This window comes from Paraburkholderia sp. RL18-101-BIB-B (assembly GCF_046026985.1).
Lineage (GTDB): Bacteria > Pseudomonadota > Gammaproteobacteria > Burkholderiales > Burkholderiaceae > Paraburkholderia.
In genome coordinates, this window is sequence record NZ_JARESV010000061.1 from 1 (window position 1) to 47,257 (window position 47,257).

Consider the following 47,257-nt stretch of genomic DNA (forward strand, 5'->3'; position numbering starts at 1 on the left):
GTCTTGTAGGCGGTCAGTTCGGCCTGGGTCGGCAGCTTTTCGTGCACGAGCAGGTACGCGATCTCTTCGAATTCGCAGGCGCTGGCGATATCGAGAATGTCGTAGCCGCGGTAGTGCAGGTCGTTGCCGGTCTTGCCGACCGTGCAGAGCGCCGTGTTGCCCGCCGTCACGCCGGACAGGGCGACGGACTTCTTCGGTTTGAATGCGCCTGCGTTCGGCGTGCTGTTGTCTGCTTCGCTCATGAGTTCGTCTCCTGATGCATGGGGGGATGCTTTGACCGCAGCCTTAAGAGCAAAGAATGGGCCAGCCGCTCCGACGCACGCTAAGTGCCTGATTTCACAAAAGACGGACGTCCACGATGGTTTGCATTTCGTTTCATAACTGAAATGCGAGTTTCAAATTGGAAATGGATGCGCGCATAATAGGCGGACGTTCTCCCCCCGCCGCGAGCCGCCCAGCCTTGAGCACACCTCTTTTCGAACCGGCCCAGCGCCCCCGCATCTGGGCCGTCAGCATCAGCCGCCTGCGCGATCTGTTTTTCGACATCGCCGGCGAATATGTCGAACGCGCGGACCTGCGTATCGTCGCGCACGGCTTCGAAGACGCCGTGCGCGAAGTCGACGCCGCAGGCGCGGGCCGTCCGGATGTGGTGATTGCCGGCGGCTCGAACGGCGCGTATCTGAAGACGCGCGTATCGGTGCCGGTCGTGCTGATCGGCCCGACCGGCTTCGACGTGATGCATGCGCTCGCGCGAGCGCGCCGCGACGGCGCGAAGGTCGCGCTCGTCACACACGGCAATACGCCTGACGAAGTGCGGCGTTTCGCGACCTCCTACGCACTCGACGTCACGTTCGCTTCCTATCAATCGGCGCAGGACGCGGAGAGCGTCGTGCTCGATCTGCGCGATCGCGGCATCGACGTGGTGGTCGGCCCAGGACTCGTCACCGATCTCGCCGCGAATGCCGGCATGGGGGCGGTATTTTTGTATTCGCGCGCGTCGGTGCGCGCGGCCTTCGACACCGCGCTCGAAGTCGCGCAGGCCACGCGCCGCGAAACGATCCGGCGTCAACGGCTCGACAATCTGCTGCAGCATCTGCGCGACGGCGTCGTCGCGCTCGACGCGCAAGGCCGCGTCGAAGCGATGAACCAGCGCCTCGCCGGCGTGCTCGGCCTCGACGCGGCGAATGCCGTGGGCCGCGTGCTGCTCGAACTCGCGCCCGATCTCGCCGGCAGCCTGCCGGACGCGGACGGCGACACGTTATGCACGGTACGTGGCGTGAGCTATGTCGTGCATCGCGGGCCGCTTGCCAGCAGCAGCGCGGCGGCGGGCACCGTGCTGACGTTTCAGGAATCGCGGGCGGTCGAACGGCTCGACCGGACGCTGCGTTCACGCCAGCGCGTGCAGCAGTTCAGCGCGCGTTACCGGCTCGACGATATCGTCGGCGCGTCCGAATCGATCGAACGGGTGCGCGCGCTCGTGCGGCGTTATGCCCGATCGGACGCCACCGTGCTGATTCTCGGCGAAAGCGGCACGGGTAAAGAGATGGTCGCGCAGAGCATGCATCAGTTGAGCGCGCGGCGCGACTTCGCGTTCGTCGCGATCAATTGCGGCGCGTTTCCCGAGGCGCTGCTGGAGAGCGAACTGTTCGGCTACGAGGAAGGCGCGTTCACCGGCGCGCGCAAGGGCGGCAAGGCGGGGCTGATCGAAGTGGCGCACCGCGGCACATTGTTTCTCGATGAAATCGGCGAGATGCCGTTGTCGTTGCAAAGCCGGCTCCTGCGCGTGTTGCAAGAGCGCGAAGTCGTGCGGCTCGGTTCGACGGAGCCGACGCGGGTCGATATCCGCGTGGTCGCGGCGACGCATCGCGCGTTGACCGAGGGCATCGAAGCGGGCAGCTTTCGCGCCGACCTCTACTACCGGCTCAACATTCTGAGCATCGCGCTGCCGCCGCTGCGCGAGCGGCCGACCGACCTGCTGCCGCTCGCCGTCGAACTGCTATTGCAAGCCGCGGCGCGCGAACCGAGGCTCGCGGCGCGCCTGCCGGACGCGGCCGCCGCCGAACGCCTGCTCGCCGCGCTCGACGAGCCATTCAAGCGTTACGCGTGGCCTGGCAACGTGCGCGAATTGCAGAACGTGATCGAACGGATCGCGGTCGAACTCGCCGACGTGGACGTAGACGCACTGCCCGAAGACGCCACCGAACCCGTTCTCACACGCGACATGTTGCGCACGGTCGCGCCTGAAATCGTCGAGCCGCACGCGCGTGCGAAGAAGTCAGCCTTAACCCTGCGCGAACGCAGCCGTCACGTGGAAGTCGACGAAATTCGCACCGCGCTTGCCGCGCACGACGGCGATCGCGACGCGGTCTGCGAGGCGCTCGGCATCAGCAAGACGACGTTATGGCGGAAGCTGAACGCGACGCCGTAGACGCGCCACTCAAGCCGATCGAACCACTCGCGCCGCCATGCCGCGCCGCATTGGCTGCGGCGCGCGCGATGAACATGCTGGGCGTCATGCCGCAGCATCGCTTGAAATGGCGGCCGAAATGGCTCTGGTCGAAGAAGCCCACCTCCGTCGCGACGACCGATCCCGGCACGCCTTCGAGCAACAGCGTCTGCGCGCGCTGAATCCGCAGGCCGCACAGATAGCGATACGGCGACGATCCGTATTGCTGCCGGAACACCGTGGCGAAGCGCGACACGCTGAGCGCGGACAGCGCGGCGAGTTGGGCGAGCGTCACCGGTTCGTCGAAATGGGCTTCGATGAAGGCGCGGGCGGCATTGAGGCTGATGGACTGTTTCATGACGTCACGATGCTCGAGCGGGCCGCCGGTTGTGTCGTGAAACGCCGGATGGAAAACGCGTCGAGAGGAATCGCCGTGCTGCCCGTATCGACGAGCTCCGCCAGCGTCTCGCCGACGCCCGGCCCGATCTGAAAACCCGACCCGCTGAAGCCGAACGCGTAGAACAAACCGTCGACCTGGCCGCTCGGACCGATCACCGGCTCGCTGTCGGGCAAATAGCTTTCCACGCCGCTCCACACGCGAATCACATGCAGCGGCGCCAACGCGGGCACGAGCCGACGCATCTGCGCCATTTGCCGCACGGTGTTGACCGGCAGCACCGAGGCGCGGCTCGTCACGGCGTCGGCGGGACCGGCCGGACCGCCGCCGACGATGATGTTGCCGCGCGGAATCTGGCGAAAGTAAATGCTCTCTTCCTTGATCGACGTGAACACGCCCATCGACGACTTGAACACGTAGGGCACCGGTTCGGTCACGCACATTTGCGGCCCGCGCGCGGTCAGCGGCACGTGTTCGCCGAACTGTTCGGTCAGCCGGCTCGCCCACGCGCCCGCGCAGATCACGAGTTGCGCCGCCCAGTACACGTCGCCGCGCGCGCTTTCCACGCGAAACCGGCTGCCGTCTTTTTCGACGCGCACGATCTCCGCGTCTTCGATCACCTGCGCGCCGAGCCGCGCCGCCGCGCGGCCGAACGCGGGCGCGGCGAGGCGCGGATTGGCGTGGCCGTCGAGCGGCGAGATCGAAGCCGCCAGCACCTCGCGGCCGAGAAACGGAAAACGCCTGAACATGGCTTCGCCATGCAGCACTTCGAGTTCGAGACCGTAGGCGCGCGCGTCGATGGCGTATTGATCGAAATTCTCGACGTCCTTCTGGTGGTAGCACACGCGCGTGTGGCCCGACGGCAGAAACTCGATGTCCTCGCCGAGCAGTTCCGCCGAGCGTTGCCACGTGCGCAGCGCGCGGTTGGCCATCGCCAGTTGCGGCAGCGCGCGGCCTTGACGGCGAATGCCGCCGAAGTTCACGCCGCTCGCCTGCTGTCCGGTGAGTCCGCGTTCGAGCAGAATCACCGAGCGGTTGCGCTGGCGCAGGAAGAACGCCGTCGTCGTTCCCATGATGCCGCCGCCGATCACGATCACATCGGCTTCGTTGCGGGTCGTCGCGCTCATTTGCTGACCTCGTCGCTCACCTCTTCGGTCAGCGCCACGGGCAGCGGTTTGACCGGCGCCTGGCCGCGCAGCCGTCCCACTGAAGACAGCGGCACACATGCGGCCGCCGCGATGATCTCCGCGCCCGCGTGGCCGCAATAGCGTCCCTGGCAACGGCCCATGCCGACGCGCGAAAACGCCTTCGCGCGATTGGCCTCTTTAGCGCCGGTCGCCTGCACCACGCGGCGCAATTCGCCGGCCGTGATCGCTTCACATCGGCAAACTATCGTTTCGTCCGGCAGCGACGCGGCGAATTTCGCCGGCCACGGGAAGGCTTCACGCAAGCCCGCGGCAAATCGTGAGAAACGCGCGAGTTCGGCGCGCAAGCGCTCCACGCCATTGACCGGTAGGCCGTGATCCTGCAAGGCGGCCAGCGCCGCGAGCCGGCCGGAGCATTCCGCCGCGTCGGCGCCGCGCACGCGTGCGCCGTCGCCCGCCAGATAGACGCCTTTGATGCTGCTGCGGCCGTCGGCGTCGATTTGCGGCAGCCACTGCCGAGCGTTTTCGTCGAACAGGAAGCGGCAACCGGCGAGATCGGCGAGTTGCGTCTCGGGCCGCAAGTGATAACCGAGCGCGACGGCATCGCACTTGAGTTCGAGGCGCTGGCCGCCGGGTAGCGCGACTTCAACCGCGTTCACGCCGTCTTGCGGCGAGCCTTTAATTTCGAGCGGCTCTACGCCGTGATGAACCGGCACACGCGCGTCGGACAGCACACGCGTCAACACAATGCCTTTTCTGAGCGCGGCGGGAATCGCCAGCAGGCGCGGCAGCGCGGCCACGCGCTGCATGAACGTCGAGGTGTCGAGCACCGCGGCAACCTGCGCGCCCGCCTTCACGTACTGCGCGGCCACGAGATACAGCAGCGGACCGCTGCCCATCATGACAATGCGGGAACCGATCGCGCAGCCTTGCGATTTCAACGCGACCTGCGCGCCGCCGAGGCTATAAGTGCCCGCGTGGTGCCAGCCCTTGACCGGCATCAGCCGGTCCGTCGCGCCGCTGCAGACGATCAGCGCGTCAAACACGAGCGTGTGATAGCGCGTGCCGCTCACCAGATGTACGGTATTCGGCGAGATGTTCCAGACCAGCGTCTCCGGCAGATAGTCGATGCGGCTCTTCAACGCATCGAAGCTCTGATGCAGCGACGCGGCACGCTCGGCCTCGGTGCCATAAAGCGTCTCGTAGCTGCGCGAAAACCCTTCCGGCTGACGTCGATAAATCTGCCCGCCGTCACGCCGCCCTTCGTCGACCACGACAGGCCGCAGCCCCGCTTCGACCAGCGCCTGCGCCGCGCGCACGCCCGCCGGCCCGGCCCCGATGATGACTACGCGCGGGGCCATACGCCCTCCCCGGCTTCCGCCAGCTTCGTAACGATCGACATGCCCGGCACGGCCGGCGTGCTGCACGCACGCACGCGCTCGCCTTGCGCGGTCCACACCCAGCAGTCCTGGCAGGCGCCCATCAGACAGAAACCGGCGCGCCGGCCGTCGCCGAATTCGGAATCGCGCAAGGTGGCCGTGCCGGTGAGCAACGCGACCATCAGCGTGTCGCCTTCGGCGGCCTCGCGCACGACGCCGTCCACGGTAATCGGAAAGGTCTTGCGGCCCGTTTCCGCAAGGCGCACGAATCGTCCGCTCATGCCGGGGTCACCTCCACCGTCTGCAAACGGTTCAGTTCGGCGACCGGATGGTGGCACAGAATCTCCGCGCCGGAAGGCAGCTTCTTCAACGAGGGCGGCGTCATGTTGCACTTGCCGTCGATACGCACCGGACAACGCGCGCGGAACGAGCACAACTCGGCAACGTCGGCACTCTCGCCCATCGCCGGCAAGGCAGTGGCGACGATGTCACGGCGCGCGTCGAGCCAGCCGGGTTTCAATGCCGGCACCGAATCCACCAGCAAGCCCGTGTACGGGTGATACGGCGGCGCCGCGAGCACCTCGCGCTGGCCCGCTTCCACACGATGCCCCGCATACAGCACGATCACTTCGTCGCAGATCGCGCGCACCGTCGAAATATCGTGGCTGATGAACATGTACGACACGCCGAGTTCGCGCCGCAATTCGGCGAGCAGATCGAGGATCGCCGCACCGACCACCGTGTCGAGCGCGGAGGTCACTTCGTCGCACAGAATCAAGGCGGGATCGGCGGCGAGCGCACGCGCCAGATTCACGCGCTGCTTCTGGCCGCCGGACAGTCCGGCCGGCGTGCGTGTGGCGATGCCGGCCGGCAGCTTCACCAGATCGAGCAGTTCCAGCATGCGCTTCTTCGCTGCCGAGCCGCGCAGATGGTGATAGAACGCGAGCGGCCGGCCGAGAATATCGGCGATCGAATGGCTCGGGTTGAGCGCCGTGTCGGCGTTCTGAAACACGATCTGAATCTGCCGATACTGCTCCGGCGTGCGGCGCGAGATTTGCGCCGGCAGCGGTTCGCCGTTGAACAGCACCTCGCCGCGCGCCCGGTCGACGAGACCCGCCACCACGCGCGCGAGCGTCGTCTTGCCGGAGCCGGATTCGCCGATCACGCCGAGCGTGCTGCCGCGCGGAATCGACAGACTGACGTCGTCCAGCACTCGCACGGCGGGCGCGCCGTGGCGGTCGATGCGGCCATAGCCCGCGGACAGTCCGCGAATCTCCAGCAGCGGCGGCACATGTTTGCCCAGGTTCGGCGGCAACGTCAGCACGGCTTCAGGACGACGCGTGGCCGCCAGCAACTGACGCGTGTACGCATCCACCGGCGCGTCGAGCACTTGCGCGACCGCGCCGTTCTCCTTCACCGCGCCGCCGTTCAACACGACGATGCGGTCCGCCATTTGCGCAACCACCGCCAGATCGTGCGACACGTACACGGCTGTAGTGCCGAGTTCGCGAATCACCTTCTTGAAGGCCGCGAGCACTTCGATCTGCGTGGTGACGTCGAGCGCGGTGGTCGGCTCGTCGAACACGACGACGGCCGGATCGGTGATCAAGGCCATCGCCGCCATCAAACGCTGCAACTGGCCGCCGGACACCTGATGCGGATAGCGCTCGCCGATCGTTTCCGGCGCGGGCAGCGCGAGCGAGCGGAACAGCCCGATCGCCTTGGCGCGCGCCGCTTCTTTCGTCATGAGGTGATGCAGCAGCGCCGGTTCGGTGACCTGATCCATGATCGTACGCGCCGGATTGAAGCCGGCCGACGCGCTCTGCGCGACATACGCCACGGTGCGCGCGCGCAACGCGCGGCGGCCCTTCGCGTCGAGCGACAACACCTCGAGCTCGCCGATGCGCACCGATCCGCCGCTGATCGCGCAGCCCGCACGCGCATAGCCGAGCAGCGACAGCGCGATGGTGGTCTTGCCCGAACCGGACTCGCCGATCAGTGCGAGCACTTCGCCCTTTTTCACCGAAAAATCGACACCCTTGACGATCTCCGTCACCGGCCCCGGCGCGGCCCCCGCGACGACTCTCAAGCCCTTCACTTCGATCATGTCGCGATCAGCCATCACGCACCTCCGTGGCTACGGCTGCGACGCCGCAGGTTGTCGATCAGCAGATTCATGCCGATGGTCAGCGTCGCGATCGCGACGGCCGGCATCAGCACGGCGGGCGCGCCTTCCGACAGGCCGCCGATGTTCTCGCGCACGAGCGAACCCCAATCGGCGTTCGGCGGCTGCACGCCGAGACCGAGGAAGCTCAGCCCGCTCAGCAGCAGCACGATGAACACGAAGCGCAGACCGAAATCGGCGAGCATCGGATGAATCATGTTGGGCAGCACCTCGACCCGCGCAATATAGAAAATGCCTTCGCCGCGCGCTCTCGCCACCTGCACGTATTCGAGGCCCATCACGTTCACCGCGAGCGAGCGCGAAATGCGGAACGCGCCGGGAATGTAGGCCACCGCGGCCACCGTCATCAGCATCGGGATCGACGAACCGAACGCGGCGATCACGACGAGCGCGAACACCTTGCTCGGAATCGAAATGAGCGCGTCGAACAGACGGCTCAGGATTTCATCGACCCAGCGGCCCGACACCGCCGCGAGCAGCCCGAAGAACGTGCCGATCACGCTGGCGAGCACCGCCGCGGCAAGCGCGAGGCCGACCGTGTAGCGCGCGCCGTAGAGAATCCGGCTGAGCATGTCGCGGCCCAGATAGTCGGTGCCGAGCGGATAGGCCGCGCTGTAGCGGCCGAAAATTTCCGTCGAGGTCAGCGCGCCGCCTTTGTATGGCGCGACCAGCGGTCCGATGAACGCGACCAGCAGCCAGAACGCCACCATCAGCAGACCGATCAGGCCGAGTATGGAGAAGCGGTGCACGAGGCGTTTGAGCACGCCGTGTTTCAGCGCCTGCGCTTCAACAGGAGCCGGTTCGACGACCACTTCGTCACGGCGCACGTCGTACAGCTCCGTGCCGGCGTGAGGCACGTGGTGGGGATTGGTAGGTTGGCTCATCATCGACGCAGCCTCGGGTTGGATATGATTTGACACAGGTCGGCGATCAGCACGAGCGCGAGATACGCCGCGCAGAACACCATCACGCAGCCCTGCACGAGCGGCATGTCACGGTTGGTCACCGCGTCCACCATCAGGCTCGCGAGACCGGGATAGTTGAAGATCGACTCGACGATCACTACGCCGCCGAACAGATACGACAGGCTCAGCGCCACGGCGTTGGCAATCGGGCCGATGGTGTTCGGCAACACATGCCGCCACACCACGCGCACCGGCGAGGCGCCCTTGAGCAAGGCCATTTCCACATACGACGAATTCAGCTGATCGAGCACAGCGGCGCGCGTCATGCGCGCCATCTGCGCGACCAGCACGCAGCACAGCGTCATCACCGGCATCGCGTAGATGCGCAGCAGCGCGCCGAACGAATGCACCTCCGACAGATACGACAGCGCCGGCAGCCAGCGCAGCTTGACGGCAAAGATCAGCACGGCGATCGTCGCGATCAGGAATTCCGGCACGGCCACCGTGGAGAGGGTCAGCACGTTGAGCGTGCGATCGAGCAGCGAGCCGCGGAACATCGCCGACGAAATGCCGATCAACAGCGCCACCGGCACCGAGACCAGCGCCGTCAGACCGGCCAGCACCAGCGAATTCGGCAGGCGCGTCGCGATCAGTTGACTGACGGGGAGATTGTTCGATAGTGACGTGCCGAAGTTGCCGCTCACCACGTGAAGAAGCCACACGAAGTAGCGTTGCAGCGCGGGCTGGTCGAGGCCGAACTGATGCCGCAAGGCGGCCACGGCTTCGGGGGTCGCCGCCTGGCCGAGCGCCTGCTGGGCCGCGTCGCCGGGAAGCAGCCCGGTGATGGCGAACACGACCGCCGACACCAGCAGCAGCGTGAGCAGCGCGAGGCCGAGGCGTGCGGCGATGAGACGTTGCGCATGTGCTTTCATCGTGAGTCTCCTCTGTCGACCAGAGTTAGCGGTTTAGCGCTTACTCTGGTCCCATGCAACGGAGTTGCAGTTAAAGCCGCGCGCCGCTCGATCCGCGGCGCGCGTGTTGCAGGGTGTGACCTGGGTCCGGCTCAGGTTTCGAGCCAGACGTTTTCCGCGAACATGAAGCCCATCAGCCCGGCAAGCGGAATCGAGCCGAGGCCCTTCAGCTTGTTCGTATACGCGTCGAGCGAACTCTGGAACAGAGGAATGCCGATACCGCCCGTTTCATGCACCAGCACCTGCATGTCGCCGTAGATCTTCTTGCGCTTGGCGTCGTCCGGTTCGCCGCGCGCGGCCACCAGCATCTGGTCGAACTTCGGGCTTTTCCAGTTCGCTTCGTTCCACGGTGCGTCCGACTTGAAGAACTGCGTGAAGATCACGTCGGCGCTCGGCCGCGCGTTGATGTTGCCGAAACCCAGCGGATGCTTCATCCAGTGGTTCGACCAGTAGCCGTCGGCCGGCACGCGCGAGACCTGCAGATTCAAGCCGGCTTGCGGCGCGACCTGCTGAAGGAACATCGCCATTTCAACCGAGCCTTCCGCAGCCGGCGACGCGAAGATCTGGATCGGCGCGCTGCCGACCTTGGCCTTCTGGAAATGGAACTTCGCCTTGTCCGGATCGAAGGCGCGCTGCGGCAAGCCGGCGAGGTAGTACTTGTTGGTCGGATCGATCGGCTGGTCGTTGCCGATCGTGCCGTAACCCTGGAAGATCGCGCGGCGCATCTGCTCGCGGTCCTGCAGGTACATCATGCCGCGCCGGAAATCGTCGTTGCCGGTCAGGCCGCCTTCGTCGCGCACGATCAGATCGGTGTACAAGCCGGTCTTCGTCTCCAGCACGGAGAAGCCGCCGGCGCCTTTGATCTGCGCGGTCGAACGCGGGCTCACCGCGTTGATCAGTTGCACGTCGCCGGAGAGCAGCGCGTTCACGCGCGCCGATTCGTCGCCGATGCCGATCAGTTCGACCTCGTCGAGATGCGGCATGCCCGGCTTCCAGTACTTCTCGTTTTTCACACCGACGGTGCGCACGCCCGGCGAGAATTCCTTGAGCTTGAACGGGCCCGTGCCGACCGCCGTTTTGAAATCCTTGGTGCCGTCCTTGATGATCTGGAAATGCGAGGTGGCGAGAATCACCGGCAGATCGGCGTTCGGGCCGTCCAGCGTGATGGTCACTTCGTTCGGGCCGGTCGCCTTCACTTCCTTGATCTGGTCGGCCAGTGTCTTCGCTTTCGAAGCGGTCGCCGGATCCTTGTGGCGCATGATCGAGTACACCACGTCGGCCGGGGCGAGCGCTTTGCCGTCGTGGAACTGCACGCCGTTGCGCAGCTTGACGACCCACACGGTCGCGTCTTTCGTATCGAGCGAGGTCGCCAGCGACATCTTCGCGCCGAGATGCGGGTCGAGCTCGGTCAGGCAGTTGTAGAACATGAAGCCACGAACGTAGTCGGTGCCGAGCGCGCCCTTCGCGGGATCGAGCGTATCGGCCGCGGAGGCGGACTGCGTCGCCACGCGGATCTTGCCGCCCTGCTTCGGCTTGGCTTGCGCCAGGGCCTCACCGCTAGCGGTCAGAAGACCGGCGCCTGTCACTGACATCATCCCGGCTGCGGCCATCGCGCGCAGCACACCGCGCCGCGACGCACCTTTGGCGGTCAACCGCTCCAACTCGCTGCCGAGATGAAGAGCGCCATGTTGCGAGTTTTCCTTATTCATCGAACTTCTCCGCGAGGGTGAGCAATGGGGTTGAGCAGACTTGGCTGCGTGGTTTTAATTGCCAATCGAACAACGAACGATCAATAAAAAATGTCCTTGATGCGGTAGTACGTGCCCACGAGCGGCAGGAACCAGGGTTTGCCGGTATGGCCGGGAATCGCGGGCCACTCCGACTCGCGCCACGGATTCTGGTCTTCATGGCCGTCCATCACGTCGGCCATCACCTGGCCCATGTGCGTCGACATTTGCGTGCCGTGACCGCTGTAGCCCATAGAAAAATAGATGCCGTCGTGCTGGCCGGCGTGCGGCAAACGATCGGCGCTCATATCCACCAGACCGCCCCAGCAATAGTCGATGCGCGCGCTAGCGAGCATCGGGAACATCGCGGCGAGGCCTTCCTGCAGGATGCGTCCGCTCTTCGCATCGGACGGCCGCTCGGACGCCGTGAAGCGCGCGCGGCCGCCGAACAGCAAACGCGAATCGGGCGTCACGCGGAAGTAGTTGTGCATCAGACGTGTAGTGGTATACGCGCGCCGGTTCGGAAACACTTGCGCCAGCAACTCCGGCGACACGGGCTCCGTCACGACGATGAACGAACCGACCGGCGCGAGACGCCGCCGATACCAACCAAACGGCCCATGCCGCGACGGGCCGGTCGCGATCAGCACCTGCTTCGCGCGCACTTCGCCGCGCGCCGTGGTGATGCGAAAGCCGCCGCCGTCTTTCACGATAGCGGTGACCGCCGCGTTCTCATACAACTTGGCGCCGCGGCGCACCGCGGCCTCGGCGAGACCGACGGTGAACTTGCCCATATGCATCTGGCCGCCGTGCCGTTGCAGCAATCCGCCGTAAAAACTGTCGGATTGAATTTCGCTGCGGATACGGCTGCGGTCGATCAGTTCGATATCCGTATCGACTTCACGGCGGATTGCCTCCGCCGTCTTCTCCAGATGCGCAAAGTGATGCGGCTTGGAGGCCAGCTTCAGCTTGCCGGTCGCAATGTAATTGCAGTCGATGTTTTCCTCGCGGATCAACCGCTCGACCGTGTCGACCGCATCCGAAAACGCGCGGTAGCAGGCGCTCGCGCGCTCCACACCGAGTTGCGCGACCAGCGCGACGAAGTCCTGCGCGACCCCGGTATTGACCTGTCCGCCGTTGCGCCCGGACGCGCCGCCGCCGATGCGGCCCGCGTCGAGCACGGTCACCGCGGCGCCGCGCTTACCCAACGCTTGCGCCGCCGACAGTCCGGTGAAGCCGCCGCCGATCACCACCACATCGGTCTGGCCGTCGACCGGACCCTCGCACGCCGACAGCAGTGGCGGCGCGGTGTCGAGCCAGTAGGAATCGAGCTTCATCCGGTCTGTCCTTGAGATGGGCAATGAGCGAGGCGGCAGGCAGTCTTTAGGGCGTGAAAAAACGGCGCTTACAGGCCGAGTTCCGAAGCCAGATGCGGAATGTCGTTGACCTCGTAGTACTGGTAGTACGGCGTCGACGGTTCGTGGCCGCGCTTGACGAACACCTTGTGCTTGATGCCCAGGTCGTGCGCGGTCATCAGGTCATAGCGCAGGCTCGACGACACGTGCAGCACGTCTTCCGGATTGCAGTTGAGCTGATCGAACATGTATTCGAAGCCTTGCATGCGCGGCTTGTACGACTGCGCCTGCTCCGCCGTGAAGACCTTATGGAACGGCGCGCCGAGCTTGTCGACATTGCTCTGGATCTGGTTGTTCGAAGCGTTCGAGAGAATCACCAGCTTGTACTTCTTCGCCAGACGAGCGACGCCTTCCGGCACGTCCGGATGCGGACCCCACGTCGGCACTGCTTCATAGATGCTCTGGGCGCCCGCTTCGTTGAATTCGACGTTCATGCGCTTGCAGGCACGGCGTAGCGCATTGACCACCACCTCGCGGTACGGCTTCCACGCACCGAGCACTTCATCGCGACGATAGCCCGAGTAAAACGCGATGAGCTTTTCCAGGTCTTCGCCGTTCAGCAAGTGGCCGTACTGTTCGCGCGTCATGTCGGCCATGTGGAATTTCGTCAGCGTGCCGTAGCAGTCGAAGGTGATGTATTTCGGTTCGAATTCGATCATGGTGCAGTCCTATCGTGATGGTGAACTCGCTGTCGGAGCTCATTGGCGAAAACAGGCAAAAGCTCATTCCTGTTAAAGATTTAATCAGCGCAAAAACATAGATGTTCCTGATTAGGGCATGGCTGGTGACACAAACCAGGCGTTTTGAGGCCGCGGACAGCACAGAATGCGGCGATCGGCCTGAAAGCCTTGCCCATGATGGGTTTGCGGCCGGCATGCCAGGCGGATGACACGCGATCAGGCGCGCAGGTCGATCAAGACGCTCTTGAAACGCAGGTTGGCCTCGTAGGCCTGGCGGCCCAGGTCCTTGCCGATGCCGGAACGCTTGAAGCCGCCCGTGGGAATCATGAAGTCCGAGGTGCGGCCATAACGGTTGACCCACACCGTGCCCGCTTCGAGTCCGCGCACGAAACGCAGCGCCCGGCCGAGGTCGGCGGTATGCACACCAGCCGCGAGGCCGTACTCGGGATGCTGCGCGAGCGCGAGCGCTTCTTCTTCGGTATCGAAGGTTTGCAGCGTCAGCACCGGCCCGAAGACTTCTTCGCGTACCGCTTCGGAGTGCGCCGTGACGTCCGTCAGCAAGGTCGGGCTGTAGAACGCGCCGTCCGCGCCGCCGTCGGCACGGACGCCGCCGTAGCGCAGCGTCGCGCCGGCTTCCAGCGTGCGTCCCACGATGCCTTCGATGCGCGCCGCCTGCGGCGCCGAGATGATCGGCGAAAGCGTGGTGCCGGCGGCCCATGTCGCGCCGGGCTTCAGCTCGGCGAAGATCTTGCCGATGCGCTCGGCAAGCGGCTCGGCGAGACTTCGCTCAACGAGCAGACGCGAGCCCGCCACGCACACTTGCCCCGCGTTGCCCGTGATCGCGCCGGCGATGCGGCGCGCCACGTCGTCCAGACGCGGCGCGTCGGCGAAAACGATTTGCGGGCTCTTGCCGCCCAGTTCGAGCGTGACCGGCTTGGTGCCGCTGTTCGCACACGCGGCCATGATCGACGCGCCGGTGCGCGTGGAACCCGTGAAAGTGACCTTGCTGATCTTCGGATGACGCACCAGTTCGTCGCCGGTCACGCGCCCATCGCCCTGAATCACGTTGAAGATGCCCGCGGGCACGCCCGCCCGCACCGCCAGTTCGGCGAGCCGCAGGACCGAGAACGGCGTCATCTCCGAAGGCTTCAGCACCACCGCATTGCCCGCCGCAAGCGCGGGCGCGATCTTCCACGAGGCCATGACCAGCGGGAAATTCCACGGTGCGATCGCGCCGATCACGCCGTACGGCTCGGCGATCGTCATGCCGAGATGATCGTGATCCGTGGCCGCGACGTCGCCGCCCAGCTTGTCGGCGAACTCGGCGTAAAAGCGAATGCCCTCGGCGGTGAACGGCACGTCCCAACCGATTGCCTGCGCAATCGGGCGCGTCGAGCCGAGCGCTTCGAGTCTGCCGAGCGTCGGCGCATCGGCTTCGACCAGCTCGGCGAAGCGGCGCAGGATCTTCGCGCGCTCACGCGGCGCCATGCGCGCCCAGCCACAGTGCTTGAAAGCCTGCCACGCGTTCTCGACCGCGCGGTCCACCATGCCGGCATCGGCGAGCGGCACCGACGCGTACACCACGCCGTCCGACGGCCGCGCCACTTCGATGCGGCGCTCGCCCGCCTCTACATCTACATATTCACCGCCGATGTAATGGCCGCTGCGAATCGCGACGTCGTCCGGATTGAAGCTGTCCATGAGCAAGGTTTCCTGTGTGACTGGATGGTGGTCCGTGCGGTGCGTTTCGTGAACGCCGCCGCCATGACAAAATCGTAGAGCCGCGGGCCTGGCATATGTCGCCGACAAAAATCGCCACGCAGCAGAACTCACCTGTAATGCGCGCCCAGACCTGGCGTTTTGCATCGAATTTGAACGGGGCTCTTTCCGGGGCCCGCGATAAAAAGATCGTCCTAGTCACACCGCGCACCGGATGACACAGTGACGGCGTAAGCCTTCAGTCAATCAGGGAGTACGGCGTGTCCGATTCGATTACCTATAGACGCTTCACCCTCGACGACATCGCCGCCGCACACGCGTTGACGGTCGAACTCAAATGGCCGCATCGCGCGGACGACTGGAGATTCGTCGCGCAGCTGGGCGTGGGTTTCGTCGCGGAAGACGCGAGCGGCGTGATCGGCACCGCCCTGTGCTGGAAATACGGCGCCGAGTGCGCCTCGCTCGGCATGGTGATCGTGTCGCCGGCAAGCCAGGGGCGCGGTATCGGCAGAAAGTTGATGGACCTGGTGCTGGACGAACTGGGCGGCCGCGTCACGTTCCTGCACGCCACCACCGCCGGCCAGCCGCTCTATGAAAAGCTCGGCTTTCGCGCGGCCGGCACACTCGACCAGCATCAGGGCGCGGCGTTCCAGCCACCGCTCGTGTCGCTGCCGCCGGGCGAGCGTTTGCGCCCGCTCGGTTCGAGCGACACCGCGCGGCTGGTCGAACTGGCGTCGCGGGCCAGCGGTCTGGATCGCGGCGAAGTCCTGCCCGCGCTGCTCGGCACCGCCGACGGCATTGCGCTCGATCGCGACGGCGAACTGATCGGCTTCGCACTGTTTCGCCGCTTCGGACGCGGCTTTGCGATCGGTCCAGTGGTCGCGCCCGCCTCCGAGGATTCGAGCCGCGCCAAGGCGCTCATCAGTCACTGGCTGGCGCTGAATGAAGGCGTGTTCGTGCGTATCGATACCCCCGGCGATAGCGGTCTGACGGAGTGGCTGGAACAGTTGGGCTTGCCGCGCGTGGACACGGTCGTCAAAATGGTCCGCCCCGCCACGCCGGGCGAGCCCGCGAGCGGCGCACAGGACGCGCATTACCTGCAATACGGCATCATCAACCAGGCAATCTGCTGACCATCATGGCCTTCCTCTATAAAGCCGACCCGGCGCGCGGCGCCCAGTGGGCAAAACTCTTCGCGCAGAAGGCGCCGGAGTTGCCGTTTCATATCTGGCCCGATCTTGGCGACCCGGCCGCGATCCGTTATCTCGCCGCCTGGCAGCCACCGGAAGATCCGACGCGCACCTTCCCTAATCTGGAAGTCGTGTTCTCGGTCGGTGCGGGCATCGACCAGTTCGATCTTTCGGGCGTGCCGGAGCATGTGCCGGTCGTTCGCATGATCGAGCCGGGGATCGTCGAAGGCATGGTCGAGTACGTCACGCAAGCCGTGCTGACGATTCATCGCGATCTGTTCGACTACGGGCTTCAGCAACAGCAGCAGGTCTGGCGCGAGCTGCCGCTCAAGCCGGCCAGTCAACGCCGCGTCGGCGTGCTCGGGCTTGGCGTGTTGGGCACGGCCGTGCTGGAAAGGTTGCGCCTGTTCGGCTTCGACTGCGCGGGATGGAGCCGTTCGGGTCGCGAGATCGAAGGCGTGGCGTGTTATGCGGGCGAAGACGCACTGGATGCGTTTCTCGCGCGCACCGATATTCTGATCTGCTTGTTGCCGCTCACGCCTGCCACGCGCGGGCTGCTCGACGCGGAGTTGTTCGCGAAGCTGCCGCGCGGCGCGTCGCTGATTCAAACGGGCCGCGGTCCGCATCTGAATCAGCAGGACTTGCTGACGGCGCTCGAGAGCGGCCAGTTGCAGAACGCCATTCTCGACGTCACCGATCCCGAGCCATTGCCCGCTGGTCATGCGCTGTGGACGCATCCACGCGTGCGCGTCACGCCGCATATCGCCAGCGCGACGCGGCCCGAAACCGCCGTCGAGGTGGTGCTGGAGAATCTGCGCCGCCATCGCGAAGGCTTGCCGATGGTCGGCCAGATCGACCGCGCGCAAGGCTATTGAGGGCAGCACCGCATGAAACGCCCGCGCGGCGCCGCTTTTCAGCGTCCGCAGCAGAAAATGCCAAGACCGCGCATCAAAACGCGTCGTGCGCGCTTTTCAGGCAATTGTTTAGGTGAGCAGGCGATCGTCGCTGATCAGTAGTATGGAACGGTCAACAGCCCCTTCCCGCGACGAGAAACCATCATGCCGATTCAATCGCTCATTGAAGCCGACCGCAAGCATCTGATTCACCCGGTCATCAACTACCGCGTGCACGAAGCACGCGGCGTCACCGTCCTCGAATCCGCCAGCGGCGCATTTCTGCGCGACGCGGCCGGCAACGAACTGCTCGACGCGTTTTCCGGACTCTGGTGCGTGAACGTCGGCTACGGCCAGCAGAGCATCGTCGATGCCGCCACCGCGCAGATGCAGAAGCTGCCCTACGCGACCGGCTACTTCCATTTCGGCTCGGAGCCCGCCATCGAACTCGCGCAAAAGCTGGTCGAGGTGTCGCCCGCTTCGCTGCAACACGTGTACTTCACGCTCGGCGGTTCGGACGCGGTGGACTCGGCACTGCGTTTCATCACGCATTACTTCAACGCCACAGGGCGTCCGTCGAAGAAGCACATCATTGCGCTGCAACGCGGCTACCACGGCTCGTCGACGACCGGCGCCGGCCTTACCGCCCTGCCCGCGTTCCACCGCAACTTCGATCTGCCGCTGCCGAACCAGCATCATCTGCCGTCGCCGTACGCGTACCGCGGCGATTTCGCCGACGACGCCGCGCTGATCGCCGCCTCGGTGGCCGCGCTCGAAGCGAAGGTGGCCGAACTCGGCGCTGACAACGTCGCCGCGTTCTTCTGCGAACCGATTCAGGGCTCGGGCGGTGTGATCGTGCCGCCGGTCGGCTGGCTCAAGGCGATGCGTGAAAGTTGCCGTAAGCTGGGCATCCTCTTCGTCGCCGATGAAGTCATCACCGGATTCGGCCGCACGGGTCCGTTGTTTGCGTGCCAAGGGGAAAACGTCGAGCCGGATCTGATGACGGTGGCCAAAGGCCTGACCTCGGGCTACGCGCCGATGGGCGCCGTGCTGATGTCGGACGAAATCTATCAGGGCATTGCGAACGGCGACGCTGAAGCGGTGGTCGGTCATGGCCATACGTATTCGGCGCATCCGGTGAGCGCGGCCATTGGTCTCGAAGTGCTGCGCCTGTATCACGAAGGCGGGCTGCTCGCGAACGGCGTGGCGCGCGCGCCGCGTTTCGCGCAAGGCCTCGACGCGCTGCTCGCGCATCCGCTGGTGGGCGACTCGCGCCACCGTGGCCTGCTCGGCGCGCTCGAACTCGTCGCCGACAAGGACAGCAAGGCGGGCTTCGACCCGGCGTTGAAACTATCCGAACGGATCGCCGCCGCCGCGTATGAAAACCGCCTGATTTTCCGCGCCTTCGGCGACAACATTCTCGGCTTCGCACCGGCGCTCTCGTACACCGAGGCCGAGTTCGATCTGATGTTCGAACGGCTTGAAAAGACCCTCGACGACGTTCTCGCACAAGCCGACGTGCGCGCCGCGTTGAAGGTCAAAACTCATGCCACCGCATGCTAGAGTAGAGGGCCATCCCAGCCCCACACACCGATCGCCGGAGCGACAACGTTACGATGAGCAGCGACTGCAAGCTAGACCGGATTGACCTGCGCATACTTTCCCAATTGCAGAAGAAAGGCCGCATAACCAACGTCGAGCTTGCCGACGCGGTCGGCCTGTCGCCCAGTCCTTGCCTGATCCGGGTCAAGCGTCTGGAGAAAGCCGGCTACATCATCGGCTACGGTGCGCAGATCCAGCTCGAAAAGCTCGGCGACGTGCAGATCGTGTTCACCGAAGTCACGCTCGCCGATCATCGGCGGGAAGACTTCATCAAGTTCGTGAATGCGATTCGCGACGTCGACGAGATTGTCGAGTGCCATCTGGCAAGCGGCGGTTACGACTACCTGCTGAAGTTCGTCACGCGCAGCGTGAGCCATTACCAGAGCATCGTGGAAGGTTTGCTGGAACGCGATATCGGCATCGAGAAGTACTTCAGCTACGTGATCATCAAGTCGCCGTTCGTGAAGAGCCATTACCCGCTCGAAACGCTGTTCTCGCAGAATCATCACTAGGCATTGCTTTGTCCTTGATCCGCCGAACCTTGCCGCTCAGGGTTCGGCGTTCAACGTTCCGCCATGTCTGCGCCTGCTGCACCGTCGGCCGGCGGACTCGATTGCGCGAATTCCTCGCTGAGAAAGTCCACGCAGACCCGCACCTTCGCCGATTGCGCGAGCCGCGCCGGATACACCGCCCACAGATTCGCCGGTTGCGTGACCTCGGGCAGCACCTGCTGCAACTGGCCGCTTTCGAGCAGCGGCCGCACGTCCCACATGGAACGCAGCACGATGCCGCGTCCGGCCAGCGCCCACTCCACCGCCACTTCGCCGTGATTGGTCGACAACGGTCCCGTGACCTTGATCGAGACCGCCTCGCCGCGCACCGTCAATCGCCACAGACCGAACGGATGGTCGCGCTCCTTGATGGCGAGACACGCATGCGAGGACAGCTCGGCGAGCTGGCGCGGCGCGCCATGCCGCGCGAGGTAGCCGGGCGACGCGCACAGCACGCGATAGTTCGACGCGAGCCGCCGCGCGATCAGATGCGGCGCGATCTCGTCGCCAATGCGCACATCCAGATCGAAGCCTTCGCCGCCCACATCGACGAGACGGTCGAACAGATCGAGCCGCACGCTCAATTGCGGATAGCGCTCGGAAAAGCGCGCGAGCGCGGGTGCCACGAAGCGCCGGCCAAAGCCGAAGCTGCTGGAAATGCGCAGCTTGCCGCCGGGAATGCGGCGCGTGGTGGAGACGTCTTCCACGAGTTGATCGACATCGTCGAGAATCTTTTCGGCCCACGTGTAGACGCGCTCGCCCGCTTCCGTGATCGCGACCCGGCGCGTGGAACGGTGCAATAAACGCGTACCGAGCGTAGTCTCGAGCACGTTGATGCGTTTGCTGACGTACGCCGCGGACACCGACAAGGCCTCCGCCGCCGCGCTGAAACTGGATTTGCGCGCGACTTCGCAAAACACGCGCAAATCGCCGAGATCGGGTGATGGGACGGCGCTCATAGGTTGATGGATGGCAGCGGCGTTTGTACACGAATCGTGCACAGTGGCTTAACTAAAGCGACCATTTTAGTCTCAAACAGCAGGAATAAAATAGCCCTTATCGAATCATCCAGAAGCCCAACGGAGGAGCACAACATGTCGAAGAAATATCGGATCGCAGTCATTCCCGGCGACGGCATCGGCGTCGAAGTCATGCCCGAAGCCATTCGCGTGCTGGAAGCGGTGAAAACGCGCTTCGGCATCGAGCTGGAGTATCAGCACATTGAATGGGCGAGCTGCGAGTACTACGCGAAGCACGGCAAGATGATGCCGGACGACTGGAAAGCGCAACTGCAATCGGCCGACGCGATCCTGTTCGGCGCGGTGGGCTGGCCCGACACGGTGCCCGACCATATTTCGCTGTGGGGATCGCTGCTGAAGTTCCGCCGCGAATTCGACCAGTACATCAACCTGCGCCCGGCCCGCCTCTTTGCCGGCGTGCCTTCGCCGCTCGCGGGCCGCAAGGCGGGCGACATCGACTTCTGGATCGTGCGTGAAAACACCGAGGGCGAATATTCGTCGGTGGGCGGCGTGATGTTCGAAGGCACGGAGCGCGAATTCGTGCTGCAGGAATCCGTCTTCACGCGGCACGGCAGCGAACGCGTGCTGAAGTTCGCATTCGATCTCGCGCAACGGCGCGAGCGCAAGAAGATCACAGTGGCCACCAAGAGCAACGGCATCGCGATCAGCATGCCGTGGTGGGACAAATGCGCGGCCGGCGTCGCCGCGCAGTATCCGGACGTGACGTGGGACAAGCAGCACATCGACATTCTCTGTGCGCGCTTCGTGCTGAATCCGGATCGCTTCGACGTGGTGGTGGCCACCAATCTGTTCGGCGATATCCTGTCCGATCTCGGCCCTGCCTGCACGGGCACGATCGGTCTCGCGCCGTCGGGCAACCTGAACCCGGACCGCAAGTTTCCCTCGCTGTTCGAGCCGGTGCACGGCTCGGCGCCGGACATCGCCGGCAAGAACATCGCCAATCCGATCGCGATGATCTGGTCGGCCGCGATGATGCTCGACTTCCTCGGCAATCACGCCGGCAAGGAGCGCGAGGCGCACGACGCGATTCTGGCCGCGATCGAAGCGACGCTGGTGGAAGGCCCGCATACCGGCGACCTCGGCGGCAAAGCAAACACCACCGAAGTCGGCCAGGCGATCGCGGCAAAGCTCGCCTGAGTCTTTCGCTCACTCTCTGCCAGGACAACTCGCATGAGCATGGAAGCCTACCCCATCGAAGTCGAATTCCCCGATATTTCGCGCCACGAACAATCGGCGTCCGGCATCGCCTACGTCCATACGTTCGACTCGGGCGCGCCGGGTCCGCACGTGATGATCAATGCGCTCACGCACGGCAACGAGGTGTGCGGCGCGATCGTCGTCGACGAATTGCTGCGGCGCGGGTTGCGGCCGCGGCGCGGGCGCCTCACGTTGGCGTTCGCGAACGTCGCTGCGTATCAGCGCTTCGATCCCGCCGAGCCCGATGCGGCCCGCTTCGTCAATCAGGATTTCAATCGCGTGTGGACCGCCGCGGTGCTCGACGACGCGTCGCGCACGTCCAGTGAATTGACGCGTGCGCGCGCAATGCGGCCGGTGATCGACACGGTCGACGCCCTGCTCGATCTGCATTCCATGCACGAGAAGAGCAAACCGTTGATCGTCGCGGGACCGCTGCCAAAAGGCATCGACCTCGCCGTGCGGCTCGGCACGCCCGCCACCGTGATCTGCGACGAAGGCCATCCGGAAGGCCGCCGCATGCGCGACTACGAAGGCTTCGGCGACCCCGCCAGCGCGAAGAACGCACTGCTGATCGAATGCGGACAGCATTGGGAACAAAGCGCCGTTGCGGTCGCGCGCGACACCACCGCGCGCTTCCTGTTGCTGGCCGGCGTGGTCGACGAAGCGGATCTGCCGGCGGGCTGGCTCGCGCCGTTGCCGCCCGCGCAGCACATCGTCCGCGTGACGCAGCCGGTGGTGGCCACCAGCATGGATTTTCGATTCGCGGCGCCCTACACGGGGCTGGAGATCTTCGCCGAGGCCGGCGCCGTGATTGGCTGGTCGAACGGCGAGGCGGTCACCACACCCTACGACAACTGCATGCTCGTCATGCCTTCGCTGCGGCAACTGCGGCCCGGCGTGACCGTCGTACGGCTGGGCAAGATCGAGCAGACCGTGACGAGCACCCAAACCAGCGGCCAATGACACGGCCCATGCGCACTCAAAAGGTAACGAGAAGATGAAGGTACAGCAGCTCAAGCAAAGCGTGAATCTGCAGAATCTGGAGGACTGGGGCAAGGCCGGGCTGCCCGGCACGACGCCGATTCAGGTGTCGGGCGTGCAACGCGTCATCAAGGGCAGCGAATCCATCGATACCGGCATTTTCGAATGCACCGCCGGCACTTACCGCCGCTCGGTCAAGCAGGCCGAGGTGATGCACTTCATCGCGGGGCGCGGCCGCTTCACGCCCGATAACGAGGAGACCATCCACTTCGAGAGCGGCGACACGCTCTTCTTCGAAGCCAATACCGAAGGGCTTTGGGAAGTCGAGGAGACGATGCGCAAGGTCTACGTCATCTTCTGAACGCCGCGTTACACGTCACGCGTTGCACCGGGCGCCGCGCCGCACCATGCGGTGCCTGTCAGGCCGGCGCTCCTCTCTCTTCCCAATCCCATCCCCTCCCGGCGCGCCGACGCGCGCCGCGGCCTGCGTGATCCTTCTCGCTGTCCAGCGCCTTTTTCCAACCGATGTGCATCCGCAACAAAGTCGGGTAATCCCGCGTTGACCCTTCCTTGTCATATTACTTACAGTGCAGACTTGTTCGCATAAAGAATCACAGTTCTACATACGAACAACTCGCACACAAGAATTTGATGACGACCGGGTCGCCGGGACTGCCGTCGCAGTCGAGGCAGGTCGAATTGGAGAACACCTCTTGAATCGCAATATCACAATGACCCGGCTCGCCTGCGCGATCGCCGCTCTGGCCAGCGCACCGGTTTTCGCGCAAAGCAGCGTGACGCTGTACGGTATCGTGGATACGGGTATCGGCTATCAAAGCAGTCAGGCCCCTTCGCTCGGCTCGACCTCGGGCGGCAAATCGAACGTGAAGATGGTGCAAGGCGTGTGGGCCGGCAGCCGCTTTGGCCTGAAGGGCGCGGAAGACCTCGGCGCCGGCACCAAAGCCATCTTCCAGTTGGAGTCGGGTTTCAATTCCGCCACCGGCGCGCAGCAATATACGAACGCGATGTTCGGCCGCCAGGCATGGGTCGGCGTGACGAACCCGACGTACGGCACGCTGCAGGCCGGCCGCCAGTACACCGCGTACTACTCGCTGCTGTCGCCGTATAGCCCGACCACGTGGCTCACCGGCTTCTACGGCGCACACCCGGGCGACGTCGACGCGCTCGACACGATTTACCGCGCGAACAACTCGCTGGTCTATACCTCGCCGAAACTGTACGGCTTCACGTTCAGCGGCTCGTACTCGCTCGGTGGCGTGCCGGGCAGCCTGAATCGCGGCTCGACGTGGAGCGGCGCGGTGCAGTACATCAACGGCCCGGTCGGCGTCGCGGTCGGCTTCATGCGCATCAACAACTCGACGCTCGGCGGCGGCGCATACGGCGCGGACTCGACCGTCTCGAACAACGGCGCACAGCCGGGCGTGTCGGCCGTGACCAACGGCTATCAGACGGCGCAGGCGCAACAGCGCTTTGCCGTGACCGGCGGCTATAACTTCGGCAATGGCTGGGACGTGTCCGCGGCGTACTCGAATGTGCAGTACATTCCGGGTGTCGGCTCGAGCTTCCGCGATACGGCGATCTTCAACACGGGCGGCGTCGTGCTGCACTGGAAGCCGACCGTTTCGTGGGACTTCGCGACCGGCTACAGCTACACGCGCGCCACCAAGGCGAATGGCATCACGAGTTCGGCGCAGTACCAGCAGGTCAACCTGTCCGAGTACTATGCGTTGTCGAAGCGCACCGGCCTCTATGCGTTGCAGGCATTCCAGCGCACCAACGGCAATACGCTGGGCACCGCCGGTTCGGGCCACATCATCAGCGCGACGGCAACCATCGGCGACGGCTTCCAGAGCGCGCCGTCGTCGTCGCGCAGCCAGTTCGCCGCCGGCGTGGGCATCGTGCACCGCTTCTAAAACGGCGTCCGATCGTATAAAAAGAAAAGGCTCGTACTCACGAGCCTTTCCGTATTCAGCAGTGAGGAGACCATCATGAACCGCAGCACCGCTGTGAACGTTCAGACCTTCATCAACGAACATCCCTTTTCGCCGTTCCAGTGGCTCGTGTTCTTCATGTGTTTCATCATCGTCCTGCTGGACGGTTTTGACACGGCCGCGATCGGCTTCATTGCGCCTTCACTGATCGCCGAATGGGGCATCACCAGGCCGGCGCTCGCGCCCGTGCTGAGCGCGGCGCTGTTCGGCCTCGCCTGCGGCGCGCTCGGCTCGGGACCGCTGTCCGACCGGCTCGGGCGACGCTCGCTGCTGCTCGGCTCGGTGCTGCTGTTCGGCGTGGCGTGCCTCGGCTCGGCATTCTCGACCAGCATCGAGCAACTGACGACGCTGCGCTTCATCACCGGCGTCGGTCTCGGCGCGGCCATGCCGAACGCCGTGACGATGATGGGCGAATACTGCCCGGATCGCCGCCGTGCGACCTTGATCAACCTGATGTTTTGCGGCTTCCCGCTCGGCGCCGCGTTCGGCGGGTTCCTCGCCGCGTGGATGATTCCACATTTCGGCTGGCGCAGCGTGCTGCTGCTCGGCGGCATCACGCCGCTTCTGCTCCTGATCTTGCTCGTGATCAAGATGCCGGAATCGGTCCGCTATATGGTGGCCAATAGCCAGCCGGTCGAACGGGTTCGCACGGCGCTCGCGCGCATTTCGAGCGAAGCGGCGCAAGCGGGCAGCTTCATCATGACCGAAACCGCGCCGCAGACCGGCGGCAAGGGCATGGCGGTGGTGTTGTCGCGCTCGTACATCATCGGTTCTGTGATGCTGTGGATCGCCTATTTCATGGGCCTCGTGATCTTCTACGCGTCGATCAACTGGATGCCGATCCTGCTGAAGGACGCCGGACTCACGCCGCAGCGCGCGACACTGATTTCCGCGCTGTTCCCGCTTGGCGGCGTGGGCGCGGTGCTGTGCGGCGTGCTGATGGACCGCTTCAACGCGAACCGCATCATCGCGGCCTGCTATGCGTTGACGGCCGTGAGCGTGTATTTCATCGGCCAGGCGGTGGGCAACGTGGGCGCGCTGGTGTTCATCGTGTTCGTCGCCGGCGTGTTGATGAATACCGCGCAATCGTCGATGCCGGCGCTCGCCGCCGCGTTCTATCCGACCGAAGGCCGCGGCACGGGCGTGGCGTGGATGCTCGGCATCGGGCGCTTCGGCGGGATCGCGGGTTCGTTCCTCGTGGCCGAACTGACGCGCCGCCATTTCACGTTCGGGGGCATCTTCGCGATGGTCGCGGTGGCGGGTCTGATTTCTTGCGTGGCTTTGCTGATCAAGCAGGCGGCACGGCCGCATGTGACGAACGTGGGCGCGTCGAAGGCGGAGTCGTTCGGGCATTGAGCGGCCGTGCGCGGGATGATCTAATGGTTGTTTGAAGCCGCCTTTCGAGGCGGCTTTTTCTTTGCTGCCTCGCGTCAGAAAACGCGACGCGTCACTTCCCGATAAACTACGCGGTTGTTGACCCATTCGGTTGCCGCGGTGGTAGATGCCAGCGCTTTCGCACCGTTGCTCATCTAACCACAGGATTCAGGGAATGAAACGCGTAGTCGTATCCGCGCTGCTTGCGGTGTGTCTCGCGCAGCCGGCCGTTCAAGCCGTTGCGCAAACCGTCAGCGACCAATGCTTTGCGATCGGCGATATCGCCGGGCAGGTCGCCTCGTGGCGCGCGCACAAAAAGACCAAGGCGCAAGCACTCGATCAGGCCGCCAAGTACTACAAGGATGCGGCTGACCGGCAAGCGGTCAGCGCCATCATCGAGAAGATCTACAGCCCGGACGCGCCGCACATGACGCCGGATCAGGCGAGCATGATGTTCACGTCGGATTGCGCGAACCGTAACAAGGCGCAGGCGCCCACGCAATAGCGGCTGGCTCTAGCCACTAGCGTTTTCGAAATGCATCCAGCGACGTCAGCGCGTTGCCGTGGAAATCGAACAACGTGTTGTTGTCCCACTGATCGCCGGTGCCGACTTTCCATCCGACGTTCGGCGTCGGAATCCATTCGGGCTCCCACCAGAACACGCCTTTGCCGTGGCCGTCCGGTATCGCCTTGACGATGTCCGTCAACGCGCCGAGAAACTGCGCCTGGCCTGCCGGGGTCTGCGGGTAAGTCGCGGAGCCCACATTGGTCATCGAGTTCGGTTCGGAATCGCCGTCGCTGGTGGTCCACGGGTATGCGGTCTCGACCACCATCACATCCTTGTCGTAGCGCGTCGCGAGGTCGTTCGCATTGTTCTGCAAGTCGCTCAGCGAGCCTTGCCACTGTGGGTAGTAGGACAAGCCGATCACATCGAACGTGACGCCGCGCTGGGTCGCGCTGTCAAACCACCAGCGGCTCGTCGCGTTGTTGCCGCCGCTGTCCACATGCAGCATGACCTTGATGCGTTCATCGACGGATTTGACCGCGTCGTGCCCCGCCTTCAGCAATTGCGCGAGGTTGTCCCACTGATCGTATTTGCCGAGCGGCCATAGCATGCCGCCGGTGATCTCGTTGCCCACTTGCACCCACTCCGGATGCACGCCGTCGCGCTTGAGCATCTTCAGCACGCTCGACGTGTACTCCGACAGCAATGCGCAGGTCTGCACGATGTCCTTGCCGGCCCAAGCGTGCGGCGGATACTGCTTGCCCGGATCGGCCCACCAGTCGCTGTAATGGAAGTCGATCAGCACGCGCATGCCGAGCGCGGCGGCGCGGCGCGCGAGCACACGCACATGCTCGGCATTGTTGTAGCCGGCAGCGGGACTTTGATCGGCCGGGAAAAAGTTCGGATTGCCAGGATCGTTCCAGACCTTGATACGAATCGAATCGACGCCGTGGCTTCTCAGCAGCAGCAGACAGTCGTGCGGTACGCCGTGCTCATAGAATTTCGCACCGTTCGCCTCCAGTTCGAGCAGCGTCGATACGTCCGCGCCTTTTGCAAACCGACTGCCACGGCTCGAGGCTTGCAGTTCGGCCGCGAGCGCCGGTGCGCCGAGCGTTGCACCGGCGCCGGCTGCCGCCGCCGTCGATGCGAGCCAGCCGAGCATTTCTCTTCTGTTCATCTGTCATCCTCCATCTATTGATGGGCGGCTATTCTGAAGGCCGCCTGGTCCCAGGTTGAAGCGCTTGAGTTTCACCCTCCGACAAACACACACTTTTTCGACTCGATTCGATTCGATTCCGTCGAACAGTCAACGGCCTCAGGCGTTCTTCCACGCGCAGACATCGCCCGTTTTCAGCAACGCATCGCCGAGCACGAACGTCGCATCTGTCGGCGCCGGCGCATGCACGGGCTCCGCGCCAAAATTGAACGCAAACGTCAGATCGCCGCGTCGCCGAATGCGCAAGCCTTCCGCCAATAGCTGCGTGTCGATCCCGGCCTCGTGCGCCGCCTGTTGCAATACCGTGCGATGCAACGCGTGCGACAGCCAGCCCGCCACATAGCGAACCCTGCCGTGCGAGAGAATCGCCGGCCACGTGTCGTCGAATTGCGCGTCGACCTGCGTGTCGCCATTAGCCCGCACGTGCTCGCGCCAATGCATCGCCGCACCATGCATGCCGCCGATCGACACCGCGGGCGCCAGCGTGGGCCGCAACGTTTCGACTTCGAGCACCTGCATCGGCAGAACGCGTTGCAAGGCGCCGGGCGGCAGAGTGGAAGGAATGGCGAAGCTGTCGGTTTTCGAGCCGCTGCGCGGGCCGAAGACCCATTGCGCTTCGCTCCGCTCGATCTGATGCACGAGCGCGTCGTCGATCACCGCAATGCTGGGCACTACCACCATGGCATAGCCCGTTAGATCCGCGCGGCTCGACACGATATCGACGTCGAGCCCGAGTTCGCGCAACGACTCGTAGTAGTCGAACGCGAGCGTCTGATAATCGAAGGTTTTGCCATGACGCTGAATCTCGAACATCCATTGCGTCTCGTAGTCGAATACGAGCGCAACAGATGCGCGCGACGGCGCGGCGAGTTCCGACAGCGCGGCGCAAGCTGCAATCTCGCGCGCCGCCTGTTGCACTTCGAGGCCGCCCGGCGACAATTCGTTATTCGGCAGATTGAGCCCGGAATGCATCTGTTCCTGCGCATACGGACACTGACGCCAACGGAAATACGACACCAGTTCCGCGCCATGCGCGAACGCCTCGTAAGCCCACAGCCGGACCATGCCTTTCGCGGGCACCGGATTCCACGCCGCCCAGTTGACCGGCCCGGCCTGCTGCTCCATCACCCAGAAGCGTCCGTTGCCTATCGCGCGGTAGCGGTCATGGTCAAACGCGGAAACATCAGGATGCGCGGTGCGCGCATAACGCGCCTTCTGCTCGTCGGGCAGCGCGATCGATTCGGTGCGCGCGATCGGATAGCTGTCCCACGCGGCGACATCGAGCGCATTGTCTTTGGCGAAGCGGTAGTGATCGAAGGTCGTGAAAAAACCCATGAAGTTGTGCAGCAAGTCCGCCTTCGGCGCGTACTCGCGCAATACATCGATCTGCTCGCGATGAAAACTCGCCACCTCGTCCGACATGAAGCGGCGGAAGTCGAGCAGATGAATCGGATTGGCGTCGGTGGGCGTGAGGTTCGGCAAGCCGATCGCCTCGAACGACGGGTACTCCATGCTCCAGAACACGTTGCCCCACGCGTCGTTGAGCGCCTCGACGGTTTCATAGCGCCGCCGCAGCCAGCTTTGAAAGCGCCCGAGCGCTGCTGGCGAATAGCTGGGTACGGTATCGTGGCAGCCGAGTTCGTTATCGGTCTGCCACGCGACGATGGAAGGATGCCTTCCATAGCGCTGCGCCATCGCCGTGACGATTCGCAAGCACTCGCGGCGATAGATTTCGCTGGATATATCGTAGTGACGGCGCGAGCCGAAATTCCAGCGCGTGCCGTCGGCGCGCACCGGCAGCACTTCCGGATACGCGTCGATCAGCCACTTCGGCGGCGAAGCGGTCGGCGTGCCGAGCACGAGTTTCAACCCGGCGGCCGCCAACGTGGCGACGGCTTCGTCGAGCCATTCCCACACGAATTCGCCGGCGCGCGGCTCCATCCGGCTCCACGCGAATTCGGCAATCCGCACATGCGTGATGCCGAGCTCGACCATACGTTTCGCGTCGTCGGCCCACATCGTGCGCGGCCATTGTTCCGGGTAATAACAGACACCAAGTTGCATGAGAAAGTCTCGTTGTTGGATGACGTCGAACAGGCGCTCAGCCCTTGCTTGCACCGAAGGTCAGACCGGCGACGAAATGCTTTTGCATTGCGAAGAACATCAGCACGGAAGGCAACGCGGCCAGCACCGAACCGGCGGCGACCAGATTCCATGCGGTCGTCCATTGGCCCTTGAGCGCCGCGACGCCCACCGTGATCGGCGCGGCGTCGTCGCCTTGCGTGAGACACAGCGCCCAGAAGTAGTCGTTCCACACGAACGTGAACACCAGAATGCCTAGCGCGGCGAGCGCGGGCCGGATCAGCGGCAGCACGATGCGCAGGTAGATAGTCCATTCGCTCGCGCCTTCCACGCGTGCGGCCTCGATCATTTCGAACGGCAACTGTTTGATGAAATTGCGCAGAAACAGTGTGCAAAACCCGGTCTGAAACGACACGTGGAAAATCACCAGCGCCCAGACGCTGTTGAAGAGTCCGACCTTCAGCGCCATATCGCGCACCGGGATCATCAGGATCTGGATCGGCACGAAATTGCCGGCGACGAACGCGAACAACACCGCCGTATTGCCCGGAAACCGATAGGTCGCCAAAGCAAAACCCGCCATCGACGCCAGCACGATCGCGCCGATCACCGACGGCACCGTGATCAGCACGCTGTTGGTGAAGTAATGCAGCATCGGCGTTTGCGTGAGCGCGGCACCGTAGTTTTCGATCAGCGCGAAGTGTTTGGGCCAGCCCCAGTAATCGCCTTGCGAAAGCTCGTCCGATGAACGGATCGACGTGACGAGCACGGCCAGCATCGGCAGCAGCCAGATCAGCAGCGCGATGGGCAGCGACGCTTTGTAAAGCGTGCGATTGAGCGGTTTCCAGCGTTCGACGGGAAGCGGATACATGACGCGTAACTCCTGGAGATCAGCGTTCTTCGCGCAACATGCGGCGCAAATGGAACACGATGTAGACGAGCATGATGGCGAACAGCACGACGGCAATCGCCGCGGAATAGCCTTCGCGGTAGTACTTGATGGCCTGGTCGTACATGTAATAGGCGAGCACGGTGGAGCTGTCGAACGGACCGCCGCCGCTCATCACCGCGATCAGATCGAAGCTGCGCAGCGCGCCGATCACCGTCAGCACCACGGCCATGAACGTGGCGGGCCGCAGTTGAGGCAGGATCACGTACCACAGCAACTTCACGCCCTTGGCGCCTTCCATGCGCGCCGCCTCGACCACTTCCGGATTGATACCGGTCAGGCCCGTGAGATACAGCACCATGCAGAACGGTGTTTGCGGCCACAGCGCGGCGAAGACGATGCCGAACGTCACCGTGTGCGGATCGCCGAGCACGGGAATACCGTGGCCGACAATCAGACGAAGCAAGCCGAAGCCCGGGTCGTAGAACCAGCTGAACACGAGACCGACCACCACGCCGGAGAGCACGAATGGCGCGAAGAACAGCGACTTCACGACGCGCATGCCACGGATATGCTGGTTCAGATACAACGCGAACAGCAGGCCGAGCGGCGGCGCGAGCAGGAACAGCACGAGCCAGATGAGATTGTTCTTGAGCGCCGTATAGAACGTGTCGGCATGAAACAGCTCGATGTAGTTGTCGAAACCCGCGAAGGTTTTCGGCGTCATGCCGTCCCAGTGGTAAAAGCTGAGCGAAATGCTGCTGATGATCGGATACACCACGCACAGGCAGAACAACGCACAACCCGGCAACAGGAAGAAAAACGCGGCGCGGTGCTGGTGACGGCGCGTCGTCGAGACGTGACGGTGCGAAGCCGCGGGGAAGCGGCGCGCTGCGGAATGAGACATGGATCGGGCCTCGTCGGAAAATCGAAGACGAATCGAGGACGAGCGCCGGCCGTCGCTACGCCGCCGGCGCTCCAGGACTGCTTCTTTACTTCTGGTAGATGCGCTTGCGGGTCGCTTCGAGACGCACGAGCACGGCGTCGAGTTGCGACGGATCGCTGTAGAACTGCTGCATCGCTTTCATGCCTTCGTCGGCCATTTCCTTCTGCATGTCGCGATCGTAGAACTGCGCGATGCCGCCTTTGGTGTTAGCGAGCGTCTGGAAGCCGACCTTCGAAATCGCGTCTTCAGGTTCCGCCGACTGGCTATTCGACGGCAGTTGGCCCCAGCCCTTCGCGAGATCGGCGTTGATCTGCGGCTGTTCCATGAAGGCGAGCAGCCTGCGCGCGTCGGCCTTGTTCTTCGCTTTCGCGGGAATCAGCAGCACGTTGACCGGACCGTCTTCGGCCATCGGCACATTGGCATCGATCACCGGGAAGCGGAAAAAGCCGGTTTGCGGTTTGAGGTTCGCCGGAATGCTCGCAGAGAAGAACGTGCCCATCAGCATCATCGACGCCTTGCCGTTCACGAGAAACGGCGCGATCGAATCGAGGTCGTAGGAGAGCGCGTTGTCGATGAAGTAGTGATCGTCGATCAGCGTTTTCCACGCGGTGTACACCTTCTTGACGCGCGCATCGGTGTAGGGAATTTCGCCCGCCATCAATTGCTGATGGAATGCGTTGCCGTTGATGCGCAGATCGAGATAATCGAACCAGGCGGCGAGCGTCCAGCTATCGCGCGCGGCCACGGCGATCGGCGCCACGCCGCTCGCCTTCAGCTTCTTGCAGGCATCGAGAAATTCGTCCCACGTCTTCGGCTCGCTCTTGATGCCGGCCTTCTCGAACAGATCCTTGCGATAGAAGAAACCGTAGGCGTCATAGCCGAGCGGCGCCGCGTACTGCTTGCCTTTATACGTCGACGCTTCCTTCACCGACGCGTACTGCTGCGACCAGCCGTTCTTGCTCCAGTCCGACGACAGATCTTCGAGCAGGCCGCGTTGCGCGTAATACGCCATGCGCTCGCCGTCGTGCCACGAGACGACGTCGGGCGGATCGGTGGCGAGCCAGCCGCTCATCTGCACCTTGTACGCTTCTTCGGTGATGTAGGTCACCTTGAGATCGACATCGGGATTGGCTTTCTTGAACTTGTCGAACGCGTCCTGCCACGTCGAGCGCTGATTACCGCGCGCCGATACGTTGACGTTGAGCGTGGCGGCGTCGACGGCGGCACAGCAGAGCGAGCCGGCAACCAGCGCGGCTGCGATCGACACGTGTGCAAGACGGCGAAGGCGAAGAGCAATCATCTTGTGTCTCCTTGATACCTTGTTGACCGGCAGCGTGTGGCTGCCGGCGATGTAACCCGCTCTGTGGCGGAATTCGGCTTTGATGAATCAGTGGGTGTTTTCAGCGCTCACGAATGAAAACTCAAGCGGCGGCCCGCTCGGGTTCGAAGGTGCTTCGCCGCAATGCCATCCCATCCGCGTCAAACAGATGACACGCGGAAGGCGGAACATGAATGGCGATGCGCTCGCCGGAACCGATCGGCGTATCGCCCGCGGCCTTGGCGATGAGCGTGCCCGCCGCGTGATCCGCGTGAATATAGCTGTGCTCGCCGAGCCGTTCCGAGAGCACCGTCGTGCACTGCACGAACTGATCGTCGCCATCGAGGCGCAGATGTTCGGGCCGCACGCCGAGCGTGACAGGCTGGCCGCGCTGCAAGCGTTGACCATCGACGTGCGCGATCAAGCGCTCGCCGCTTTTTAGCAACGAGACCGTCACACTGCCTGGTTCGATCGAGTCGACCACGGCGTCGATGAAATTCATGCGCGGCGAACCGATGAAGCCCGCCACGAAGCGCGACTTCGGATGGTGATACAACTCGAGCGGCGCGCCGCTCTGCGCGATGCTGCCGAAGCGCTCCGCATCCGCGCCGGCGTGCAGCAGTACGATCCGGTCGGCGAGGGTCATCGCTTCAACCTGATCGTGGGTCACGTACACCACGCTCGCGTTGGCAAAGCGCTGATGCAGACGGGCGATTTCGACTCGCGTCTGGCCACGCAGCGCAGCGTCGAGATTCGAGAGCGGCTCGTCGAACAGAAACACGCCGGGCTCGCGCACGATCGCCCGGCCGATTGCGACGCGCTGCCGCTGGCCACCCGAAAGCGCCTTCGGATAGCGCTGCAAATAATCATCCAATTGCAGAATGCGCGCGGCTTCGCGGACCTTGCTGTCGATCACGTCCTTGGGCTGTTTCGCGAGTTTCAGTCCGAATGCCATGTTGTCGAACACGGTCATGTGCGGAAACAGCGCGTAACTCTGGAACACCATCGCCACGCCGCGCGCTGCGGCGGGCACGTCGTTCACGAGACGGCCGCCGATGTGCAACTCGCCTTCGCTCAGGTCTTCGAGACCGGCGATCATTCTCAGCAGGGTCGACTTGCCGCAACCCGACGGCCCAAGAAAGACACAGAACTCGTGCTGCGCGATTTCCAGGTTCACGCGTCGGATCACCGGCGGATGGTCACCGTACGACTTCTGCACATTCGTCAAACGAATCGCTGCCATGCTGCCTCCTTCGGATTTAACCGCTTAAATTTCTGTGAAAAATAAGTGGCTAGCCCTTGTGCGGCAAGCATTTAATCGCTTAAATTCGAGTTCGAGGGAAAAAGTCATGGTGGGTGTCTCCGCTGTGTTTTCCAGCAAGTTATCAACGTCGTCCTCAGCTTGCAACATTTGAATCGCATTCCCTGAATATGGGATAAATCGCATATGGTCACTTTGTCCGAAGTCGCGAAGCGCGCTCACGTTACTGCCGCGACCGTCTCCAACGTGCTGCGCAACCGCGAGAAAGTGCGCCCGGAAACGGCTGAACGCGTGCTCAAGGCAATCGCCGATCTCGGCTACCGGCCCAATCTGAATGCGCGTGCGCTGGCCGAGGGCCGCTCGTCGACGCTCGCCTTGATGCTGTCGAATATATCGAACCCGTTCTATCCTGAGTTCGTGCTGGCCGCCGAGCGCGCCGCGCGCAAAGCCGGCCACTTCCTGATGGTTTGCAATACTGACGATGATGCCGAGATCGGCCGCGCCTATCTGAACCAGATCGCGGGCACGCTGGCCGACGGCGTGCTCGTCATGAACACGGACATCACGATCAACGACCTGTGCGCGTCGGCCACGCACAGCGCGCCGATCCTGCTGGCCATGTGGGAACACCCGGAAGCGCCGCCCGCGCTGCCTTGCATCGCCGTGGACTTTGCTCACGCGGGCGAGCTGGCCGCGCGGCATCTGCTCGAACTCGGCCACCGCGAAATCGGCCTCCTGATCGGCGACGGTTGCGGCGGCTTGCAGGACGCGCGCTCCAACGGTTTTCGCGCGGCGATGCGTGCCGCCGGCATCGAGGCCGATGCGGCCGCGGTGCTGCAGATCCGCGACTCGATCGACGCCGGCTACGCCGCCTGCATGCAACTGATGGCGAACCGGCCGCACCTCACCGCGATCTTCGCGACCAACGACCTGCTCGCGATCGGCGCGGCGCAGGCCCTGATCACGCTGGGCCGTTCGGTGCCCAACGACGTTTCGGTGATCGGCATTACCGACATTCAACTCGCCCACCAGGTGCACCCTGCCCTCACGACGGTCGCGATTCAAACCGCGGCGATCGCGGAGTTGTCGATCGAAAGTCTGATCCGGCTGATCCAGACGCCGCACCAGCAGCCGTCGATGGTGCTCGCGCCGCCGCCCACCTTAGTGGTGCGCGCGTCGACCGGCCCGCGACGGTTGAAATGAATTTGCAGGGTAATCAGCAGAAAATGCTGTCATCGCCGAAAAAAAACGGCGCGCAAACCGCCGGCGCCTCGATTGGCAATTTCATCGATTGCGGTAGAGGCGTAGCATCGATCCATCAATCGACGCGCGTACGCGGCCGCGAGCCTCGCTACGTCAAGGGCAACCTGAAGGAGCAACCGAATGTCTCTCGCATTGACACGCAATGAACTGATCCGCCCGCAGAACCTGATCGACGGAGCATGGACCGGCGCCGCCGACGGCGCCCGCTTTGCCGTCACCAACCCGGCCACCGGCGAAACGATCGTCGAAGTCGCGGACAGCGGCGCCGCGGACGCGCGCGCCGCCACCGACGCCGCCGCCCGCGCATTCCCCGCCTGGCGCGACAAGCTGCCGCGCGAGCGCGCCGAGATTCTGCGCCGCTGGCACGCGCTGATCGTCGCCAATACCGACGACCTCGCGAAGCTGATGTCGATGGAACAGGGCAAGCCGCTCGCGGAAAGCCGCGGCGAAGTCGCTTACGGCGCGTCGTATGTGGCGTGGTTCGCCGACGAAGCGACCCGCATCTACGGCGATCTGATTCCGCAGCAGCAGCGCGGCAAGCGCATGAGCGCGGTGAAGGAACCGGTCGGCGTAGTCGCCGCGATTACGCCGTGGAATTTCCCGCTGGCCATGATCGCCCGCAAGATCGCGCCCGCGCTCGCGGCCGGTTGCACCGTGGTCGCCAAGCCGGCCGAAGACACGCCGCTCACCGCGCTCGCCCTCGCCGCGCTCGCGCAGGAAGCCGGTTTACCGGATGGCGTGCTGAACATGCTGTCGGCGTCGCGTGAACAGGGCATTGCCGCCGTGGCCGATTGGCTCGCCGACGCGCGCGTGCGCAAGATCACGTTCACCGGTTCGACGCCGGTCGGCAAGCATCTCGCGCGCGAATCCGCGGGCACGTTGAAGAAGCTGTCATTGGAATTGGGCGGCAACGCGCCCTTCATCGTGTTCGACGACGCCGATCTCGACGCGGCCGTTGTCGGCCTGATGGCGGCGAAGTTCCGCAATGGCGGCCAGACCTGCGTGTGTCCGAACCGCGTCTATGTGCAAGCCGGCGTCTATGAACGCTTCGCCGAACTGCTCGCGCGACGCGTCGCTGCTTTGAAGGTTGCGCCCGCAACGGACCCGGACGCGCAGATCGGCCCGATGATCAACGAACGCGCGATCGACAAGATTGCCCGTCACGTGGAAGATGCCGTCAAACACGGCGCGAAAATCCTGGTCGGCGGCAAGCGTTTGACGGAACTCGGCCCGAACTACTACGCGCCGACCGTGCTGACGGACGCGCGCGACGACATGCTCGTCTGCTGCGAAGAAACCTTCGGCCCGGTCGCGCCGCTATTCCGTTTCGACGACGAAGCCGACGCGATCCGCCTCTCCAACGACACGCCGTTCGGTCTCGCCGCCTACTTCTACACGCAGGACGTGCGGCGCATCAATCGCGTGGCCGCGCAGCTCGAAGCGGGGGTGATCGGCATCAATGAAGGCGCTGTGTCGAGCGAAGCAGCGCCGTTCGGCGGCGTGAAGGAATCGGGCTATGGCCGCGAAGGGTCGAAATATGGACTCGACGATTACATGTCGATCAAGTACATGTGCCAGGGCGGGCTTGATTGACGAGCCTCTCGCTGCCCGTGCTTTGATGCCTTGATGCCAGAACGCTCTGCCGCCGAACGCCATCGCTTCTCACTTGTAAGAAGCGCTGCGCCGAGGCGGCAGTTCTCATTTGCCTGCGATAAATCCAGCACGACGCCGGCACGGCCGCTTTCGCCGGTTCACGGTCGTGAAAGAAGCAAGTAGTCGAAGCTCAGCGTATCGAAGTCGGTCAGTTGCATTGCAGATCCCCTCCGTTGTTCGCAGGATAAGACCGCCGTTCAGCGGCTCGCTCTGCACTCCGCCAAATCTCAGCTCCCCGAATCAAAGCCCGTTCCCCTCTCCAGAGAACGCCAACACGCCCGTCGCCGCAACGGCCTCGCGCGAAGTACCGTCACCGTCATGCACACGATTCATGACGGCCATTTTTGGCCCGAATTTGACCGCGTTATTTCCCGGTCCTATCGTTCGATCATGCCTGCCGGGCTCGTCTCGCCGCTCCTGCCGAACAACATGGCGAGAACGCGCGACCCTCCACATCGTGACCTTCCACCTGCCATGACCCGCCATGAATTCTGACGCGACAGCCGCTCTGACATCCCTAACCTCAACCCGGCCCACCAGCAAGGTTCGTCGCGCAGTGACGACCGCCGTGCTCGGGCAGGTTCTCGAATGGTATGACTTTTTTCTCTACGGCACCGCCGCGGCGCTTGTATTCGGCAAGCTGTTCTTTCCGGTCGGCAGCGATCCGCTGACGGGTACGATCGCGGCATTTGGCGGCTTTACGGTGGGCTTCATCGCGCGGCCCATCGGCGGCGTGTTGTGCGGCCACATCGGCGACCGCTACGGCCGCAAAACGGTCATGATGCTGACGCTGCTCGTCATGGGCACGGCCACCGTCTGCATGGGTCTTCTGCCGACGTATCAGCAGATCGGCCTCGCCGCGCCCGTCATGCTGGTGCTGCTGCGCATTCTGCAAGGTCTCGCCGCCGGCGGCGAATGGAGCGGCAGCATCCTGCTGATTCACGAAAGCGCGCCCGCCTCCCGGCGCGGTGGGCTGGCAGCCTGGAGTCCGTGCGGCGCTGCATTCGGCTTCGTGCTGTCCACCGCCGCGTTTCTGCTCGTGCAAACGCTCTCGCCCGCCGACTTCCACAGTTGGGGCTGGCGCGTGCCGTTCCTCTGCAGCGCCGTGCTGGTCGCGCTCGGTCTGTGGATGCGCCGCTCCGTCGACGAAAGCGCGGAGTTTGCCGAGGTCAAGGCGACTCGCCGCGATGCCCGTATGCCGATCGTCGAGGTGCTGCGCCAATGTCCGCGCCAGGTACTGACGGTGTTCGGCCTGCGTTTCGGTGAAGGCGCGGCGTCGTACATCTTCTTCGCGTTCTCGATCGCGTATGGTCAGTTCATCGGCCTCAAATCGAGCTGGGTGTTGGGCGGCCTGACTGTGTCGATGCTGCTGATGATTCCCGTGTCCTTGTTCATGGGCCGTCTCACGGACCGTGTCGGCCGCAAGCCGGTCTACCTCGCCGGCGCCGTGGCGATGGTGCTGGTCGCCTATCCGTATTTCACGTTGCTCGGCTCGGGCGTGCTGTGGAAAGTCATCACCGCGCTCGTACTCGCCAACAGCATCACGCTCGGCATTCTGGAGGGCGCACAGCCCGCTTTCATCAGCGAGTTGCTGCCCGTTCATCTGCGCTTCTCGGGGCTCGGTATCGGCCGCGAGATTTCATCGGTACTCGGCGGCGGACTTTCGCCGATGGTGGCGACCGCGCTGCTCGCGCACTACCGCAGCGCTGCGCCGGTGGCGATTTATCTCGTCGTGCTCGGTTTGATCACAGTGCTCGCCACCTGCTTCGCACCGGAGACCTTTCCAAAGGCGCTGCGGCTTCAGGCGAAAGCCAGAGAGCGCGTCGAGCACGAAAGTGCTTAACGCTTTATCGACGCCACTTCGTCCGCACTCATTCACTCTCACTCCCAAGCCGTCATCATGCAAAGCCTTCAGATGAGCAGTCTTTCGACCTACGCCTACGAACCTCGCGCAATCGATCACGCCGATCCGTATCCCGACTACGCCGGCCCGATCACAATCGACGCGCTGATCGGCGAGATCGAGCGCCGCCGCGACGAGTTCGATCAACTCTCCCACGTTCCGCGCGACATGATCGCGAAGATGAAGCGCGCCGGCATCTTTCGCGCGAGCACGCCGCAACGTTTCGGCGGCGACGCGCTGCCGCCGGCGCAATTCCTGCGAATGCTCGAACGCATCGCGATCGCCGACGGCTCGGCCGCCTGGGTCGCCGCATTCGGCTCGGCGAATACCTATCTGGCCGCATTGCCCATCGAGACGCAGCAGCAGATTTACGCCACCGGCCCCGACCAGGTTTTCTCGGGCGGCCTCTATCCGCTGCAACCCGCCACCAAAGCGCCCGGCGGCTTCGTGGTCAGCGGGCAGTGGCGCTTCGCGAGCGGCTGCAAGGGCGCCGACTGGATCGGCGTCGGCATCGGCGGCACGCCCGCCAATTCCGGCGATGCGGGCGCGGGCAAACCGTTCACCGCCGTGTTCCCCGCGCATGAAGTCGAGATCGTCGAGAACTGGAACGTGGTCGGCATGCAGGGAACCGGCAGCCACGATTTGCGGCTGCGCGATAAATTCGTCGATGCGCAATGGACCTTCGTGCGCGGCGGCGCGGCGCTGATCGACGAACCACTCTACCGCTACCCCGCCGTCGCCTACCAGGCGCAGGTGCACGCGGCCGTCAACATCGGCCTCGCACGCGCGGCGCTCGATCTGCTGACGGGCCTGTCCGGCTCGACGAAAACCACCACCGGCGCGCCGCGCCTCGCCGATCGCGGCTATTACCGCTCGGGCCTCGCGAAAGCGGAGGCCAACTGGCGCAGTGCCCGTGCATTCTTCTACGAATCCGCCGAAGCCGCGTGGCGGACGATTATCGACGGCGATCCCGTGTCGCAGGAACAAGCCAATCTGTTGCGCCTCAGCGCGACGCACGCCGCGCAGATCGGCGCGGAAGTGGTGATGCAGGCTTATCAGATGGCCGGCATCGCCGCGATCTATCGCGAGAACCGGTTGCAGCGTCTCGTGCGGGATTCGATCGTGGTGACGCAGCATGCGTTTCTGGGCGAAGGCACGTACGACGCGTCGGGCGCATTGTTCGCCGGTGTGCCGCCCGTCACGCCTTTTCCGTGACTCGGCACGCCCTGCCTCAAGCCATGCAACAGGAAAAGAACGTGACGATCGAAGACACCAGAAAGCGTTTCCGCGATGCGATGGCGTGCCTGCCCGCCGCCGTCAACATCATCACCACGGACGGACCCGGCGGCCGCTGCGGCATCACCGCGAGCGCGGTGTGCTCGGTGACGGACGCGCCGCCGACCATGCTCGTCTGTATCAATCAGGCAAGCTATGTGCATGACGTACTGCATCGCAACCGCAGCGTGTGCATCAACGTGCTTGCCGCCGAGTGCCAGGAACTCGCGCGTGATTTCGCCGGCATGACAGCATGCTCGATGGACGCGCGCTTCGGGCGCCATGCCTGGACGAGCGGCGCGTCGTCGGCGCCGGTGCTCGCGGATGCGATCGCCAGTCTCGAAGGCGAGATCGTCGACATCAAGACGGTCGGCTCGCACTCGGTCATGTTCGCGCAGATTCGCCACATTGCGCTGCGCTCGGATGGCGACGGGCTCATCTATTTCGGCCGCCAGTTTCATCGGCTGACGCGGCCGCTAGCGACGACGGCGCCATCAGTTGCCGCGCAAGGCGCGAGGTGAACGTGGAAGTCTGCTTCTTTCTCGTCTGCCACGGTAAGCCTGCGCGTGAAGCGCGGTCTCTCGATCTGTCGCGGTTCGAACTTACACAGCGAGACGTAGAGGGACTACGCCGTTTCGTGATCCACCTGCCCGCGGAATCGGACGACTGCGATCCTTTGTCGAAGTCCGACGCTTCCGCGCGACCTCGTTGCGTGCTGCAAGGGTACTTCGACGACCTCGACCTGCTTGAACAAGCGCTGCAACCTGAGGGCGCAATACACGACGTCGTAAACGAATCTTCGAGCACGGGTCTCACCTTCACCCAGCAAGCGATGGCGGTCAGGCGATTCGCCACCCCCGATCCAAGCGACTTCGGCACTCGCGCCGAACGCTGCACCTACCTCGTCAGCTACGAAGGCGAAGCGCAGGACTTCAACGCATGGCTCTCGCATTACCTGGCGCATCATCCACCGCTAATGGCGCAATTGCCCGGCATTCGCGAACTCGAAATCTACACGCGGCTCGATTACCGCTCGGGTCTCGGCATCGAACGCGCCACGGCCATGCAACGCAACAAAGTCGTCTTCGACGATCCCGCGTCGCTAGCGGCTGCCCTGGCGTCGCCGATTCGCGCCAGCATGAAGCAGGACTTCAACACCTTTCCGCCCTACAGCGGCGCGACGCTGCATTTCCCTATGCGCAGCATTTACGGTAATCTGAAACCCAAATAAATGCCCTCTCTCGCCGCGATCCGAACGTCATGACCAAGTCGCACCCCGGCATTACGGATTTGAACCTCCTGCGCGTATTTCTGGCCATCTCCGATCTGCGCAGCCTGACCGCCGCAGGGGAGCGTCTCGGACTCACGCAACCGGCGGTCAGCCACGCCTTGCGCCGGTTGCGCGTTTTATTCGACGATCCGCTGTTCGTTCGCACGCCCACCGGCATGGTCCCCACCGACGCCGCCCTGCGCTTGCACGCGCCGCTCACGCAGGCGTTCGGCATCATCAACGACGCGGTCCAACAAATCGCCAAGTTCGATCCCGCCACGGCGCAGCGCGTGTTTCGTGTGTCCATGTCGGATATGTCGGAGTTCTATTTCCTGCCGCCGCTTCTTTCGATGCTCGACCGCAGCGCGCGCGGCATTCGCCTGGAGATTGCGAATGTTTCCGTCGATTCGGTGAGTTCGGCCATGCGCAGCGGCAAGATCGATCTGGCGCTCGGCTATGTGCCCGGTCTCGATCCAGGTTGCGTGAGCAAGACGCTCTTCGTCGACGAACATGTTTGCGTGGTGCGCGCCGGTCATCCGCTGCGCAAACAGAAGCCGACCAAGGAGGACCTCGCCAGCTTGCGATACGTGTATGCCAGCACCAACGCGACCGGTCACCGGATGGTGGAACAGTGGCTGGAAGAATTGAATCTGCGCCGGGATATCGTGCTGCGCCTGCCTCATTTCGTGGTGGCGCCGGAGATCGTTCAGCATACCGACCTTGCCGTGATTTTTCCGCGGAGTATTGCGCAGCGCTTCAACCGCAACAAGGCATTTCGCATCCTGCCCTTGCCGTTCGCGCTGCCACCCATCGAAATTCAGGTCCACTCGCACTCGCAATTTTCAGCGGATCCGGGCATTGCCTGGCTGCTCGATGAGATTTACGGCATGTTCCATCAACCGTCGATTAGCGCAACGACGCGAGCGCCGGCTGAATCGTGAGGGCGTCAGGCCGATTCGCGGCTAGTGGCTTATTTCAGGCGCAAGGATTGCCCCGCCACCTGAACAGGAGACCAGGAAAACCGATATGAACATCAGAGCCCTGCAGTGCTTCGTGATTCTCGCGGAGGAGCTCAATTTCAGCCGTGCCGCCGAGCGTCTGCATATCGCGCAGCCCGCGCTGAGCCAGCAGATCCGTTCACTCGAAGAACGGCTCGGCACGCAACTGGTCGATCGGGCAAGACGTCCGCTGAGTCTGACCGAGGCGGGCCATTATCTGTGCAGCGAGGCGCGTCAGATACTCGGCTCTCTGGAACAGGTGACGCTCGTCGCGCAGGAAATCGGCGTCGGCCGGCGCGGCTGGCTGAGCGTCGGATTCACCCGTTCGTCGATGTACAGCGTTTTGCCGCCCGCGCTCAAGGCATTTCACAAGGCGTATCCGCAAGTCGAACTCAAACTCTTCGAGATGCTCACCGAGGAACAGACCGATGCGCTGCGCGACATGCGCATTCACATCGGCATCGGCCGGCAGCCGCTGACGGTTGAAGGTTGCACGTCGTATCCGCTGCTGCGCGAGCGCGTCGTGGCCGCGCTCGAACCCAGCCATCCGCTTGCCGCGCACAAGAAGGTGAGCATTGCCGATCTCGCCGATACGCCGCTGATTCTCTATCCAAAGCATCAGAACGCCCAGTTCAAACGCTCGGTGCAGTCGCTCTATCGCGATGCGGGAATCACACCGCTCGTCGCGCATGAGGCTTATGAAATCCAGACCGCGATTGCCCTGGTTGCGGCGGGTCTCGGCGTGACGTTTATCGGCGAATCGGTGGCGCGGCACGGACGCACCGACGTGGTTTACCGTCACCTTACGGGACCGGGCTCGTCGTACCGCTCCACGCTCGCGGCCACCTTTCGCACCGACGATGCTTCGCCTCACCTGCGGGCATTTCTGGCTTGCCTTCCCGCCCCGCTCACCGAGGCACACTATAAGCAAAAAATTATAGAAGCATAAGCAACCGGTCTTGGACTCCCTGTCCGCGCGTTCGTATCATTGACCTCACACATGATTAGAACGCAGCCACGGCTACGGCCGTCGCCGCAAGGTAGGAGACAAGATGACCGCGATCAACGAAGCCGTAACCATGCGAAAAGTTTACGGGCGCCTCATGCCCTTGCTCTTCGCGATGATGTTCTTCAACTATCTCGACCGGATCAATATCGGTTTCGCCGCGCTGGACATGAACAAGCAGCTCGGTTTCAGCCCGGCCGTGTTCGGCTTCGCAGGCAGCATCTTCTTCGTCGGCTACATGGTGCTGGAGGTGCCGAGCAACCTGTTGCTGCATCGCGTCGGCGCACGCCGCTGGATCGCGCGCATTCTTCTGACGTGGGGCGCGGTCGCGGCGGCCACAGCCTTCGTGTTCAACGATTCGAGCTTCTACGTGCTGCGCTTTCTGCTCGGCGTGATGGAAGCGGGTTTTCTGCCGGGCGTCGCGGTCTATCTGACGAAATGGTTTCCGGTGCGTTACCGTGCGCGCGCGGTCGGGGGATACATCATCGCCGGTTCGTTTTCGGCGGTGCTGGGCGGTCCGATCTCGACCGCTTTGATGACCTACGCGAACGGCATTCTCGGTTTGCAGGGCTGGCAGTGGATGTTCATCCTCGAAGGCGTGCCGGCCATGCTGCTCGGCCTGTTGACGCTGCGCATCATGACCGAACGCCCCGCCGACGCCGACTGGCTCTCCGACGACGAAAAGCGCTGGCTCGAATCGACGCTCGCCGCCGAGCGCGAGGCCGTGGGCGGCAACACGCATTTTCCGCTGCTGCGCGTGGCGGGCGACATCCGCGTATGGAGCCTAGCGTGTCTGTTCGGTTGCGCGCTGGTCGGTATTTACGGCCTCTTCCTCTGGCTGCCGCAGATCGTCAAGAGTCTCGGCCATCTGAGCAATCTCGAAGTCGGCTTTCTGTCGGCCGCGCCGCCCTTGCTCGGCGTATTGGGCACCTTCCTCATCAGCCGCAGTTCCGACCGCACCGGCGATCGCAAGAAGCACCTCGCATTCGTGTACGGCATGAGCGCGCTAGCCATCGCCGGCAGCGCGTATGCGCCGAACCCGGTGATCGCTTATGCGCTGCTGTGCGTGACCGGTTTGTTCATCTATGCGGGCAACCCGCTGTTCTGGAGCCTCGCGTCGTCGTTCAGAACCGGCGCGGCGGGCGCCGCGACGATCGCGCTGATCAACACCATCGCGCAGTTCGGCGGGCTGGTCGGTCCGTGGAGCATCGGCCTCGTGCGCAACGCCACCGGCAACTTCAAGCTGGCTTTGCTGACGATCGCCGCCTTTCTGATTGTCGCGACGATCATCGCGCTGGTCATGCGAGTCACACCGGCTGAGGACGAAGCGAATTCGCTCGCCGCCGGCGACGCCGCCCCGCGCGCCTGAGAAGCGAAGCGGCCGCACACACAGTTTGGAAAAACAGCCGACTGAATCTGCGCGCGCCATGTGCGCGCGCAAGGACAACTCACAGGATTTGAACACCATGATCATTGATTGCCACGGTCACTACACGACCTCGCCGCGTCAGCACGAAGCCTGGCGCACGCAGCAGATCGCCGCGCTGAAGGACGGCGGCACGCCGCCACCGCGCCCTGTCATTACCGACGACGAGATTCGCGAGAGCATCGAGGGCGGCCAGTTGCGGATTCAGCGCGAACGTGGGACCGACCTCACGATCTTCTCGCCGCGCGCGGCCGGCATGGGCCATCACCTCGCCACCGCCGAAGCCAACGCGCTCTGGTCAAGCGAATGCAACGACCTCGTGCATCGCGTATGCGAACTGTTCCCGCGCAACTTCGTTGGTGTGTGTCAGTTGCCGCAGGCGCCCGGCGTGCCGCCCGCAAACTGCATCGCGGAATTGCGGCGCTGTGTCGAAGAGCTTGGCTTTATCGGCTGCAATCTGAATCCGGATCCGTCCGGTGGCCACTGGTCCGGCTTGCCGCTTACGGACCGCTCCTGGTATCCGCTCTATGAAGCGATGGTGGAGCTCGACGTGCCGGCGATGATCCACGTCTCGTCGTCGTGCAATCCGAATTTTCACGCGACGGGCGCGCATTACATCAACGGCGACACGTCGGCGTTCATGCAGTTGCTGCAGGGCGATCTGTTCGCCGACTTTCCGACGCTGCGCTTCATCATCCCTCATGGCGGCGGCGCGGTGCCGTATCACTGGGGGCGGTATCGCGGACTCGCGCAGGACATGAAGCGTCCGCTGCTGAGTGAATACCTGCTGAAGAACGTGTTCTTCGACACCTGTGTGTATCACCAGCCCGGCGCCGAACTGCTCGCCAAGGTCATTCCGGTTGACAACATCCTGTTCGCGTCGGAAACGATCGGCGCGGTACAGGGCATCGATCCGGAGACCGGCCACTATTACGACGACACGCGCCGTTATATCGACGCCATCGAATGGCTCAGCGACGCGGACCGCCAGCGTATTTACGAAGACAACGCGCGCGCCGTGTATCCGCGGCTCTCGCGTCAACTCGATCGACAACTCGCAGCACAAGGAACTCAAGGGGCAACGGTATGAATCCAATCGGATGGCGCGAATACGACTCCGCAGCGCAGGCCAACCCGGCCACACTCGAAGCACTCCGTGAACTGGCCGTCTCGCTGCTGAGCGACAACATGGCGCGCGCGAGCGGCATGGTGGGCTTGCGGCCTTATCATCAGCCGCGTCCGATGGCCGGCACCGCCGTCACGGTCCACACGCGGCCGGGCGACAACCTCGCGATTCATCGCGCGTTCGACTTTTGCCGGCCCGGCGACGTGCTGGTGATCGACGGCGCGGGCGACCTCACGCAGGCGCTAATGGGCGAGATCATGGCGAGCTACGCGGAAAGTCTCGGCGTGCAGGGCCTCGTGATCGACGGCGCGATCCGCGACGTCGGTGCGTTGCGTCAGCGGGTGTTTCCGGTGTATGCGCGCGGCGTGACGCATCGCGGGCCGTACAAGAACGGACCGGGGGAAATCAACGTGCCGGTCACGGTCGGCGGCATGGTAGTGCATCCAGGGGATATCATTGTCGGCGATGAAGACGGCTTGCTCGCAATCGCCCCCGCCGACGTGGAGGCGGTGATCGAAGGCGCGCGCCGTCAGCACGCGAAGGAAGCGGCGGCGCTGAAGTCGATTGCCGACGGCAAGTTCGACCGCTCGTGGGTCGTTCCGCACCGGGAACGGATGATGAACAACTGATAGTGGACTTCATGGCGCGATATCTGAACGCTGCAACACTCCTCGAACTCGCGCGCGATGCGCAGACGCGCGCCACTGCGCCCTGCTCGTGCACGAAGACACCGCTGGACGGCTGGCAATCGCAGCCTTTGTCGCTCGATGAAACGCAGTTCGAGGAAATCGGCACGCTGTTGCCGGAGGACGATCCGGAGCCGACGTTCAGCGAGTATCTGCCGGGAAAGACCAGTTACTGGGCAGCGGATGCGCCTATCGCGCCGCGGTACTTTCCGTATAACCGCTGCGCCGTGTGGCAATGCTCGTTGTGCGGGCGGCTTTATCTGCGGTATGTGGAAGGTGGTGGGTATTTCGTCGACCGCAGGATTCGTGCGGTGAAGGCGGAGTTGATTGAGGATGTGCCTTTGCCGGGGTGATGCGGGGCGGGCGAGTCGAACGAGCGACCGGATGATGTTGCAGTCATACTGCGCATCCTCGCACGTGTTCGTTTGTCCGGTTGCCTGAAGCTGCTGCCACTACTCGTTTCTTGTTACCGTGAAGTCAATTGCCGCGCGGCGCAGGTTGCGCAATGAGGATCGCGTTGCAGGTCGTTTTGTGACTTTCTACCGCCATGGGCTGACCGAAATCACCGCAGCCGTCCAGACCTTCGGCGATTTCAAACAGATGTGGCGCGCACAGCGGACACGTG

The 47,257-nt window shown here is 63.9% G+C and carries 42 protein-coding genes; 23 read left to right on the forward strand and 19 right to left on the reverse strand.

Features of this window, described 5'->3' with window-relative positions; all coding sequences use genetic code 11:
- The coding region (locus P0D73_RS40895; protein ID WP_408435596.1) for a citrate/2-methylcitrate synthase at positions 1-242 on the reverse strand (242 nt) is incomplete at its 3' end.
- Between the two features lie 218 nt (positions 243-460).
- On the opposite strand from P0D73_RS40895, the gene prpR reads away from it, so the two are divergent.
- Positions 461-2,428: a propionate catabolism operon regulatory protein PrpR gene (prpR, locus tag P0D73_RS40900; RefSeq protein ID WP_408177860.1), complete on the forward strand. Its 1,968-nt coding sequence runs from the start codon at positions 461-463 to the stop codon at positions 2,426-2,428.
- On the opposite strand, the gene P0D73_RS40905 is transcribed toward prpR, so the two are convergent.
- From P0D73_RS40905 to P0D73_RS40955, 11 genes are all read right to left on the reverse strand, one after another.
- Positions 2,385-2,804 carry a helix-turn-helix domain-containing protein gene (locus tag P0D73_RS40905; protein WP_408177859.1) on the reverse strand — a complete coding sequence of 140 codons (420 nt, stop codon included), beginning with the start codon at positions 2,802-2,804 and terminating at the stop codon, positions 2,385-2,387. The two genes, prpR and P0D73_RS40905, sit on opposite strands and share 44 nt — an antisense overlap.
- Positions 2,801-3,970, reverse strand: a complete 1,170-nt coding sequence (locus P0D73_RS40910) for an NAD(P)/FAD-dependent oxidoreductase (RefSeq protein WP_408177858.1) — start codon at positions 3,968-3,970, stop codon at positions 2,801-2,803. The genes P0D73_RS40905 and P0D73_RS40910 overlap by 4 nt, the downstream gene beginning before the upstream one ends.
- Positions 3,967-5,349: an FAD/NAD(P)-dependent oxidoreductase gene (locus P0D73_RS40915; protein ID WP_408177857.1), complete on the reverse strand. Its 1,383-nt coding sequence runs from the start codon at positions 5,347-5,349 to the stop codon at positions 3,967-3,969. Before P0D73_RS40915 ends, P0D73_RS40910 begins: the two co-directional genes overlap by 4 nt.
- Positions 5,334-5,648 (reverse strand): (2Fe-2S)-binding protein, encoded by a 315-nt coding sequence (locus tag P0D73_RS40920; protein ID WP_408177856.1) that lies wholly within the window; start codon positions 5,646-5,648, stop codon positions 5,334-5,336. Before P0D73_RS40920 ends, P0D73_RS40915 begins: the two co-directional genes overlap by 16 nt.
- A complete protein-coding gene (locus tag P0D73_RS40925; protein ID WP_408177855.1) occupies positions 5,645-7,489 on the reverse strand; it encodes an ABC transporter ATP-binding protein in 1,845 nt (614 codons plus the stop codon). The genes P0D73_RS40920 and P0D73_RS40925 overlap by 4 nt, the downstream gene beginning before the upstream one ends.
- On the reverse strand, positions 7,489-8,439 hold the full coding sequence (locus P0D73_RS40930; RefSeq protein WP_132381912.1) for an ABC transporter permease: 951 nt from the start codon (positions 8,437-8,439) through the stop codon (positions 7,489-7,491). The genes P0D73_RS40925 and P0D73_RS40930 overlap by 1 nt, the downstream gene beginning before the upstream one ends.
- A complete protein-coding gene (locus P0D73_RS40935) occupies positions 8,436-9,389 on the reverse strand; it encodes an ABC transporter permease (RefSeq protein ID WP_132381910.1) in 954 nt (317 codons plus the stop codon). The genes P0D73_RS40930 and P0D73_RS40935 overlap by 4 nt, the downstream gene beginning before the upstream one ends.
- Positions 9,390-9,520: 131 nt before the next feature.
- On the reverse strand, positions 9,521-11,137 hold the full coding sequence (locus P0D73_RS40940) for an ABC transporter substrate-binding protein (RefSeq protein ID WP_408177854.1): 1,617 nt from the start codon (positions 11,135-11,137) through the stop codon (positions 9,521-9,523).
- A gap of 80 nt (positions 11,138-11,217) precedes the next feature.
- Positions 11,218-12,492: an NAD(P)/FAD-dependent oxidoreductase gene (locus P0D73_RS40945; protein WP_132381906.1), complete on the reverse strand. Its 1,275-nt coding sequence runs from the start codon at positions 12,490-12,492 to the stop codon at positions 11,218-11,220.
- Positions 12,493-12,560: 68 nt separating this feature from the next.
- Entirely contained in the window at positions 12,561-13,229 is a 669-nt protein-coding gene (locus P0D73_RS40950; protein WP_408177853.1) for a haloacid dehalogenase type II, read from the reverse strand.
- A 237-nt stretch (positions 13,230-13,466) separates the two neighbouring features.
- The gene (locus tag P0D73_RS40955) at positions 13,467-14,951 is read right to left on the reverse strand and encodes an aldehyde dehydrogenase family protein (RefSeq protein ID WP_408177852.1); all 1,485 of its coding nucleotides are present in this window, start codon (positions 14,949-14,951) and stop codon (positions 13,467-13,469) included.
- A 278-nt stretch (positions 14,952-15,229) separates the two neighbouring features.
- Here P0D73_RS40955 and P0D73_RS40960 point away from each other — a divergent pair, with 278 nt between their 5' ends.
- The 4 genes from P0D73_RS40960 (at position 15,230) to P0D73_RS40975 (ending at position 19,166) form a co-directional block, all read left to right on the forward strand.
- Complete coding sequence (locus tag P0D73_RS40960; protein WP_408177851.1) at positions 15,230-16,102, forward strand: GNAT family N-acetyltransferase; 873 nt, start codon at positions 15,230-15,232, stop codon at positions 16,100-16,102.
- A gap of 5 nt (positions 16,103-16,107) precedes the next feature.
- Positions 16,108-17,034, forward strand: coding sequence for a 2-hydroxyacid dehydrogenase (locus tag P0D73_RS40965; protein WP_408435600.1), 927 nt, complete (start codon positions 16,108-16,110; stop codon positions 17,032-17,034).
- A gap of 183 nt (positions 17,035-17,217) precedes the next feature.
- Positions 17,218-18,615 carry an aspartate aminotransferase family protein gene (locus P0D73_RS40970; protein ID WP_408177849.1) on the forward strand — a complete coding sequence of 466 codons (1,398 nt, stop codon included), beginning with the start codon at positions 17,218-17,220 and terminating at the stop codon, positions 18,613-18,615.
- Positions 18,616-18,668: 53 nt separating this feature from the next.
- Positions 18,669-19,166 (forward strand): Lrp/AsnC family transcriptional regulator, encoded by a 498-nt coding sequence (locus P0D73_RS40975; RefSeq protein ID WP_011491802.1) that lies wholly within the window; start codon positions 18,669-18,671, stop codon positions 19,164-19,166.
- Between the two features lie 50 nt (positions 19,167-19,216).
- Here P0D73_RS40975 and P0D73_RS40980 read toward each other — a convergent pair whose 3' ends face one another.
- Positions 19,217-20,164: a LysR substrate-binding domain-containing protein gene (locus P0D73_RS40980; protein WP_132381894.1), complete on the reverse strand. Its 948-nt coding sequence runs from the start codon at positions 20,162-20,164 to the stop codon at positions 19,217-19,219.
- Between the two features lie 135 nt (positions 20,165-20,299).
- Here P0D73_RS40980 and P0D73_RS40985 point away from each other — a divergent pair, with 135 nt between their 5' ends.
- From P0D73_RS40985 to P0D73_RS41010, 6 genes are all read left to right on the forward strand, one after another.
- Positions 20,300-21,382 (forward strand): tartrate dehydrogenase, encoded by a 1,083-nt coding sequence (locus P0D73_RS40985; RefSeq protein WP_408177848.1) that lies wholly within the window; start codon positions 20,300-20,302, stop codon positions 21,380-21,382.
- Positions 21,383-21,415: 33 nt separating this feature from the next.
- Positions 21,416-22,405 carry a succinylglutamate desuccinylase/aspartoacylase domain-containing protein gene (locus P0D73_RS40990; protein WP_408177847.1) on the forward strand — a complete coding sequence of 330 codons (990 nt, stop codon included), beginning with the start codon at positions 21,416-21,418 and terminating at the stop codon, positions 22,403-22,405.
- Positions 22,406-22,439: 34 nt separating this feature from the next.
- Complete coding sequence (locus P0D73_RS40995) at positions 22,440-22,784, forward strand: cupin domain-containing protein (protein ID WP_132381888.1); 345 nt, start codon at positions 22,440-22,442, stop codon at positions 22,782-22,784.
- Positions 22,785-23,154: 370 nt separating this feature from the next.
- On the forward strand, positions 23,155-24,357 hold the full coding sequence (locus tag P0D73_RS41000; RefSeq protein WP_132383248.1) for a porin: 1,203 nt from the start codon (positions 23,155-23,157) through the stop codon (positions 24,355-24,357).
- A gap of 75 nt (positions 24,358-24,432) precedes the next feature.
- A complete protein-coding gene (locus P0D73_RS41005) occupies positions 24,433-25,791 on the forward strand; it encodes an MFS transporter (protein WP_408177846.1) in 1,359 nt (452 codons plus the stop codon).
- A gap of 193 nt (positions 25,792-25,984) precedes the next feature.
- Entirely contained in the window at positions 25,985-26,314 is a 330-nt protein-coding gene (locus P0D73_RS41010) for a hypothetical protein (protein ID WP_132381884.1), read from the forward strand.
- Positions 26,315-26,330: 16 nt separating this feature from the next.
- Here the strand turns inward: P0D73_RS41010 and P0D73_RS41015 are convergent, their stop codons facing one another.
- The 6 genes from P0D73_RS41015 to P0D73_RS41040 all read right to left on the reverse strand — a co-directional run bounded on the left by P0D73_RS41015 (position 26,331) and on the right by P0D73_RS41040 (position 34,008).
- The gene (locus P0D73_RS41015; RefSeq protein WP_408177845.1) at positions 26,331-27,491 is read right to left on the reverse strand and encodes a glycoside hydrolase family 53 protein; all 1,161 of its coding nucleotides are present in this window, start codon (positions 27,489-27,491) and stop codon (positions 26,331-26,333) included.
- A 138-nt stretch (positions 27,492-27,629) separates the two neighbouring features.
- Complete coding sequence (locus tag P0D73_RS41020) at positions 27,630-29,594, reverse strand: beta-galactosidase (protein ID WP_408177844.1); 1,965 nt, start codon at positions 29,592-29,594, stop codon at positions 27,630-27,632.
- Positions 29,595-29,631: 37 nt separating this feature from the next.
- Entirely contained in the window at positions 29,632-30,483 is an 852-nt protein-coding gene (locus P0D73_RS41025; RefSeq protein WP_408177843.1) for a carbohydrate ABC transporter permease, read from the reverse strand.
- A 19-nt stretch (positions 30,484-30,502) separates the two neighbouring features.
- Positions 30,503-31,408 (reverse strand): carbohydrate ABC transporter permease, encoded by a 906-nt coding sequence (locus P0D73_RS41030; protein ID WP_408177842.1) that lies wholly within the window; start codon positions 31,406-31,408, stop codon positions 30,503-30,505.
- Positions 31,409-31,493: 85 nt separating this feature from the next.
- Complete coding sequence (locus P0D73_RS41035; RefSeq protein ID WP_408177841.1) at positions 31,494-32,747, reverse strand: ABC transporter substrate-binding protein; 1,254 nt, start codon at positions 32,745-32,747, stop codon at positions 31,494-31,496.
- A 121-nt stretch (positions 32,748-32,868) separates the two neighbouring features.
- A complete protein-coding gene (locus tag P0D73_RS41040; protein ID WP_408177840.1) occupies positions 32,869-34,008 on the reverse strand; it encodes an ABC transporter ATP-binding protein in 1,140 nt (379 codons plus the stop codon).
- Positions 34,009-34,212: 204 nt separating this feature from the next.
- Here P0D73_RS41040 and P0D73_RS41045 point away from each other — a divergent pair, with 204 nt between their 5' ends.
- The 12 genes from P0D73_RS41045 to P0D73_RS41100 all read left to right on the forward strand — a co-directional run bounded on the left by P0D73_RS41045 (position 34,213) and on the right by P0D73_RS41100 (position 46,985).
- Positions 34,213-35,229, forward strand: coding sequence for a LacI family DNA-binding transcriptional regulator (locus P0D73_RS41045; RefSeq protein WP_408177839.1), 1,017 nt, complete (start codon positions 34,213-34,215; stop codon positions 35,227-35,229).
- Positions 35,230-35,409: 180 nt separating this feature from the next.
- On the forward strand, positions 35,410-36,882 hold the full coding sequence (locus P0D73_RS41050; protein WP_408177838.1) for an NAD-dependent succinate-semialdehyde dehydrogenase: 1,473 nt from the start codon (positions 35,410-35,412) through the stop codon (positions 36,880-36,882).
- Positions 36,883-37,426: 544 nt separating this feature from the next.
- The gene (locus P0D73_RS41055; RefSeq protein ID WP_408177837.1) at positions 37,427-38,785 is read left to right on the forward strand and encodes an MFS transporter; all 1,359 of its coding nucleotides are present in this window, start codon (positions 37,427-37,429) and stop codon (positions 38,783-38,785) included.
- 57 nt (positions 38,786-38,842) lie between these two features.
- Positions 38,843-40,060 (forward strand): acyl-CoA dehydrogenase family protein, encoded by a 1,218-nt coding sequence (locus tag P0D73_RS41060; RefSeq protein WP_408177836.1) that lies wholly within the window; start codon positions 38,843-38,845, stop codon positions 40,058-40,060.
- A 23-nt stretch (positions 40,061-40,083) separates the two neighbouring features.
- Entirely contained in the window at positions 40,084-40,641 is a 558-nt protein-coding gene (hpaC, locus tag P0D73_RS41065; RefSeq protein ID WP_408177835.1) for a 4-hydroxyphenylacetate 3-monooxygenase, reductase component, read from the forward strand.
- Positions 40,642-40,643: 2 nt separating this feature from the next.
- Entirely contained in the window at positions 40,644-41,351 is a 708-nt protein-coding gene (locus P0D73_RS41070; protein WP_408177834.1) for an EthD family reductase, read from the forward strand.
- A 29-nt stretch (positions 41,352-41,380) separates the two neighbouring features.
- On the forward strand, positions 41,381-42,331 hold the full coding sequence (locus tag P0D73_RS41075) for a LysR family transcriptional regulator (protein WP_408177833.1): 951 nt from the start codon (positions 41,381-41,383) through the stop codon (positions 42,329-42,331).
- 85 nt (positions 42,332-42,416) lie between these two features.
- Entirely contained in the window at positions 42,417-43,337 is a 921-nt protein-coding gene (locus P0D73_RS41080; RefSeq protein ID WP_408177832.1) for a LysR family transcriptional regulator, read from the forward strand.
- Between the two features lie 103 nt (positions 43,338-43,440).
- A complete protein-coding gene (locus P0D73_RS41085; protein WP_408177831.1) occupies positions 43,441-44,763 on the forward strand; it encodes an MFS transporter in 1,323 nt (440 codons plus the stop codon).
- A gap of 97 nt (positions 44,764-44,860) precedes the next feature.
- Positions 44,861-45,910 (forward strand): amidohydrolase family protein, encoded by a 1,050-nt coding sequence (locus tag P0D73_RS41090; RefSeq protein WP_132381856.1) that lies wholly within the window; start codon positions 44,861-44,863, stop codon positions 45,908-45,910.
- Positions 45,907-46,575 (forward strand): RraA family protein, encoded by a 669-nt coding sequence (locus P0D73_RS41095; RefSeq protein ID WP_408177830.1) that lies wholly within the window; start codon positions 45,907-45,909, stop codon positions 46,573-46,575. Before P0D73_RS41090 ends, P0D73_RS41095 begins: the two co-directional genes overlap by 4 nt.
- A gap of 11 nt (positions 46,576-46,586) precedes the next feature.
- A complete protein-coding gene (locus P0D73_RS41100; RefSeq protein ID WP_408177829.1) occupies positions 46,587-46,985 on the forward strand; it encodes a hypothetical protein in 399 nt (132 codons plus the stop codon).
- Positions 46,986-47,257 lie beyond the last annotated feature (272 nt).

Bases quoted from the DNA above. Each gene is read 5' to 3' on its own strand.
- P0D73_RS41090 (WP_132381856.1), top strand. From the start codon at position 44,861: ATGATCATTGATTGCCACGGTCACTACACGACCTCGCCGCGTCAGCAC.
- P0D73_RS40935 (WP_132381910.1), bottom strand. From the start codon at position 9,389: ATGAAAGCACATGCGCAACGTCTCATCGCCGCACGCCTCGGCCTCGCG.
- P0D73_RS40925 (WP_408177855.1), bottom strand. From the start codon at position 7,489: ATGGCTGATCGCGACATGATCGAAGTGAAGGGCTTGAGAGTCGTCGCG.
- P0D73_RS41095 (WP_408177830.1), top strand. From the start codon at position 45,907: ATGAATCCAATCGGATGGCGCGAATACGACTCCGCAGCGCAGGCCAAC.
- P0D73_RS41020 (WP_408177844.1), bottom strand. From the start codon at position 29,594: ATGCAACTTGGTGTCTGTTATTACCCGGAACAATGGCCGCGCACGATG.
- P0D73_RS40915 (WP_408177857.1), bottom strand. From the start codon at position 5,349: ATGGCCCCGCGCGTAGTCATCATCGGGGCCGGGCCGGCGGGCGTGCGC.
- P0D73_RS41025 (WP_408177843.1), bottom strand. From the start codon at position 30,483: ATGTATCCGCTTCCCGTCGAACGCTGGAAACCGCTCAATCGCACGCTT.
- P0D73_RS41030 (WP_408177842.1), bottom strand. From the start codon at position 31,408: ATGTCTCATTCCGCAGCGCGCCGCTTCCCCGCGGCTTCGCACCGTCAC.
- P0D73_RS41015 (WP_408177845.1), bottom strand. From the start codon at position 27,491: ATGAACAGAAGAGAAATGCTCGGCTGGCTCGCATCGACGGCGGCGGCA.
- P0D73_RS41055 (WP_408177837.1), top strand. From the start codon at position 37,427: ATGAATTCTGACGCGACAGCCGCTCTGACATCCCTAACCTCAACCCGG.
- P0D73_RS41035 (WP_408177841.1), bottom strand. From the start codon at position 32,747: ATGATTGCTCTTCGCCTTCGCCGTCTTGCACACGTGTCGATCGCAGCC.
- P0D73_RS40910 (WP_408177858.1), bottom strand. From the start codon at position 3,970: ATGAGCGCGACGACCCGCAACGAAGCCGATGTGATCGTGATCGGCGGC.
- P0D73_RS40980 (WP_132381894.1), bottom strand. From the start codon at position 20,164: ATGAGCGCCGTCCCATCACCCGATCTCGGCGATTTGCGCGTGTTTTGC.
- P0D73_RS40970 (WP_408177849.1), top strand. From the start codon at position 17,218: ATGCCGATTCAATCGCTCATTGAAGCCGACCGCAAGCATCTGATTCAC.
- P0D73_RS41100 (WP_408177829.1), top strand. From the start codon at position 46,587: ATGGCGCGATATCTGAACGCTGCAACACTCCTCGAACTCGCGCGCGAT.
- P0D73_RS41045 (WP_408177839.1), top strand. From the start codon at position 34,213: ATGGTCACTTTGTCCGAAGTCGCGAAGCGCGCTCACGTTACTGCCGCG.
- P0D73_RS41085 (WP_408177831.1), top strand. From the start codon at position 43,441: ATGACCGCGATCAACGAAGCCGTAACCATGCGAAAAGTTTACGGGCGC.
- P0D73_RS41005 (WP_408177846.1), top strand. From the start codon at position 24,433: ATGAACCGCAGCACCGCTGTGAACGTTCAGACCTTCATCAACGAACAT.
- P0D73_RS40920 (WP_408177856.1), bottom strand. From the start codon at position 5,648: ATGAGCGGACGATTCGTGCGCCTTGCGGAAACGGGCCGCAAGACCTTT.
- P0D73_RS40985 (WP_408177848.1), top strand. From the start codon at position 20,300: ATGTCGAAGAAATATCGGATCGCAGTCATTCCCGGCGACGGCATCGGC.
- P0D73_RS40955 (WP_408177852.1), bottom strand. From the start codon at position 14,951: ATGGACAGCTTCAATCCGGACGACGTCGCGATTCGCAGCGGCCATTAC.
- P0D73_RS40995 (WP_132381888.1), top strand. From the start codon at position 22,440: ATGAAGGTACAGCAGCTCAAGCAAAGCGTGAATCTGCAGAATCTGGAG.
- P0D73_RS40975 (WP_011491802.1), top strand. From the start codon at position 18,669: ATGAGCAGCGACTGCAAGCTAGACCGGATTGACCTGCGCATACTTTCC.
- P0D73_RS41075 (WP_408177833.1), top strand. From the start codon at position 41,381: ATGACCAAGTCGCACCCCGGCATTACGGATTTGAACCTCCTGCGCGTA.
- P0D73_RS41060 (WP_408177836.1), top strand. From the start codon at position 38,843: ATGCAAAGCCTTCAGATGAGCAGTCTTTCGACCTACGCCTACGAACCT.
- P0D73_RS41000 (WP_132383248.1), top strand. From the start codon at position 23,155: ATGACCCGGCTCGCCTGCGCGATCGCCGCTCTGGCCAGCGCACCGGTT.
- P0D73_RS41080 (WP_408177832.1), top strand. From the start codon at position 42,417: ATGAACATCAGAGCCCTGCAGTGCTTCGTGATTCTCGCGGAGGAGCTC.
- P0D73_RS40965 (WP_408435600.1), top strand. From the start codon at position 16,108: ATGGCCTTCCTCTATAAAGCCGACCCGGCGCGCGGCGCCCAGTGGGCA.
- P0D73_RS40940 (WP_408177854.1), bottom strand. From the start codon at position 11,137: ATGAATAAGGAAAACTCGCAACATGGCGCTCTTCATCTCGGCAGCGAG.
- P0D73_RS41050 (WP_408177838.1), top strand. From the start codon at position 35,410: ATGTCTCTCGCATTGACACGCAATGAACTGATCCGCCCGCAGAACCTG.
- P0D73_RS40905 (WP_408177859.1), bottom strand. From the start codon at position 2,804: ATGAAACAGTCCATCAGCCTCAATGCCGCCCGCGCCTTCATCGAAGCC.
- P0D73_RS40930 (WP_132381912.1), bottom strand. From the start codon at position 8,439: ATGATGAGCCAACCTACCAATCCCCACCACGTGCCTCACGCCGGCACG.
- P0D73_RS41040 (WP_408177840.1), bottom strand. From the start codon at position 34,008: ATGGCAGCGATTCGTTTGACGAATGTGCAGAAGTCGTACGGTGACCAT.
- P0D73_RS40990 (WP_408177847.1), top strand. From the start codon at position 21,416: ATGAGCATGGAAGCCTACCCCATCGAAGTCGAATTCCCCGATATTTCG.
- hpaC (WP_408177835.1), top strand. From the start codon at position 40,084: ATGCAACAGGAAAAGAACGTGACGATCGAAGACACCAGAAAGCGTTTC.
- P0D73_RS40950 (WP_408177853.1), bottom strand. From the start codon at position 13,229: ATGATCGAATTCGAACCGAAATACATCACCTTCGACTGCTACGGCACG.
- P0D73_RS41010 (WP_132381884.1), top strand. From the start codon at position 25,985: ATGAAACGCGTAGTCGTATCCGCGCTGCTTGCGGTGTGTCTCGCGCAG.
- P0D73_RS40945 (WP_132381906.1), bottom strand. From the start codon at position 12,492: ATGAAGCTCGATTCCTACTGGCTCGACACCGCGCCGCCACTGCTGTCG.